Here is a 57671-nt window from a genome sequence, read left to right on the forward strand (position 1 = left end):
GTTAATCTCCGGGAAATAACTGCGGTCGTTGACATTGATGGTCCAGCCGGATCGCTTGAAAAGAGCGAAGGTCGCTTTTTGCAAACTTCCCTTGGGGATGCCCAGCTTCAGTTGCGAGATCATTCTTTATACACCTCCTTGGGATCGAAAATCGGCTCTCCCAAAGTAACCAGACGGCCGTCGTCCACCTTCTGGTAAAAGCAACTGGCATAGCCGGTGTGGCAGGCTGCGCCTCCCACCTGATCCACCTTAAGCAAAACCGTGTCGCTGTCGCAGTCTACACGGATTTCCTTGACATTCTGAATGTGCCCCGAGGTGAGCCCTTTGACCCACAAGGTGTCCCGCGTTCGACTGTAGTAGGTTGCTTTGCCGGTTTTCAGGGTCTCTTCCCAAGCCTCCCGGTTCATAAAGGCCAGCATGAGCACGTCACCGGTCTTATAGTCCTGGGCGATGGCCGGTATCAGCCCCCCCATTTTTTCGAAATTCAGTTCGATCATATCCACTCCTTCGAAAAAAAAACAATTCTTTCGCTGTTCATCATGATTTCCCTGCTCCGCCGTCGGGTTTCGCGGCCAATAAATAAAACGATTAATTTAATCTCATCGTTTTTACGAGTCAATCTCTTTTTTATGTTAGCGTTTAGATAATCTTGCGAAAAAAAAAGAACTTTGTTAATGTATCACGTTTATTCACCAATGGATGGTCGATTTTGCCATGCCCAAAGAAAAAAGTGCTTCCGAGATTTTAAAAAAAAGAGCCCGCCGCCGCCCCAGGGCTCTTTTCGGGCGGCTGGTCAAATGGTCGCTGATCCTGACTGCCGTCATGATGCTGATGGGTGCCACCGCCATGGTGGGCGTCTATTTTTACCTGGTTGACGATCTGCCGAAAATCACTTCGCTGAAAGATTATCACCCCTCGATCATCACCACTGTTTATTCGGACGACAATCGCAAGATTGCTGAATTTTATAAAGAACGGCGCATCGTCGTGCCCTTGTCGAAAATCCCGATCCAGCTTCAACAGGCCTTCATCGCGGCGGAAGATGCGCGCTTCTACAAACACCAGGGCATCGATTTTTTCAGCATTGTGCGGGCCTTTATAAAAAATCTCGAGGCGGGAACCATCGTCCAGGGGGGCAGCACCATCACCCAGCAGGTGACCAAGTCGTTTCTGCTTACCCCTGAACGCAGCTATAAACGCAAAATTAAAGAGGCCATCTTGGCCTACCGCATCGATAAAACCTTTTCCAAGGAAGAGATTTTATACCTGTATCTCAACCAGATCTACCTGGGACACGGGGCCTACGGCGTCGAGGCCGCCGCGGAAAATTACTTTGGAAAATCGGTCAGCGAGCTGAACCTGGCCGAGTGTGCCATACTGGCCGGTCTTCCCCAGGCGCCCAGCCGGTACTCCCCGTTTCGCTTTCCGGAACGGGCCAAGCAGAGACAGATTTATGTGCTCAACCGCATGCTTGCCGAGGGCTTTATCGACAATACCGAGGTGTCCGAGGCCATCGACGTCGAAATGGATATCAAACCGCGTCGCAACTGGTATATCGAAGAAGTGCCTATCTACACCGAACATATCCGTCGATATGTCGAAAAAAAATACGGGCCGGATGCACTATACACCCAGGGACTGAAGATCTATGCGGCCGTCAACATCGAGATGCAAAAAGCCGCCAGAAAACAGATGCAGAAAGGATTGCGCGATCTTGACCACCGCTTGGGCTACCGCGGTCCGGAAGACCATCTGGCGCCCGAAGAAATCGAAACTTTCAACGAACGAATCCAAGCGACCTTACAGGAAACCCCTTTGGCCGAAGGCTCTTTGACCAAAGGGGTGGTTATCGATGTGAACGACAAGGCCGGAACGGCTACGGTTCGCATGGGGGAGGTCCGCGGGATGTTGTCCGTCGAGGATATCAGCTGGGCGCGCAAACCCAACCCTAAACTCGCCTATTACCAGGCCAAGGTAAGAAGAGTAAGCCAGGTGCTGAAAACCGGCGATGTCATCCAGGTGAAACTGGGCCGACAGAAAGAAAAATCCGAAGTCTGGCCCCTTACGCTGGAACAGACCCCAGAAGCCCAAAGCGCTCTTTTGTGCATCGAAGCGGAAACCGGCCTGGTGAAAGTGATGGTGGGCGGCCGCGATTTTATGCAAAGTCAGTTCAACCGTGCCATTCAGTCCCGTCGTCAGCCGGGTTCGGCCTTCAAGCCCATCATTTACGCCGCCGCCCTGGACAAAGGCTTCACCCCGGCAACCACGATTATCGACTCTCCCATCGTATTCAAAGACGAGGCCAACGATTTTACCTGGAAACCCAAAAACTACGGTAAGAAGTTTTATGGCCCGACCCTGCTTCGCACAGCGTTAGCCAAATCGCGCAACGTGGTCACCATCAAGATTCTCCAGGAAATCGGCATCGATTATTGTATCGATTACGCCCGAAAGCTGGGCATCCAGTCCGAAATGCCCCGGGATCTTTCCATCGCTCTGGGTTCTTCCGGAATCTCCCTGCTGGAACTGGTCAACGCCTACGCCGTTTTCGCCAACCAGGGATATCTGGTGGAACCGGCTTTTATCACTAAAATCGAAGACCGTGACGGCAACATCCTGGAGGAGATGAATCCTTCCCGGGAGCGGGTTATCGATAAAAGCACCGCCTACATCATGACCAGCCTGCTGGAAAGCGTGGTAAAAGAGGGTACCGGACGCCGGGTGAACGCCTTGAACCGACCGGTAGCCGGGAAAACCGGCACGACCAACGACCTTCAGGATGCCTGGTTCGTCGGTTATACCCCGCGTTTCATATCCGGGGTCTGGGTGGGGTACGACAATGGAAGAACCCTGGGCAAAGGAGAAACCGGTTCGCGTACCGCCAGCCCGATCTGGCTGGGATTCATGGACGCCATCTTAAAGGACAAGCCGGTACAGATGTTCCAGGTACCCGAGGGCGTTGTCTTTGCCAAAATCGACGCGCAGACCGGGCTTCTGCCGATCCCCGAATCCCCGAAAACCCGGTTCGAGTGTTTCAAGGAAGGAACCGTCCCGACCGAATACACAAAAAAACCGGATACCATCGTGGATGCCGAGTCTTTTTTCAAGTCCGACATGTAAACAACCACACACCCGACAGATCGTTATGGGGTCCCGATTCCGCGGGAATGACATGTCCGGTGGCTTTTTGCGAGACGGTCAACGCTTGATTCGATGAAACTACGATCCATACTGCGGGTTCTCTCTCTGCTGGCGTTTCTTTCGGCCAGCATAGCCGGTTATTTTTACTACAGCCATCTTCAGGAGTACGCCTTTCAGCAGGCCGAGCGCACCGCCATCGACAGCCTGCAGACCACCAAGAAAAACCTTTCCTCTTTTTTTTCCGAAAACACCAAACCCATTCGCGTTTTAGCCGGCATGCAGCCTCTGGTTGACGTTCTGGTCCAAAAAACCCCGGAACGGTTAGAGGCCGCCAACGGCCTGCTGGACCTGTTTAAAAAAACCCTCGATGTGGATGTCTGCTATCTCATGGACACCAACGGCGAAACCATCGCTTCGTCCAACCGCCACGCAAAGGACAGTTTCGTGGGTATGAATTTTTCCTTCCGGCCCTATTTTCAGGATGCCATGCAAGGGCTGCCGGGCAGCTATCTAGCCTTGGGCACCACCTCTCTCAAACGGGGTGCGTACTACAGCTATCCCATCTACCATGAAAGCGTCGACACACCCATCGGTATCGCCGTAATCAAAGCTTCCATCTTCTTCGTCGAAAAAGAACTGTCCCACGACGAAGCCAGCATCCAACTGGTGGTGGACCCCCAGGGGGTGATCTTCATCTCCAGCCGCAAGGATTGGCTCTACCAACTTCTGTGGCGCCTGGAACCGGATGCCATCGAACGGTTACGAGACAGCCGACAATTCGGCAAAGGCCCCTGGCAGTGGATCGGGTTTCAAAAAAGAGACGAAAATCATGTGATCAATGCCAACGGGAAAAAGTATCTTTTTCACCAGATTGAAGTGGACGATTACCCCGGTTGGCAAATCGTCCATCTGTATGACGTCCAAGAGGCATCGAAACAGGTTGCCGAACCGCTTTCCAAAATCATCCGTCCGATCATCGTGGTGCTGTGCTCCCTTCTGGGCGCATCGATCTTCTTCCTGTACCGAAAGGCCAGCCTGGAACTCTCCCGGCGGCGCAGCGTGGAAAAGGCCCTGAGAAAAAGCGAAGAGCGATACCGCTCTTTATATCATCACACGCCGGCCATGCTGCACTCCATTGACGAAAACGGCTACCTGCTCAGTGTCAGCAACTACTGGTCCGAAGCCTTGGGCTATACCCGAAAAGAGGTTATCGGAAAAAAATTTACCGACTATCTCACCCCGATGTCCCGCAGATATGCGGAGGAAGAGATCATCCCCGCCTTTTTTAAAAAAGGCTTCATCAAAAACATCCCTTACCAGTTCATCAAGAAAAACGGCGAAACCATCGAGGTGCAGTTATCCGCCATCACCGACCGCGATGAGCAACGCCAAACGGTCCGTTCCCTGGCCGTTTCCATCGATGTCACCGAACGCAACCAGGCTGAACGGGCTTTGAAAGAAGCCAAAGAAGCCCTGAGCAGTTACTCCAGAACGCTGGAAAGTCAGGTTCGCAAGCGCACCCGGGAAATCTCGGGGATTCTCCAATACACGCCGGCGGTAATCTATATCAAGGATGCCGACGGCAGATACACCATGGTCAACTCACGATTCGAAGAGCTTTTCAATGTCCGTTCCGCAGACGTTCGCGGAAAGACTGACCAGGACTTTCTGGCACCGGAAACAGCGGAACTCTTTTTGAAAAACGATCCCCAAGTGCTCCGCCACAAGCGGTCGCTGCAGGTTGAAGAAAACATTTCCGTCAACGGAGCTATCCATACCTATCTGAGCACCAAGTTTCCGCTTTACGATGGCAAAGGCAAGGTTACGGGGATTTGCGGCATTGCCACGGAGATTACCGCTTTGAAAAAGGCCCAGGAGCGGTTGCAGCGGCTTTCGGGCAGCATTATGGCAGCCCAGGAAAAGGAGCGTGCTTACCTGGCCAGCGAACTCCACGACGAACTGGGCCAGGTGCTTACCGCCCTTCGCATGGAAGCCGTATGGATCCGAAATCGGGTCAAAACTTCCGATCCAGCTGCTTCTTCGCGTGCGTTGACAATGTGCGAACTCATCGATACAACCATAGAGGAAGTCCGCGGTCTGGCCATCCGTTTGCGGCCGGGCGTTCTCGATGACCTGGGGCTGGTGGAAGCCATCGAGTGGCACACCGCCGATTTCGAGAAGCGATCCCAAATCGCATGCGTCTTCGAACACGACAAGGGCCCCGAAATTCGCGGCAACATTGCCACGGCCGCCTATCGCATCACCCAGGAAGCCCTTACCAATGTGGCCCGCCATGCGGAAGCGACCCGGGCCAAGGTTTCCCTGGCTATCCGCCGCGGCAGGTTGCGGCTGACCATCAAGGACAATGGCAAAGGGTTCGATCCGGAATCGTTGGGAGAATCGGATGGGTTGGGCCTGGCCAATATGCGCGAACGTGCCAATCTGGTGGGGGGGCTTTTCACCGTTTCCTCCCTGCCCGGGGTCGGAACGACCGTCTATTTCAGGGTTCCCCTGATGGAAGAGACGCAATTATGATCCGGGTACTTCTTGCCGACGATCACAGCATCGTGCGCGCCGGTCTTCGTCGAATCGTCGAAGAGAGCGGGGATATTGAAGTGGTGGCCGAGGCCTCCGACGGACGGGAAGCGGTGCTAGCGGTTCGCAGGGAAAAGCCCGATGTCGCGGTGATCGACATTTCCATGCCGGTGTTGGACGGTCTGGAGGTCATCACCCAACTGAAAAGCGAAATCCCGGAAGTTCCCATTCTGGTTCTAACCATGCACGAAGAACATCAATATGTAGTACGGGCCATCGAGACCGGGGCCATGGGCTATATCACCAAACAAAGCGCTCCGGAACAACTGGTCAAGGCCATTCGAAAAGTCCACTCCGGATCTCTTTTCCTTACGGATGAAGCCGCCGAAGCCCTGGCGCTGCGGGTCGCAAAAGGTAGCCAGCCCCAAAGCCCCCTGGACACCCTGTCCACGCGGGAGTTGCAGGTACTCCGGCGCTTGGCCTTGGGCAACACCAACCGGGAAATTGCCGAGGCATACCATATCAGCATTAAAACCGTGGATACCTACCGCTTCCGCCTGCTGAAAAAACTGAACCTGCGCAACAATGCCGACCTGTCCCGCTTTGCCATCCAAAACAGCCTTATCGAAGCGTAGATTGATTTTCCCGTAAAAGGCGAATGACCGACTGTCGGACCCGTGGGTCGTTATCGTCAAGCAATCCGTGCAGAATCTCTTGCAAGGGTTCATATTCCGTCGGATCCAGGGCTTCCAGATTTTCCAGTACCTGCCGGCGGATAACGGGGTCTTTTTTGGTCAGCATCCGGCGGTAGATGGAAAGCACCGTGGGTGAGTATGGAATCATGGTCAACGCCGAGAGGATATCCGGAACCAATTCCGGAGAAAGATCGTCCAGACAATTCAGATAGATGCTTTCCACCCGGAAAAATTTTTCCCCGAATCGCCAGAGGTTCAATAAAATACTGCGGCGCTCCTCGATACTTCCACTTTTCAGTCGTTTGGTGAAAAAATCAAAGACATGGGGATCGCCGACCGAAGACAATGCCGCAATCACAGCGGCCTGAACGTCAATATCCGGGTCCTGCAAATGGTCCATGAGGGCAGGGACTGCCCGATGATTCCCCTCCCAACCCAGCGCCAGGGCACAAGCACCGCGAACCGTCGTTTCCGGATGGTTTAAATTCTCGATCAAGGCGGTATTCAGTTCCTCCGGGTCCTCGCTGAGAGAAGCGGCCAGACCTAGCTGAACGGCTGCCAAGCGGCAGACGGCTTCATCCCCGGCGGATGTTGTCACCAGATGAAACAAAGGCCATAAGACCCGGTCTTTGCCGGCAGCGCCTAACAGGGGTAGGATTTTCAGCTTCAGGGAAGCGTCTGCGTGGGGCAGCGCATCGATCAGGATCGTAATCGAACCAGGCGTTTCGTCCAAAAACGCCTCCATATCAGATAGATACACCATTGCCTTGTTCAGCAGTCGCCCACTGCGATCCAGAGGAACGAGATTTTTATTTTTCATGGTATGGATGCTGCCGGCTTTTATCCCTGAACGCCTTGAGTATGGTTCGGGCAGCGAAGGTGTCACTGGCACAATAGGTCAGGCCCGTCTGAAGGGCCCGGTTGCAGATATCCTTGACGATCTTATCTTTTGCCTCTTCACTGATAAAATTGCGCTCTTTTTTCTGGCTGAAAATGACTTCTTCTCCCAATGTATCCAGGATCGCTTTAAATTCCCCATCATCGACGGATCCTGTCGCGAACCACTTTTTTTGGACAGGAATGCGGATTTCAACGCGAATGTTAATATACCAGCGATCAGCCGCAATCTTTTTGGAATTGTCCACAAACACCATGGTCAATCCATTTTTCAATTCATGGCTGGCAAGAGGAACCGTTGTCATTTTTTCCTTTCCAATTCAAGAGATGTAATTTTAACGGTTAAAAAAGTGAAAGCTGTTGCTGGGCCGGTGCTTCGGCCTTTTTCCAGGGCTTTTGGCGATAGCGCTTATAGTTGTCTTCGATTTCTTCGACAAACGGCGACCATTGACGCGTTTCGACCCGTCCGTTTATCCGCCTGCGTTTGGCTTTGGTTAGAAAAAGGTGCCGCTTAGCACGTGTCAGGGCCACATAAAAAAGGCGCCGCTCTTCTTGTGGGTCAGCAGGGCGTTTCACAGAAGAATAGGGGAGCCATGTATCCTCGCACCCGGAAATAAAAACAACCGGAAATTCCAAGCCCTTGGCGGCGTGCATAGTCATCAGGCTCACTTTTTCCACGCGGTGGTCGTATGTATCCGTGTTGCTGGAAAGTGCCAGTTTAGACAGAAAATTGGCCGAATCGGACCCACATTCTTCCGCCGTTGCAATGAGTTGTCGGTAACCGGCTTCAAAATAGGAATCCAACTTAAATTTTCGTTCTAATCCGGATTTTTCGTATATCCACTCTATGCGCTGTACAAGGGGCATGGCTTCCATCTGAAGCCGATCTTCAGTCAGTTGATTGGTAAAGGCATACAACCGTTGCTGACGGGGTTTGCCCAATTTCGGGATGGGGAGCCGACGCGCCCGGGTCAGGGCCTCCGTTACAGAAAGATCGTTGCGATAGGCCCATTTTTTCAGGATTTCCAGAGCCTTGGCTGAAGGAGATGAATGTACGATTTTTCCCATGGCGGCAATGTCGTCGAACAATCCCACGCCGTGAAAAACTTTGAAGGCCGCAACAATGGACTGGATACCGGGATGCTCCAAAACCGTTCGACGATCCACCCGCTGGCAGGGAATACCCGCTTTTTCCAGGATGGTTCCGATCACCTCTGCCTGACTGCGGGTACGAAACAAAACGGCAATATCGGCAAAACCGAAATAATCTCCTTCATGGTTGCCGTCCACTGCTCCTGAATCCAGGGAAAAAAAACCGGTTCCCCCCACCATTTTTTCAATGGTTTTGCCAATGGCAACGGCCTCCGATTTTTCCGTTTCCGCCTCTACGACCGCGATGGTGCGGCGGCCTTCGATATCTGAATAAACCCTTTTCCGGCCGCTATCGGAAATCAATTGCGGGTTGTTGCAAATAATCTGGGTGGACACTTCCAGGATGGCTTGCGTAGATCTATAATTTTGGGTCAGAAACAACGTCCTGGTTGTCGGATAATCCTTCTTGAACCAATCAAAACAGCCCATTTCCGATCCTCGGAACCCGTAAATGGACTGATCCGGATCACCGATGATGTTAACCTTGGCCTCAGCGCCGGCGAGCAGCCTCACCAGACGATACTGCCCGGCGTTGATATCCTGGTATTCGTCGATGAAAATATCCGTGTAACGGCCGACATATTGCTCGCCAACGGCAGGATCGTTTTCCAGCAGCTTTGTGGAACGGAAAATCAGGTCTTCGAAATCGGCCAGATGGTTGACCTTCATCAACTGCTCGTAGGTCGTGTAGCACCGACTGAAAAAGGGTAGAAGGTGTAAGGGACAGACATCGTTCAATCGATCCCCATTAAAAATCATTTTCTGTTTGGCTTCCACAATCCACCCGATCAGATCGTCCGACGTAAAACCGTCCTCTTTTGGGTTAACTCCATTGATTGCAAGGGCTTCGCCGGCCAATCCTTTTCTGCTTTTTTCGTCGATTACGGTCAAGAATCCTTTTTTTATGGAATTGGCTATAATTTGATAGCCCAAAGCATGAAAGGTACCCACGAAAGGAAGAGATTGTGCGCTTCCCAACAGCGCACGCAGGCGGTCTTTCATTTCGGTTGCAGCCTTGTTGGTGAACGTTACCGCCAGTATGCGCTGACCATCGCCCCCGTTTTGGATCAGCCGGGCGATTTTTTGGGTCAGGGTGCGGGTTTTTCCAGTTCCCGGTCCCGCAATAATCATCAATGGACCGGATGAATACTCTACCGCGGTCTGTTGTTCCGGGTTTAAGCGGATCTCAGGAACTGACGTTATCTTACTTGAGGCAACATTTGACGAAGGTGTTGCAGCGGGTTTTGATAAACCGTTTGCCAAGACGGATTGGACGGCTGCCGTTGCTTCTATTTTTTTTTCGAACGATGAAAAAAGGGTTCGCTGTCCAAGCAGTCGCTGCCTCTCCTCATCGGAAAATAGTTTGACGGTACCAAACAGACCGTCATAGCCGGGGGAAAAAGTAACCTGGTTGGCGCGCATACGTTCAATGGCTTCACTGAGAAGGGGTATCCCGGCAGTTTCGATCCGCTCCCGACTCATATCATGAAGAATATCGAATTCGCTTCCCAAGCCTTTCAACAAGGCCCGGTAGGTTTGCTGCACTTTCTTGGACCCTGCTCCCACCTGGAGTATTTCCGAAAGCAGATCTTCGAGTGGAATGAGCCGATAAAAGGGAAAGGCGCGCTCTGGACGGATGCCTTCGTCGCGTGTGGCGAGTTCTTCTACCCGGTGTAGAACCCCCAGGGTAAGCGGCTTTCCACAGACGGGGCATTTTCCCGAAAGCCTTTTTGTTTCAGCCGGTGTGAAGTAAACCGCGCACTTGCGATGGCCATCCACATGATACTTGCCCTCTTCAGGGTAAAACTCGAAAGTGCCGGCAAATTGATCCCGATCACCCGATTCCATGGCTAAGCGCATAGAATAGTAGTTTAATTCGGTTGTAAATATATTAGCTTCGCGACCCAGTTTGGCAGGCGAATGGGCGTCCGAATTAGATATCAGTGTAATATGGTCCAATCCGGAAACTCGCCAGTTCATGGCAGGGTCCGATGATAAACCGGTCTCCGCTGCAAAAATGTAAGGGCTTAAATCGCCGAAACATTCTTCGATGGAATTGAATCCGGATTTGGATCCCAGCATCGAAAACCAGGGTGTCCAGATATGGGCCGGGACGAAAAATCCATCTTGTGAAATTTCCAATGCAATTTCAAGAAGATCGTGGGCATCGAGACCGAGGATAGGCCTTCCGTCAGATTTTATATTGCCGATGGCATCCAGCTTAGCGTTGAATCGACGCACATCCTCCATTTTCGGGAAAAAAACAAGATTGTGGTTTTTGCGGGTGCTGTCTTTCTTTTTGTAAATATTACTTATTTCGCTGCTAAGAATAAATCGTACGGGAGCCCGGCACAGTGGTGGAACCTTTTCGTCGCAGCAGCGGGCGATCTCTTTTTTTAACCGATACAGTCCCGGTTCCGCGGACTCCAGTTTTTCCTTGATCAGGGAAAACCATTGCGGATGAGTGAAATCGCCGGTTCCAACGACACGAATCCCTTTGCGCTGAGCCCAAATATAAAGATGTTCGATATCGAGATTGCGGGACGTTGCCCTGGAAAATTTCGAATGAACATGAAGATCGGCGATAAACGGATCGAAAGTCATTTAATTTGTTTAAAATTTTAAAATTATTAAAAATATGAGCGTTTTTGTTTTTTGAACCATTCACGTCGATTTGTCAATAGGACCTCCAGTAGGAAAATATTGTTCTATCCCACTAAAATTATAGTATTATTATTATTAATTGATTATCTCTCGCTATGAATTAAAAAGAGCTTGAAAAAAGAACGAAAAAACGCTATATATATCTGTTTTTAAATAAAATTACACAAGATGCTGTATATAGGACCAAAAAATGGGTATTTTATCGTCCACGGTATCCATCACCCCCTACCGGGTTGAAGGAAAACTGGATCAGCCGATCATGGAAACGGTTGCCCGAGGGCTTAAAAAAAACGCCATCGAAGATATCGACAAAGATTCCGCCGACAGGGCCGTCGGCTGGGCTTGTTTCAATGAGCCTTTCAGCGTCGATTTCGATCAACATCCATTTGTCATCGGTACCCATTTTGTTTTCAGCATGCGAATCGACAAAAAAACCATTCCCGCCAAAGTAGTCGCGAAGTACCATGCCTTGGAAATGAAAAAGCGCCTGAAAAATAGCGGCCGGGAATTTTTAAGCAAAACCGAAAAAAAGGAAATCAAGGATCAGGTTCTTCACATGCTAAGCATGCGAATACCGCCAACTCCCAATATTTATGACCTGGTCTGGAATTACGAATCCAAGGAACTCTGGTTTTTATCCAATCTCAAAACCGCCAACGAAGAGTTGGAAACCCTTTTTACGCGGTCTTTCAAACTTAAATTGATCCGCTTGTTTCCGTATACCATGGCCCTCCTGACATCGCCATTGGATGCGGGGGAAAAAGACGCGGTCAACCAATTCACACCAACCCGATTCACGGAGTAGCGAGCTGCCGATGCTGGACGTTGCCGTTGCATACAACCGGTACAAATTCATTGGTCATGAATTTTTAACATGGCTGTGGTTTATCATCGAATCCGAGCCCGATGTTTTGCGAAAAGCGGATGAAACCCTGACATCCCTGACCATCGGCAATCGAATCGTTCTCGAAAACGCCATCAACGATGCAAGCGAAATCATCACCATCAAAGGAGACGATGCCGGACTGGAGGAAGGTCAGTTGTCCCTTCGCAAAGGGGCGGTGGTCATCGAAATCAACCTTTCCTACAAATCGGAAAATCAGGAATGGGCATTTACCCTGAAAGGAGAGAGTCTCAGTTTTTCGAGTCTCAAAGTTCCCGAAACCGGTCCCGTTGAAACCGGTGATGACATTGAAGGTATGGTTTTGGAAAAAATATATTTATATGAAAAGACAGTTCAGTTGATTCGCCGCCTTTTCCATCTTTTTGTAAAAACAAGATCGAGTGTAAAATGGAAAGATAGCATCCTTCCAAAAATGAAAAAATGGATACAGGCTCCGCCCGATTCGATATTAACAGACGAACATTGAAATCCGGTCTATAATTTTTTAGTTATGAACAATTTTTTTGAATGAGCCAAATTCAACCATTTGCGAACGGGAACTCAATGATTTATTAACATTCTAAACAATAATAATATTAATACATATCAATATTTTAAAATATTATTGACATTTTGTCAGCTCTAACTACAAAAACAATATTTTAAAAAGGAATTCTTTATTATGAAATTTGTAATCAACAAATTCCAAATTGTTAATGTGCTGGCAAAGGTACAGGGATTGACCGGACGACGGAGCAATCTTGCCATTACCGAAAACGTTTTGATTCAATCAGCCTCAGAAGGAATTCGACTGACGGTCACCGATCTGGAAACCGGATTTGAAGGATTTTATCCAGCCGCGGTTGAAAAAGAAGGAGCCATCGCCGTTAGTGCTAAAAAATTATTTGAAATTATTAGAGAATTTCCATCAGAAGATATTCTTATCAATGAAGTCGAAAATCGATGGATCGAGATCGGTAATGACAAAGTACTATACCATATTGTCGGCATGAATCCCGACGACTTTCCGGAAACCCCCGTAATCAGCGAAGTGGATTTTTTTTCCATCGATGCTGCGTGTCTCGAGCGGATGATCGATCAAACAACGATTATTTCGGCAAGCGGAGACGAAAAAAGGGCGCATATCAATGGTGTCTACGTTGAACGCATTCATGGTGAGGAAAATGACAGCCTGCGTTTCGTTTCCACAGATGGCAGCCGTTTGAATTGTGTGAACCATCTTTTTCCGCCGGATACCAAAATTCCAGTTGGCGAAGGCGTTCTCGTTCCCAAAAAAGGTCTGAACGAAATCGCCAAATTTTTGGATATCGAGGGAGATGTCCAGATTGGTATCAAGGAAAGTAATTTTATTCTTAAAAAAGAAAAGGAAACCATTATTATCCGTATGCTGGAAGGAGAATTTCCAAAATACGAAGATATATTGAAAAAGGGAGAAGACCACCTCATCGGAATCGATAAACTTCAATTTTCAAAAATGCTGAAACGCATGTCGATTCTGGCCACGGATAACTATAAGGGCGCCGTTTTCACGTTTAAGGACAATAATCTGTCCGTCACAGCCACCAATCCCGATTATGGCGAATCCAAAGAAGATATGGAAATCGAATTTTCCGGTGAACCTATTGAAGCCGCGTTCAATCCCAAATTCTTTTCGGATGCCTTAAGCGTCATAAACGAGGAAAATGTGATCGTTAACATCGTGGACGGAAGCCGGCCATGTATTGTCGAAGCGGCCGAGGACAAAAATTTCATCAGTGTAATCATGCCAATGAGAATTTAAAATCAATGAACGAGAATTTCGATAATTACGATGCCAGCAGTATCGATGTTTTGGAAGGACTTGAACCGGTAAGGTTAAGACCTTCCATGTATATTGGAAATGTGGACGTCGCCGGTTTTCATCATCTTGTTTACGAGGTGGTGGACAACAGTATCGACGAAGCGATGGCCGGGTATTGCGACCGTATTCAGGTTACCATTCATCCGGACAACAGCATAAGCGTTGAAGACAATGGGCGTGGAATTCCGGTTGACATCCACCGAACGGAAAATGTGCCGGCAGTGGAAGTGGTTCTCACCAAATTGCATGCCGGTGGAAAGTTCGACAACGACAGCTACAAAGTATCCGGAGGTCTTCACGGCGTCGGAGTGAGTGTTGTTAATGCATTATCCAAGTTTCTGGAAGTTGAAATTTACTCCAAAGGGAAAAAATACTACCAGACCTATGAGCGGGGAATAAAAACAAGCGAACTGAAAATGGCGGGCGATACCGACAAAAGGGGAACCTGGATCCATTTTATTCCTGACGATCAGATTTTTACCGTTTCGGAATTTAACTACGACATTCTGTCCCGCCGATTGCGTGAACTGGCTTTTCTCAACAAAGGCGTAACCATCGATATTCGCGACGAGCGCTTCGATAAAGATGACAGTTATTGCTACGAGGGTGGCATCGTTTCCTTCGTGGAATATCTGAACAAACGGCATACGGCTCTTCACGAACCGGTGTTTATCGAGGGATACCGAAACGATGTTAATATCGAAGTAGCTATTCAATATAATGGAACGTACAAGGAAAATATTTTTTCTTTTGCTAATAATATCAATACGGTTGAAGGCGGTTTTCATCTAATCGGATTCAAGGCTGCGCTGACCCGATGCATCAACCAATATGCGGTTAACGGCAATCTTCCCAAGAATCTTTCAGCAAAAATAAGCGGCGACGATGTCAGGGAAGGCCTGACGGCGATCATCTCCGTAAGAATAAAATCACCTCAATTCGAAGGACAGACCAAAACCAAACTGGGCAACAGTGAAGTAAAAGGACTTGTTGAATCGCTCGTAAACGAAAAACTCAGCACCTTCATGGAGGAAAATCCCGCCGTAGCCCGGAAAATTATCGAAAAGGCGGTAGATGCAGCCAGGGCAAGGGATGCGGCCAAGCGGGCGAGGGATCTGGCAAGAAATAAAGGGGCGCTGATCGACTCCACCTTGCCCGGCAAACTGGCCGAGTGCCAGATATCCGATCCGGAAGAAAGGGAACTGTTTCTGGTCGAAGGGGATTCGGCAGGAGGATCGGCCAAGCAGGGAAGGGATAGAAAGTTTCAGGCGATTTTGCCCCTGAGGGGTAAAATTTTAAATGTGGAGAAAGCACGTTTCGATAAAATTCTGCGCAGTGAAGAGATCAAGAATATCATTACTGCCTTGGGAACCGGTGTTGGCAAGGAAGAATACAATATCGATAAAATCCGCTACCACAAAGTGATTATCATGACCGATGCCGATGTGGACGGATCGCACATCAGAACTCTGTTGCTAACTTTTTTCTATCGCCAGATGCCGGAATTGGTCGATAAAGGATATTTGTATATTGCTCAGCCGCCGCTTTTTAAAATAGGCAAGGGAAAAAGCGAATCCTATATGCAGGATGAAAATGAACTTAACGATTATATATTAAAAAAGAGTTGCGAAAAACGGGAAGTGCGCGTCGTTAACGGCAATATCGTTCTAAAAGATCATGAACTCTTTATTTTTCTTTGTAATTTAGCTGAATACGATGCAGCTATCGCCAAACTTGAAAATCGCGGATATCATGCTTCCATTATTGAAATTCTGCTCCAAAGCGATGTTCAGGATAAATATTTTTTCCAGGATCGAACTAATATAGAGGCATTAAAGGAAACATTCGAATCCAAAGGACATACCGTAGAAATGGTTTCCTGGAACGAAGAAGACGAACTTTTCGAACTTTCTGTGCGTTCCGAAAAGCAGAGTAAATTCGATAAAGCGGTAATTATCGGGCGAAGTGTTATCTATTCTTCCGATTTTCAAAAGTGTTTGTTGTTGCATAAAAAACTGATAACCGAAGATCAACCGCCATTTGAAGTTATTATTAAAGAAAGTGATACACCTCCCGTTGTTCTGGAAGACAAGCGGGTTCTTCTGCGTCATCTTCTCGAAGACGGTAAGAAAGGTATTCACATCCAACGATACAAGGGTCTTGGTGAAATGAATCCCGAGCAGTTGTGGCAGACAACCATGCATCCGGACAAGCGTAATCTATTAAAAGTAACAGTAGAAGACGCGGTTGAATCAGACGAAATTTTTACAATCCTCATGGGTGACGAGGTCGAACCGAGACGGGATTTTATTCAAAATAATGCCCTGGAAGTCAGTACACTGGATATTTGATTTTCAGAAAACGAATGACCAGTAAAAAAGAACCCCTGATTTTGTTAAAAATCAGGGGTTCTTAATGGGTGCGCTCTTTAAATAACAATTTTAAGCTTCCGCATCAGCTTCCGCATCAGGTTCGAATTTTAGAGCATCAGGTTTAGTGGCAACTTCAGAGGGAGGTGGGTGTTTTAAAGAGCAGTTATTGACTCGCATAAACAATTATGGTTGTCAATGCCTTTTTACTGAATTAAAAATATTTTTATATGTAACATATTGTAAAAATTGGTATATATTATACGCAAAAATTCATTTTTTATAAATATATTGGGTACTTTTTACTTCTTTTTCCAAATGAATCAGAAATCAATACTTCCGGGAGTCCTGGGAAAAGGAATGACGTCCCGGATATTGGATATACCGGTAACCAGCATTAAAAGGCGTTCAAAGCCCAGACCGAATCCGCTGTGGGGTACTGTGCCGTAGCGCCTCGAGTCCAGATACCACCAATAATTCTCTTTCGAAAGACCAGCTGATTCCATTCGCTTTTCAAGGATATCCAATCTCTCTTCACGTTGGCTTCCGCCGATCAACTCACCAATTCGAGGCACCAGAATATCCATGGCGCCTACAGTTTCGTTGTCATCGTTCAATCTCATGTAAAAAGGTTTAATGGTTTTTGGATAATCGTAAATAATGATCGGCTTTTTGAAATGGTTTTCGGTCAGATAACGTTCATGTTCGGATTGAAGGTCCGACCCGTGGGAAACTGTAAAATCGAAAGAATGTTTGGATGCCAGCAGAATATCCACAGCCTCTTTGTAAGGAATGCGAACGAATTCGGAGGAGACTATATTTTCCAACGTTTTTAGCAGTGTTTTATCCACGAAGCGCGAAAATAGATCCAAGTCTTCCATGCAGTGGTCCATGGTAAAGGATACAAGATCTTTGATCAGGTCCTCGCCAAGGGACATATTGCCGTCCAGATCGCAAAACGCCATTTCCGGCTCAATCATCCAGAATTCGGCGACATGTCGGCTGGTGTTCGAATTTTCCGCACGGAACGTCGGACCGAAGGTATAAACGTCGCCCAGGGAAAGCGCCAGCATTTCTGCCGATAATTGTCCGGAAACGGTAAGGTTGGATTCTTGTCCAAAAAAGTCTTCGGAAAAAAGGCTTTTTACATCCGAGGATAAAGACAGCGATGGTTCCAGGGTGGTTACCCGAAAAAGTTCCCCTGCGCCTTCACAATCGGATCCGGTAATGACAGGCGTGTGGATGTAGCGAAATCCGCGCTTTCTGAAAAACTGGTGTACGGCCCAGGAAATTTCGGATCGAATTCTGAATACGGCGCCGTATTTGTTGGTACGGGGTCTCAGGTGAGCGATAGTGCGGAGATATTCGTCTGTATGGCGTTTTTTTTGGAGCGGATAGGTTTCAGGAGCCAGGCTGATCGTATCGACACGGGTTGCCTGAACCTCCCATTTCTGTCCGCCGCCGCGGGAGGCGACCAGATTTCCCCATACCGCAACGGCCGAGCCGGTTGTCAGTTTCCTTATTTCTGTATAATCCGATAAGTTCGCATCGACGACGACCTGCATGTTTTTAAGGCAGGAACCGTCGTTTATCTCGATAAACGAAAATGTTTTTGAATCCCGCTTGGTTCGAACCCAACCTTTTATTAATATATTTTCTATGGGTTGTTCGGTTTTCAAAAGTAAAGCGATTTTTTGTCTGGCTACCATTGGGATTCCCTCATAATTGCATTGATGGGGTAAAGTTGACCTTCCCGTTGAATCAGCAGCACAATGGAATACTTGCTGCGGTATTTGACAATAGCCGCGTTGAAATCGGAAAGATTGTCCACCGACTCTTCATCGATTCGGCGTATGATGTCACCTGGTTGAACACCGATACGGTCCAAATAGGAGCCGCGTTGCATTTTTACGATCAATACCCCTTTTTTTTCCGCGATATGGTATTTTGAACGAGTCGTTGTATCCAAATCTGCAACGGCGATTCCTAACTGATCCATGGTCAGTTCCGGTGCCAATTTTATAGGAAATGGTCGGGCATTGACCCGGACATTCATTTTTTTACCTTGTCTGGTTAATCCCACGGAAATCGTCTGTTTGGATGAAATACGCTTTAATTTCAATCGATAATCCGAGATGTTTGAAATGGTCGTATCGTCGATGGAGTGGATGACATCGCTTTCTTTCAATCCAGCTTCCTCCGCCGGACTTCCAGGGGTTACCCGGGAGACGATGACAGCCTGATTGTTTTCTAAATTCAGATAGGCGGACAGGCTGGCGTCGATGGGTTGAACCGTCAAGCCAATCCACGCCTGAACAACCGATCCGTAATGGATCAAATCGCTTACGATACGTTTGGCCCGGTTGATTGGAATGGCGAAACCGATTCCCTGGGCTTCGGCATAGATGGCCGTATTGATACCGATCAATTCCCCGTCGATGTTGAGCAACGGGCCGCCGCTGTTTCCGGGATTGATGGAAGCGTCGGTCTGAATAAACTCATGGTAGATGCGATCCGCGCTTTTTAAACTGCGATTGACAGCACTGATCACGCCGGTCGTCACCGTATGGGAAAAACCGAAAGGATTGCCGATGGCGATAACCGATTCGCCGATCATGATGTCGTCGGAATTTCCCATCTGGATGGACGGTAGAGTCCCGTCGGACTTAATTTTAAGGACAGCCAAGTCGGAATCCGGGTCCATGCCCACAATGGCCGCTTCGAATTCACGCTTATCATTGAGTGTTACACTGATGGAGGTGGCTTTTTCGATGACATGATTATTGGTCAAAACAAATCCGAGTTCGCCGTCGATGATTACACCTGAGCCAAGGCTGGTTCGCTTCTCCCGTCGTTCAAACTCGGGCGAAAAAAAATCCCGAAAAAATTTTTCCAGCATCGGATCCATTCTGTATCCCGAAAAAGGATTGGAATTCTTGCGGATTTCATATTCGGAACTTATATTAACCACCGCTGGCTGATTCTGGCGTACGGCTTTGACGACGTTATTTTCCCGGCTCGAAATATCACAGAAACCATTTTGAGCAGTAAGCGTAAAAATAATCGCCAGGGAATAGAAAAATCGTTTCAGCATTGTTTTTATGTTGATTTGATAGTCTATATTTGCCATCTCAACCTGTTTTTAACCCATAAAAATAAACAAAAATTTATAGCATGAGCGAATTAACCATTCAAGATTTCCTTCCCCTGGTTCAAATGCCCAGCCGGTACCTGGGAGGGGAAGTAAACAGTATCCATAAAAAATGGGAGAAAACCCGGCTGCACGTGTCACTGGCATTTCCAGATCTTTATGAAATAGCCACCTCCCATTTCGGTATTCAAATACTATACTCCATCCTCAACAAACAGGAAAGTATTCTGGCAGAGCGGGTGTTTGCACCGGCGGTGGATATGGAGGCGCATCTTCGGAAAAATAAAGAGGCGTTGAGTTCCCTTGAATCGCGGGTTCCCCTGCATCGGTTCGATATCGTAGGTTTCAGCCTGCTTTACGAACTGAATTACACCAATATGGTAAATATGTTGGATCTTGGAGGAATACCGTTTCTGGCAAAAGAAAGAGATGAAAGCCATCCGCTGGTTATCGCCGGAGGCCCCTGTATGTGCAATCCAGAGCCGGTGGCGGATTTTTTCGACGCCATTGTCGTGGGAGACGGGGAGCCCGTAATCCTGCAGATGACCGAAGCCTGGATGGATTGGCGTTCTTCGAACAAGGCTTGCAAAAAAGATCTGCTGATTGCCTGGTCGCAGATCAAAGGCGTTTATATTCCTTCTTTTTTCGAGCCGTCAAAGGAAACGGGATCCAATGGATATCTGATTCCGAAAGTTGAAAATTACCGGAAAATCGAAAGGTCTGTTGTCGCCGAACTTGACGAAGCCGATTTTCCCATCGATCCTATCGTGCCCTTTGGAAAACCGATTCATGATCGGCTGCGCATGGAAATCGCCAGGGGTTGCACCAGGGGCTGCCGTTTTTGTCAGGCCGGAATGATTTATCGGCCCGTACGGGAGAGGCACCCGCAAAAGGTTCTGGATTCCATAAAAAGATCGATGAAAGGTACCGGATACGAAGATCTGTCCCTGCTTTCTTTAAGTACCGGAGATTATTCCTGCGTTGCTCCTTTGATTAAAAAAATTATGGAATTTGGCAACAAGGATCGACTATCGGTATCCTTGCCTTCCCTGCGGGCCGGTTCGCTAACCCCGGAACTGATGGAATTGATTAAAAAAGTCAGGAAAACCGGATTTACCATTGCACCCGAGGCCGGCAGCCAGCGGTTGCGGGATGTTATCAATAAAAACATTACCGAAGCGGATATATTCGAAACAGTCCAAAATGCCTTTTCCCTGGGCTGGAAAATCATCAAACTTTATTTCATGGTCGGCCTGCCCACGGAAACCAGCGACGACGTTGCAGCCATTGCGGATCTGGTAAAAAGGCTCAGAAATACAATCCAGCAATCCGGAAAAAGACCCAGGATCAATGTCAGTGTCGCGACCTTTGTACCTAAACCGCACACACCGTTTCAATGGGAACCCCAGATCTCGCTTAAAGATGCGGTGGAAAAAATCAACTGGCTGAAAGACAAATTGAAACTTTCTGGAATTCATGTCAAATGGCAGGATCCGAGAGTCAGTATGATCGAAGGGGTATGGGCCCGCGGGGATCGTAAACTTGGCAACGTGCTGATCGATGCCTGGAAAAGCGGCTGCCGGTTCGATGGCTGGAGCGATTTTTTTGATTTTGATCGCTGGCAGGCGGTTTTTAAAAAAAACGAGATCCGGACAGCCGAATTCACCCTGGGTCCCTTTGCGACCCGGCAGCCTTTGGCCTGGGAGCATATCGATATGGGGGTTAAACGCTCTTTTCTGTTGCAGGAAAAAAAGCGTGCCTTTGAAGGTGTACTCACCGGCGACTGTCGCACCGGCGACTGCCGCTCTTGCGGCGTTTGCGATTTCGATCGCATCAAACCGGTTACGTTTCCCGAATGTTCTATTACCAGCGATGAAGAAAGCACACAGCGATTGGCTGGACAAAACGAAATGACAGCCAAATACCTGATGACTTTTAAAAAAATGGGACCGGCGAGATTTTTGGGACATCTGGAAATGGTTAAAATTTTTATTCGAAGTTTAAGGCGTGCCAGAATTCCCTTGAAATATTCAAAGGGGTTTCATCCCATGCCCAAGATATCGTTCAGGGATACCCTTCCCATGGGAATGCAAAGTGAAGAGGAACAGATGGTGTTGGTGCTGAACGAAGCCATGGCGCCGGAAAAACTTATGCTTCGTGTGGCAGGGCATCTTCCCGATGGTTTTGAAATCGTGGGATGCACAAGCTTCGAAAAGAAGTCAAGGGATTACGAAGTGTCGCACCAGCGCTATCATGTGGAATTAAGAGATGGATTTTTCAACCAAAAGGATTTAGACTCCTTTTTTGAAAACAAGGAACTCAAAATCGAAAAAAAGAATAAAAAAAGCAAACTGGTTGTCGTCGATTTAAAAAAGGCGGTTACCGAAATTGAACTGCTGGACCAGCGCCAGGCGCGGATGTCGCTTGGAAAGGATAATCAGCAGACGGTCAGGCCGGCCCAGGTGTTGAAAACGGTCTTTCATTTATCTGAATCGCAGATCCTTACCGCAGTGATTACAAAACAAAAAGGATGCCATGTATAAAAAAATAATCATTAACGTGGCTGACCATGAAACGCGTGTCGCTCTCGTGGAAGACGAAACCATTGCAGAATTGTTTATCGAACGGAAGGGAAGTCGAGACAATACCGGCAACATTTACAAAGGGCGGGTTCAGCGGGTATTGCCTGGAATGCAGGCGGCTTTCGTGGATATCGGGCTGAACCAGGCAGCTTTCATTTACGTCGACGATGTTATCAGAGAAAATTATAAAGAAATCGAAGAGCATTTCGCTTGCGATGAAGACGAAGAGAATAAAGCGCTTCAAGAGGAAACGCAGACGGCTTACCAACCCCGAACAGAAAATGAAAATATAGAGGATCTGATTACCGAAGGACAGGAAGTCCTTGTTCAGATATCCAAATCTCCCATCGGTACCAAGGGTGCAAGAATAACCTCCAACATTTCGCTGCCGGGACGATTTCTGGTCCTGATGCCCACATCCTCCCATATCGGCATATCACGGAGAATTGAGGATGAGACCGAACGGCAGCGGTTAAAGGATATTGTGGCCGAATTATCCAGTAACTCCGAAATGGGGTATATCGTCCGTACAGCGGCCGAAGGCGTCCAGAGTGAAAAAATTGCCTATGAAATGGGTTTTTTAAAAAACCTCTGGTGTAATATACAAAAAAAATACCAGACTGCTGCAACGCCGACGCTGCTCCACCAGGAATTGAATCTCAGCCTCAGAGCAGTCAGAGACCTGTTGATTCAGGAAGCCGAAAAGCTCGTTATCGATTCGAACAAGGATTACGAATCCGTATTGGCCTTCCTGGACACTTTCAATCCCTCTTTAAAGGACTCGGTGGACTTGTATGAGGGTAAAGAGCCCATTTTTGACGCCTACAATCTGGAGGGTGACATATCCAGGGCCTTGAAGCGGAAAGTATGGCTCAAATCCGGCGGATATGTCGTCATTGAACACACCGAAGCGCTGGTTGCGATTGATGTAAACACGGGGCGTTATGTAGGCAAACACAACTTGGAAGAGACCATTTTGAAAACCAATCTCGAAGCCGTTAAGGAGATTGCTTATCAAATCCGGTTGAGGGATATTGGAGGAATTATCATTATTGATTTTATCGATATGGAAAAAAAATCGAACCAGGAGAAGGTCTTTTCTGCACTGAACGAAGCATTCACCAAAGATAGAAGCAAAACCCATATTCTTCCCATTTCAGAAATGGGATTGATTCAAATGACCCGCAAAAGAACCCGTAAACCGCTGACGCGCCTGCTGTGCGATCCCTGCCCTTATTGTGAAGGAGAAGGGTATATAATATCTACAAAAACAATATGTTATTCAATCTATCGAGAGGTTTTGCGGTATGCTGCAGATATGACCGGTAGTCGGCTTACATTGCGGGTAAACCCGGAGGTCGCAGAGTTTCTGCATGGCGAAGAAAACCGGCTGGTGCCCAACCTGGAAAGGAAGATCGGAAAACAGATCGTGATCTATCCAGACAGTCGTTATCACATGGAAGCATTTGATATTATCGAATCTTTGGGCAAATAATGTCGTATGGGGCCATTAAGAAAAGGTAAAAGCGATTGAAAAGTATAGCGATGAAAAATGAAGATCCTTTAACTTGACATGATCTTTTTCCTATGGTTAAAATACCCGATTCAACTGAATAAACATGGCATGAAATAGCAATACATCATCGCAAAGAAGGAAACTAACAATGAAACGTACGTATCAACCCAGTAAAATCAAACGCGCAAGAACGCATGGATTCAGAAAAAGAATGTCCACCAAAGCAGGGCGTCGCGTCATCAACCGCCGGCGTGCCAGAGGAAGAAAACGGCTGTCTGCTTAACGGGATCGTTCATGAAGACCCTTTTCGTGGTATTTGATGGTTCACACCTTTCAAATCGAAAGAAAAAGGGTCTTTCTCGTTGAAACGACACACTTTTACCAAGGCTGATCGAATACGAAGACCATCGGAATACCGAACGTTGTCGAAAAATGGGAAGCGTCACTACAGTGACCATTTTATTATCATATCCCGAAAAAATCAGATTTTCAGATCTCGCCTTGGCGTAACAGTATCCAAAAAGGTCGGAAAGGCCGTAATAAGAAACAAAATCAAGCGACTTGTCCGCGAAACTTTTCGATTGAACAGAAACCGATTGCCGGAACAGGTAGATCTGAACGTTATCGCCAAAGCCTCGGCAGGTAAAACTGAGGTTGAGGAATTACAAAAAAACCTAATGCGGTGTTTTGAACATTTCGACACGAAAACCTCAAAATGATGCGATGAAAAAACTGGCGCAAATATTAATAAAATTGTACCAGATTTTGCTATCACCCGTTTTAGGACCGGCTTGCCGATTCGAACCGACCTGTTCAGAATATGCTTATCAGGCCATTTCCGCCCATGGTGTGATCAAGGGTGGTTGGCTTTCGATCAAACGCATACTGAGATGCCACCCGTTTCATCCGGGAGGATACGATCCGGTCCCGTAATCGCCTACTTCCAATCGAAAAAATGCGTTTCTAATCGCCCGCCCCGACGCTTGCTGTGATTCGGATTTGCCCTGACAGACATCACCTGTATGTTTTTTGCGACCATTGATACGATAAGGTATCAAGGAGAAAAAAATGGAACAAGCTCGATTGCTTCTGGCCATAGGTCTATCATTTCTGGTGCTTTTTGTGTGGAGCATGTTTTTTACGGAAAAACCACCGGTTAATCAAAACAAGGTACCAGAAGTTGCGGAAAAAGCGAAGCCGGAAGAGCGTGCTGAACTGGAAAAACCAAACGTGCGGGAATCGAGTCAACCTGCCGAGAGACCTAAAGAGGTTCCACCGGCAACAGAGATTCAAGCGAGCCGTGAACTTGGCGTAGAAACACCTTTTTACAATGTTCGGATTTCGACTCGGGGCGCCACATTAACCAGTTATATTCTAAACGAGTATCGGGAATCCGTTGAAGCGGATGCGCCCAAAAAACAGTTGATTCCCAAAGAGTTTAAAGGCGGCGTCATTCATACATCATTATCCCATCGATCCATCAGTGGGCTTGAGGATGCAATTTTCATGGTCGACGGGGAAGAAAGCAATCTTCTTGTCAATGAAGAAAAAAGATCCCTGGTTTTACATTGGACATCCAAGCAAGGGGTTACCGTCAGCAAGATTTTTACTTTCGATCCTCATTCTTACATGATCGGCCTGAAGGTTGTTTTGTCTAACAAGGGAGCAGAAAAAATTGATGACAGTCTTGTTCTTTCACTTAGAAGCCCCGTCTTAAAAGAAAAAGGATACGGCTTTGTGGGGCCAAGCGCGTTGATTGACGATAAATTAGAACAGGTAAAAATTAAGAAGATAGAAGATAAAAGTGAATATAGCGGCAAGATAAAGTGGATTGGCGTAGAAGACCGTTACTTCCTATCCAGCATCATACCCGGAGATGAAACCGATGGGAGTATGAAATTGTCGCTGATCGATGAAACGGTTACCAACCGTTTGGTGAATCCAACGTTTGAACTGGATCGTGGGGCATCGAAGGAATTTCAGTTTTACATCTTCATGGGCCCAAAAAGTATGGAGTTGCTCAAAAGCTTGGGTTACGGTTTAGACAAGGCGCTGAATTTTGGATTTTTCGATATTCTTGCAAAGCCCTGTCTTTGGTTCATGAATAAGATCCACAGCGTAATTCCAAACTATGGTGTCGCGATTATTTTATTGACCATATTCACCAAGGTTCTTCTTTGGCCGTTGGGTAACAAGAGCTACAAATCTATGAGCGAGATGAAAAAGCTCCAGCCATTGATGACTGAAATACGGGAAAAATATAAAGACGACAAACAGAAGATGAACCAGGAATTGATGGGGTTATACCGAACGTACAAGGTCAATCCAATGGGTGGGTGTCTCCCTATGGTTCTTCAGATTCCCGTATTTTTCGCATTGTACCGAATGCTTTATCAGGCCATTGAGCTGAGGCATGCACCATTTTTTCTTTGGATAAACGATTTATCCGCACCGGACAGACTTTTCCATTTCGGCTTCTCTATCCCGTTTATGGAGCCGCCTTACGGGATTCCCGTTCTGACTATCGTTATGGGTGCAACCATGCTGCTTCAGCAAAAAATGTCACCCCCGCCCGGCGATCCCACCCAGGCGAAAATGATGATGCTCATGCCGCTGGTTTTTACTTTTATCTTCATCAATTTTTCCTCTGGACTGGTTCTTTACTGGCTCGTCAACAATGTACTTTCCATCAGCCAACAGTACTATGTCCAAAAAAAGAATCAATAATTTTCGGAGGCTACCATGCCCGAGGTTTTAGAGTTTCAAGGAAAAAATGTAGAACAGGCGCTTGAGAACGCAAGCGATAAATTAAACCTCCCAAAATCTAAAATTAAGCACGAAGTTGTAGCCTATGGCTCAACCGGAATTTTCGGTCTTGTCGGTGTAAAAAAAGCCAAAATTAAGGTGTTTGTCCCGAACAAAAAGGTTGAGGCAAAACCTCGAAAAGCTTCGGAGACCAAGATCGCAGAAGAAAACCAAAAAGAGCCCAAAGAAATTCGAAAACCAGCGGTTTCCGAACAGCCAGAGGAGAATGCTCCATGCGATGAAGAATTGATTGGATATGGTCAGCAAGCGCTAGGTAAAATCGTAAAAAGTATATCTGAAGAGGCCGACATATCCAGCGAACAGGAAAAAGGAAAACTGATCTATAAAATATCCGGCGGGCAAAGCGGCGTTTTGATCGGAAAACGAGGACAGACACTCGAGGCCATTCAGTATCTGCTCGAAAAGATGATTAACAAAAATAGCGGCAATCGAGTTCGGGTGCTTGTGGACGTTGAGGGCTATTTAGCCAAGCGAAAAAGTAACCTTCAACAAATGGCAATGCGGATGGCTGATAAGGCTAAAAGAACAAAAAAACCGGTTACAATTGGACAGATGAACTCCCATGACCGTAGAATCATCCATATCCAGCTAAAAGACGAAAGAGGCGTCCGAACGCAAAGTTTGGGAGATGGGTATTACCGAAAATTGATGATTTTTCCAAAAAAACAGGGTGTTAGAAAAAAGAAGAGTTGATAATATCCAAAACGACCCGAAGCTGTCACTCGTATGAAACATTCCACGATAGCCGCTATTTCAACCCCGTTGGGACCCGGCGGAATTGGCATTATTCGAATTTCAGGTCCCGAAGCCAAGGATATTTTGAAACGTGTTTTTATCCGGGCGGAAAAAGGTTCTTCTTTTCATAGAGGAGAATCGAACCCTTTTCGTTCCCATCGGGTTTATTATGGAAAAATTATCGATCCACATAAAGGAAGACTGATTGACGAAGCTTTGGCGATTTATATGAAAGCGCCAAAAAGCTTTACTCGAGAAGATGTTGTGGAGCTGCAATCGCATTCCGGTTTTGTGGTTCTGGATCGAATTTTAAACGCGGTTATCGACTCCGGAGCTTTAATAGCAGAGCCGGGAGAGTTCACCAAGCGGGCTTTCATGAACGGAAGAATTGACCTGAGTCAGGCAGAGGCGGTTATCGACATGATCAATGCCCCCTGTGAGGCCGCCGTTTATATGGCTAGCCAACAAATGATGGGGATTCTTAAAGAGAGTGTCGATGAAATAAGGTCAAAAATGATTTCATTGCGTGCTCAGTTGGAAGTCGAGCTCGAATTTTCCGACCAAAATGAAACCCAAATGGGTAAGGACGCATTGCTTGAAAGTATTCAGCACGAAATTCTGCAAAAAATCGCAAGACTTGTTCAGAATCAGAAGGAGGCCGCTATTTACAGAGACGGGGTGTTGTTGTCGATTGCCGGCCTTCCAAATGTTGGAAAATCGAGCTTGTTGAACCAACTGGTTCAAAAAGAAACGGCAATTGTTTCTGAGGTTCCCGGAACGACAAGAGACATTGTACGAGAATACTTGACCATTCGAGGTGTACCCATCGTGCTTTGTGACACGGCCGGACTTCACGATAGTCTTGACCCAATCGAATGTCTGGGGGTTCAGAAAGCAAGGAAACAGATCCAAGAGTCGGATAATATTTTATTCGTCATAGATGCCTCTCGCGATTTACTGGAAGAAGAAAAGGTGTTGATCGAGTCGCTGAAAACGAAGAGAACCCTTTTTTTGATTAACAAGATCGACATTGCTGATAAAAACAGGGTGAAAAAGCTAGAGGGCATGATCCAACAAAAATGGGTTTTGCCGATATCTGCAAAAACCGGAAAAGGAATAGACCAACTAAAAGAGTTGTTGTTAAAGGGTATCGTCGAAAGCGATGCTATCAAACAAATGGATGCAGGTATCCCTAATCTCAGACAACGACAATTGCTGGACAAAGCGTACAAACAAATTAGCCAGTGTGTTCAGGATGTGTCCAAAGAATATACATTGGACAGGGCATCAGAGAAACTGAATGACGCGATAGATACACTGGGTTCTGTTTGCGGAACGCGCGAGAGAGAAGATCTTTACGATACTATTTTCAGCCAATTCTGCATCGGAAAATAGTGTTTCACGTGAAACAATTTTTGGGAGAAAAAGAATGATCGCTGAATTGGAACCTATTTTTAAAAAATATGAAGCTTTTGTCAAACAGATCGATGAGGTCTTTGAAAAAGTCCGATCCGACCATCCGGAATGTGTGAAGTGTGAGTTAGAATGCGCGGATTGCTGTCATGCCATCTTCGACCTGACCCTAGTGGAAGCACTTTATATCAACCAAAAATTTATAGATACGCTTGAAGATAAAAAAACAAATCTCCTCGAAAAGGCCAACCGGGTTGACAGAAAACTTCACCAGCTCAAACGAAAGGCGTTCAAAGCGGTAGAAAATGGGGAAAAATCTGAAGAACAGGTTCTTTTAGAAATGGCGGCGGAACGCTCGCGGTGCCCTTTGCTGAATAAAGAAAATTGTTGTGATTTGTATGCATTCCGACCGGTGACCTGCCGCCTCTACGGAATTCCAACCGCCATTGGCGGCCACGGGCATACTTGCGGTTTGTCGGGCTTTAAGGAGGGAACGTCTTACCCTACGGTTAACTTGGATGCCGTAAACGCCAAGCTGAGCGCTCTGTCGCAGGAAATCGTTACGGCGTTAAACTCAACCCATGTGAAAATGGGGGACATTCTTATGCCTGTTTCCATGGCAATTTTGACAATTTTTGATGAAAAATATTTGGGGGTTCCTTCGGCACAAAAGGAGCCGAAAGAGGAACAGAAATAGGGTGCTACAATGAGCGGTGAATTCTCCGATGACGAAAAGAAAAAAGCGGTATTTAATTCAATGTCGCCCCGGCGGCAAAAACATATTCTAAATAAGGTCGGTTACGATAAATGGGACCCTTTTGAAAAACCCAAGGATCCCATCGATATCCGGACAGACAAGACCAAGCGTACTTCTCAAATGTTGGTGCGTGAGTTCCTACAAGCCTGTCCCATGGAGCGGTATTCAAATAATTACGGTCGCGGCGCTCTGGAAATGGCGATGGGTATTGTTAACAACGAGGACCGCTTTATTGCTATGTATGAATTTGCTCTCTGGTACCGCGATTTGTTGGAAAAAGAGGCGCAAGTGGAGTCACCATGACCTTCAACTTGATATACGAGCGTCTGATCACGGCAAGCGTGGTTCTGGATTAAATGAACTTTCTGGAAAACCAAATTCTTCATTATATCTCCGAATCTCACGCCAGCGTCAATTTTCGCCGACTGCATAAACATTTCAAACAAACCCACCAATTGGAGCAAGAACCGCTGAAAGAGGCCGTCAGGAGCCTGGTCCAAGCAGGCAGGCTTTGTTATCGTACCGATTTTGGCACCAGCTACCTTGACATTTCTTTAAACGGTCCTGTGAAAGTGTCCGAACATGTTTTCCTAAAACCACCTATGAGCGCAGCGGTTGCCCATCCGGGACAATGGGAAATTCTCCTTGAAGAAGGCGCAGCATTCGGAAGGGGAGATCACCCGACAACGCGCCTAGCCGTCCAATTGATGGATGGTCTTATGCACGATGCCATCTGGTTGAAGAAAAAAAGTTCGACAGTAACCCTCGACATCGGAACCGGTTCGGGGGTGTTGGCTATCGTTGCCGCAAAAATGGGAACGGGTCGGGTACAGGCTGTGGATATTGATCCGTGCGCTGTTTTTGAAGCCCGGTCCAACATCCGATTGAACAATGTGGAAAAACAGGTTGTATTGCTAAACGATCTAAAAGAAGTAGACAAAGGGTGTTGCGATCTGATTTTGGCTAATGTGCGAACGCCAACTTTGATCAAACTTCTTCCTCGAATCTTACAGATGTCCGCAACTGATAGTGCACTCATATTTTCAGGAATTCGAACCGATGAAATGGAAAATTTGTGCGATTGCTACCGTCAGGCGGGTTTTTTCCGGATGAAAATGTGTTCGGAAAAGAAGTGGGTCGCTTTAATCCTCGCCAGAGGCGAATTTCAGGGAGACAGTGGGAAACGGATATCTATATATTGACAAGCGGCAGATCGTCCAATAGCGGCGCGCTCGCGGCCCAGCGCTTAACCCGTTGTTATTGCATAATATTTCTTTCGCATCGCAGCAAGTCTACCCAATTTAATACGTAAAACCACATAACGCGTCTATTGCTTAAGCGGATATCTATTTTTCTGCTGTAAACGAGGTACCCAGGTGATATTCCTCGTACTGGGTAGGCCGCGTTTGATAAATCTCCAGCATGGCCTCATATTTTTTGCGCTCCTCGCTGTTTTTCCAGGCCAACCAGGATTCCATGTTTTGCCATGTTGCGATGACGGCCATGTTTTCGGGAAAGTCCTTTTGCATGAGCGTTTCACCGGAAATATAACCTGGTTGATCCATAGCGATGGTGCGAATTTTATTGAGCAGGGATAGAATTTGGGGTCGGTTCTCATCGACAAAACGGCGTTTGATAATAATTTTAGCGATCATGGCTCCCTCCACAGATATAGATAAGCGGGAAATGAAATCGGCAGATGGTGAGCGGATCGGTATGGCCGGCGGGTGAGGTTGGCGTGGTGGTATGCTAAAGCCGACTCATTTCTATTTATGCTATAAGGATGGCACAGGCCGCTTCAGGGGGTCAAGAAAAAAACAAAGCCGGAGAGAATGATCTCCTCTCCGGCTTTAACGGTTTTTAAATTCGAATGGATTATCTTATACCATAAAACTCCACAAAATACCGGCACAGATGGCGGAACCGATGACGCCGGAGGAGTTGCAGGCCATCGCGTGCATCAGCAGGAAATTAGAAGGGTCCTCTTTTTGCCCCATCAGATGAACTTCGCGGGCGGAACCTGGGACAGCGGAAACACCGGAGGCGCCCAACAAAGGATTGATTTTTTCCTTTAAAAAAAGGTTCATGATTTTGGCGAAAATCAGGCCGGACGCCGTGGCAATGCTGAAAGCGACGGCGCCAAGGAAAAAGATGCCTATGGATTTCGTGGTGAGAAAAACGTCAGCCTGAGTACTTGCTCCTACTGTGAACCCGAGGAAGATCGTGGCGGTATCGATGATGGCGTTGCTGGCGGTTTTCGCTAGGCGGTCCACCACGCAACTTACTTTCAGAAGGTTCCCGAAAAAGAAGGTTCCCAGTAAAGGAATCGACGCCGGGGCCAGAAAGCAGCACAAAAAGAGACCGATGACAGGGAACATCAACAGTTCCTTGCGGGATACCGGACGTGGGTCGGGCATGTGGATGCGACGTTCGGCTTTTGTGGTCAGCAGTTTCATGATCGGCGGTTGAATGATTGGAATCAAGGCCATGTAGGAGTATGCTGCAATCGCGATGGGGCCGATCAGATGGGGAGCGAGTTTGGCCGTGAGAAAGATGGAGGTGGGTCCATCGGCGCCTCCGATAATAGCGATGGAGGCAGCTTCTTTGGGAAGAAATCCCAAAGCAAGGGCGCTCAATAAGGTGAAGAAAATTCCCATCTGGGCGGCAGCACCCAACAGCATCAGCTTCGGCCGCGCCAGCAGGGAGGAGAAGTCGGTCATCGCTCCCAGTCCCAAAAAGACGATGGAAGGATAGACGCCTGTGGTTACGCCGAAATAAAGATAGTGCAAAACACTGTTAGGTTCGTAGATACCCAGGCCAAAGCCTTTGAAAAAGGGTACGTTTCCAACAAGGACCCCGAAACCGATGGGCAGGAGCAGTAACGGTTCGTATTCTTTGGCAATGGCAAGATAAACGAAAAGAATACCAACGCCCCACATCAAAAAATGCCGGTAGTCGGCAAGATAATATCCGGTATTCGTGAGAAATTGAACCAATAGATCCATTTGTTAATCCTTGCTTATTCGGAGGAGGGTTGCCATGAGAATTTGCCGTCTCCTTTGGGAACCAGTATTCCCGCCTCTCTGAATCGATTGATGCTTAGATGAGGGTGCGGCAATTTCATCTCTTTGGTTTTGCGATGCAGGTCAACCAGCGAGAACACGTCCCCCATCTCCTCGGTCAGCGATTGATAAATCCCGGCTACGGCATCCAGATCCTCCGGCAGGGTTTCCGGCGTCTGTTTCGTTGCCTGGGGCTTTGCCACAGGCAGCGGTTTTTCAGGTTTTGGGTCTTTTTCGATCAGCGAGGTAACTCGCGGGAGCATGGAAATTAAAAATGAAAGCACGGCTAGACCGGAGAGCACAATGCAGGCTCCTGCGGCGGCCATTGCCCATCCATTAGCTTGCTGGATGGCTGCTAACCCGTACATGGCTTCCTCCTGTTTGTTAAAACGTTGAACGGCCTTCAAGTGAAAACATAAAAAACTCTGGTTATCGAGCGGATCGTCTGACCAATCCGTTTTTTTTGCCAAACTGCTTAAGAATCATAACAGAAAAAGAAAGTCAATGCTAAAGCAAAACCCTTTGGAAAATCAAAAATTTTCTTATATGCGATTATTCGCTTGGATTTTTAATGATCATGCAAGTCAAAAAGACAAAACAAACGACAAACCGGTTGTTGACTTCAGGAATCGGATCATCGTAGTAAAAAGGCCTCGTTACGCTTGATAAGGATTGTATGAATGGTTCTATAAATAAAGGAGGAGCTGATGAAGTCTTGGAAAAAAGGGAAGGTACGGTTTGCATGGATCTTGTTTTTTTCGCTTTTGTTGTTCATGACGGTTTCGTGCGGTGATCAAGGAGCCAACAAAGATCTGGCAGAAAAGGTAAACCAGTTATCCGACAAGGTTGATCAACTGTCCAAGCAGGTTGAAGTGCTGACCGAACAGATGAACGCAGTGTCCGAAAAGGCGCCAGCGCCGGTTGCAGAGAAGGAACTTAAAGCCGGTTTTGTTTATGTCGGACCGGTCGGCGACTATGGATGGTCCCATGCCCACGATATCGGCAGGAAATACGCAGAAAAGCAGCTTCCCTGGTTGAGCAGCGTGTACATCGAATCGGTCGCCGAGGCCGATTCCGCCCGGATCATCGATCGTTTTGTCCAGGAGGAAAAGTGTGATGTGGTTTTCACCACCAGTTTCGGTTATATGGACGACACCATCAAGGCCGGCCAGAAGTATCCGGATACGACCTTCATGCACTGTTCCGGATTCAAGCAGGCCAAAAACGTGGGGACCTATTTTGCCGATCTCTACCAGATGTATTATCTCAACGGCCTGATGGCCGGCGCGTTGACCAAGAGCAACAAAATCGGCTATGTGGGGGCGTTTCCGATCCCTGAGGTGGTTCGCCACATTGATGCCCTCGCCCTGGGAATCAAGGCGATCAACCCCAAAGCCGAGGTGCATGTCCGTTGGATTTACGCCTGGTATGGCCCGGACAAGGCCAGAGAGGCCGCCGAATCGCTGATTGCCGAAGGCTGCGATGCTCTGGCGTTTACCGAGGATACACCGGCGGTCATCGAGGTTGGCCAGGAACATTCGGAAAAAGGAAAGCAGATATACACCTTCAGCCATTATAGCCCCATGCAGCCCTATGGCAAAGACTCCGTGGTTTCCGGCCAGTTGGTGGACTGGGGTGTGATGTATGAGCAGATTCTCAAGGACATCCATGACGGCACCTGGACAAACAAAGATTACTGGTGGCTGGCTGCCGAAAATGCGGTGGTCCTTGGCGGTTCCTTCGAAGATCCCATCAATCCCAAGTTCGTAGACACGTTGAAAGCCGTTTCCACGGAAACAAAGGATCTTGGAACGGTTTCCGTTTACGACCTGGTTTTCAAGCGCTATGACCAGATGAAACAGGGCACCGATGTCTTCGACCCGTTCATGGGTCCCATTTCCGACAACACCGGCAAACTCCAGATCGAGGCCGGCCAGCAGGCCTCCAAGGCCGATTTGTTGAGCATCATGTACTATGTGGACAATGTTGTGGGGACCATTCCCAAATAAGTAACTTTTTCCTGTATAGGGGAGTCGTTGGTTAACCACCGACTCCCCATTTGTTTGGTAAGGCGGCCATTATCATGAAATCATTGGAAACGCTGGAAATGATGGACATTTCAAAGTCATTTCACGGCGTTCGGGCGAACGATGCCATCAATCTGAAAATATCTTCGGGTGAGATTCTGGGCCTTTTGGGAGAAAACGGGGCCGGCAAAACCACGTTGATGAACATTCTGTACGGTCTTTATCAGCCCGATTCCGGAGAAATCCGGATCAACGGCCGCCGCGTCACCATCGATTCTCCCAGGGCTTCCCTCGAACATGGCATCGGCATGGTACACCAGCATTTCATGCTGGTTCAAAATCATACGGTGATCGAAAACATCGCCCTGGGCTATACCCGGGCTCCGGGCCTGTTTCCACAGAAAAAAATTCGCGGTCATATTCTATCTTTTTCCAGAAAATTCAATTTCGATATCGATCCGGATAAAAAGATCTGGCAGTTGTCTGCCGGAGAACAGCAGCGGGTGGAGATCGTCAAAGCCTTGGTTAACGGAGCCCGCCTGCTGATTCTGGACGAACCCACCTCCGTGCTTACGCCCCAGGAAACCCGAGATTTTTTCGAAATACTAGAGCGAATGCGGGCGGAAGGCCAATTGATAATCCTCATCAGCCACAAGCTGGACGAGATTAAAAATCTGTGTGACCGGGTGACCGTTTTGCGCAAGGGCCAAGTTGTGGGCCATGCCGATACTAGCGGGCTGGACAAACGCGAGCTGGCACGCATGATGATTGGAAGGGATGTGGTGTTTTCTTTTTCAAGAGAGAAAATGCCCCGCGAAGAGAAGGTGCTGGAAGTCAGTGATGTAACGGTTGACGGCGACAAAGGGTATCCGGTCGTCAAGGGGGTTTCTTTCGATGTATACAGAAACGAAATCCTGGGCATTGCCGGTGTTTCCGGCAACGGTCAGCGCGAACTGGTGGAAGCCATCACCGGGCTGCGCCTTGCAACTTCCGGCAACATTGTCGTCAACGGCGTCGATATCACCAATCAGTCTCCAAGAAAGATCCATAACAGCGGCGTTTCCCATGTTCCCGAAGAGCGCATCCGGTTCGGCATCGCACCCAATCTCTTTTTATACGAAAATGCCATCCTCAAACAGCACCACCAGAAGAAGTTTTCTCGGCGGGCGTTTCTGGCCTACGGTCGGATCAAGGCCCACACCAAACAGTTGATCAAGGATTTTCAGGTAGCCACGCCCTCCATCAACGTACAGACCAAAAACCTCTCCGGCGGTAATATTCAGAAGCTGATTTTGGGCCGCGAAATTGCCGACCGGCCGGACCTTTTGGTGGCTTCCCATCCCACCTATGGGCTTGATGTGGGAGCAACGGAATACCTGCGCAACCAATTGCTCAAGCGCAGGGAGGAAGGCGGCGCGGTACTGCTGGTGTCCGAAGACTTGGACGAAATTTTCGAACTTTGCGACCGTATTGCCGTGATTTTCCAGGGACGCTTCATGGGGATTCTCGAGTCGGACGACCCCCGGCGTACTGACATTGGATTGATGATGGCCGGAACCAAGGAACTCGAACCGAAAGACGAGGCTCATGTTGCGCGTCACTGTCACTGATCGGGAACAGATTTCCGCTCTGGGCACGTTCGGCACCCTGGTGCTGGCCCTGGCCGCCGGCCTCCTGGTGATCGGGGGCATCTTCCTGTTATGCGGCGTGAATCCGCTGTTTGCATTCAAAAAGATCGCCAGCGGCTCTTTCGGCAGCCTCTATGGTTTTAAGGAGACCATTACAAAAGCCATCCCTCTAATTCTCATCGGCGGCGGACTGGCCGTGGCGTTCAAAGCCAAATTCTGGAATATCGGCGCCGAAAGCCAACTGCTCATGGGGGCCATTTTCGGCACCTGGGTCGGGCTCAATTGGGGTCCCGCGCTTCCCGGACCGGTCATTGTGCCCCTGATGTTCGCGGCCGGATTTATTGGCGGCGCCTTTTGGGGCCTGATTCCGGCCGTCCTAAAACTACGCTTTGCCATCAATGAAGTCATTTCCACCTTGATGCTCAACTACATCTGTGCGGAATTTCTCACCCTACTGATTGTCGGCCCCTGGAAAAGCCCCAAAAAATTCGGCTTTCCCTACACCGACGACCTGCCGGAGTCGGCAATGCTGTCTCTGCTTCCCGGATCGCGGATTCACACAATTACGTTGATTCTGGCACTTGTCGCCATGGTCGTGTTGACCGTCATGCTTTTCAAAACGCGATTCGGCTACGAGGTGCGGGTGATCGGTGAAAATCCGGATGCAGCCAAGTACGCGGGAATCGACTTTACCCGAACCACGCTGCTGATCATGATTATCAGCGGAGGCATGGCCGGCATGGCCGGCGTGGGGGAGGTGGCCGGCCTTCACCATTATTTGAGCTATCCGGATACGATTTCCTCGGGCTATGGCTTCACCGCCATCATCGTGGCCTGGCTGGCCAAACTCAACCCCTGCTATGTGGTTTTTTCGGCGATTTTTTTCGCCGGCATTCTGGTTGGCGGAGATGCGATTCAGATCTCCCTGGGGCTGCCAGCGGCTACCGTGGACATCTTTAATGGAACCCTGCTGATTTTCCTGATCATGGGCGATTTTTTTACCAAGAACAGGGTTCGTCTATTATCAAAGGAAAAGGTCTGATCCATGGAAGAGGTGATCATTTCTGTGGCACAGCGGACCCTGGTTGCCGGCACGCCCCTGCTTATCGGAACCGTCGGCGAGATCATCTGCGAACGCTCCGGTATTCTCAACCTTGGCGTGGAAGGCGTCATGGCCGTCGGCGCGGTAACGGCGTTCATCGTCACCCATCATACGGGCAATCCCTGGCTGGGCCTATGCGTGGCGATCCTGGCCGGCATGCTGATCTCCATCGTACACGCCTTCGCTTCCGTGAGCCTCCAGTCCAACCAGGTGGTTTCGGGACTTGCCTTGACCATGCTTGGTTTAGGCTTGTCCGGCCTTTTGGGCAAACCCTATGTGGGCAAACCGCTGGAAGTGAAGATCAACGCCCTGGCCATCCCGTTTCTTGCGGATATCCCCTTCGTCGGTCCGATCTTTTTCAACCAAAGCCCCTTTTTTTATATGGCGGTAATTCTGGCCATCGGGGCCTGGTTCGTGCTCGAACATACCCTGCTGGGCATTCGCATCCGTTCCGCCGGTGAGAACCCCAAAGCCACGGAGACACAGGGGGTCAATGTTTCTCTGGTGCGCTATCTGTCGGTGATTGTCGGCGGAGGATTCTCGGCCATGGCCGGCGCCCACCTGTCCACCTCCTACAGCAAATCGTGGATCGAAGGCATGACCGCCGGCCGCGGGTGGATCGTTATCGCCCTGACCATCTTCGCCTTGTGGAATCCCACAAGGGCCATATTGGGCGCCTTTCTCTTCGGCGGGATTTTTGTCCTGCAATACTTGCTACAACCTTTGGGCATATCGCCCAATTTTCTCGCCATGCTGCCCTACATCACCACGCTGGTGGTGTTGCTGGTGGGTGGACTCAGGGACAGCCGCCGCCTCAACGCCCCGGCCATGCTGGGCGAACCGTATCGGCGTGGAGAACGATAGAGAGACGCGGTCTGGCTCGATTATGCGGATTATCTCACGGAAGCCGCTTCTTTGCGAGGATTACTGCACCCCGTAGCCGGCCAGCTTGCGTCTCAGGGTGTTGAGCCCGATGCCTAACAGCCGCGCCGTTCTGGACTTGTTTTCACCGGTTTGTTTATAGATCTTCAAAATGTGTTTTTTTTCCACTTCGGCCAAGGGCAGCACCGACGAGTCGACGGCTTGAATTTGCTCTTCGATGCAATCCTTTATTGCGGTCCGGAGATGCAAAGGCAGGTGGGATTCCCGGATGGCAGCGCCCCGGGCCAAATTGACCGCTGACTGCAAAATGGATTTAAGCTCCCGGATGTTTCCGGGATAGGAATAGCGCATCAAAAGATCCAGGGCCTCTTTTTCAATAAACCCATCCGTGTTCACATCGTAGTACTTTTCCAGAAACTTGCGGCACAGCAAAAAGATATCTTCACTTCGCTCCCGCAGCGGGGGCAGGTGCAGCCAACCGCCGCGAATACGGTAGTAAAGATCCTTGCGGAAACGCTTCTGGGCCATCATCTGTTCGAGGTTTTCATTGGTGGCGGCAATGAAACGCAAGTCCACCTTCTGCCTGGAGCTGGAACCGAGTTTAGAAAATTCGCCGTCCTGAAGCACCCGCAGCAGCTTGCCCTGCAGCTCCATGGGCAGATCGCCGATTTCGTCCAGAAACAGGGAGCCTTTGTTGGTATATTCCAGATAGCCGACCCTTCCGCTTTCGGCACCGGTGAAGGCTCCTTTGGTGTGGCCGAAAAACTCGGCTTCGAACAAAGAGCCGGTCAGCGATGACATGTTGATGGGGGTAAAGGGGTGCTGGGCCCGGGGGCTGGCCGCGTGAATGGCACGGGCCAAAAGCTCCTTGCCGGTGCCGCTTTCACCGGTAATCAATACAGGCACAAGGCTGCCGGCATGCAGCTCAGCTTCCTTGAGGATGCGCAGCATTTTTTTGGATTGGGTGACGATGGGCTGAAAAGGCGCTTCGTTGTCCAGCTTAGGCAAATCGTCCCGCTTGTCCAGATCCAACAGATCCAGCAGCCGTTTGCGCTCCAGAGTGCGTTTGATGGCCAGGGCCAGATCTTCGGTGGCCACCGGTTTTACCAAATAGTCATAGGCCCCTTTGTTAAGACATTCCACGGCAACGCGTGCCTCGTTGATGGCGGTGACCATGATGCACTCCGTTGATGGCGCGTGGCTTTTGATTCGTTCGAGCAGGGCCATGCCGTCCAGGTCGGGCATAGTCATGTCGATGAGTGCGAGGTCGAACGCGCAGCCGTCTTCCAACTCTTCGGCCAGCTTCACGGAACTCTCCTCCAAGCGAACTTGGCGAAAACCGATTTCGGCCAGTTTGCGACCCAAGACCTCCAGATAGTCGCGATCATCATCAACAACGACAATCGTACTGTTCAACCGTCACCTCCCCGTCGTTTCTGTTCCAAATTGGACTATGCCAAAATGGATATGCGTAAGCAACCCCTTGAAAACAGCTTGTTTTAGAAGAAACTACCCCATTTTGGCATAATTGTCCAGGGATAAGTTCACCTCGCCTCACAGGTCTGTCTCCGTGTTATTTTTCATTAACCATCTGTAATAATAGTCAAATATTTTTGTCCGAAAAGGAGGCCAAGATGTGGCACAGCCATTGCTCTTCCAAAAAGGAAAAGAATCGTCTCGTTTTGGACATGGTTTCCGTTAAGCATCCTCGTTTCACAAAGGCTTCCACCGCCTTTTAAAGCAGAACCAGCGATATTTACCGTTTTCATTAACTGTTACCGCTAGCCTGGGCAGCAACCATAAGGGGATTGGCTTATGCATTTAAAAAACAAATTCGATGTCGGCAAATTCACCATTCTTGCGGAGATGCAGCCGCCAAAAGGGGTGAATGTTTCCGCGATGGTCAACAGCGCAACCCGCGTAAAAAAAGCGGTGGATGCCTTTTTGGTGCCGGAAATGGGCAACGCGGTCATGCGCATGAGCGCGCTGGGCGGGGCCATGATGCTGCAGAGCAAGGGCATGGAAACCATCATACAGGTGAACACGCGGGATCGCAATCGCATCGCCCTGCAGGCAGATCTTTTGGCGGCCTATGCCTGCGGCATCATCAACGTCATGGGTGTATCCGGAGAAGACCCCAGCCTGGGCGACCACCACCAGGCCAAGGCCGTGAACGACATCGACCTGATGACCCTGTTTAATGCCGTGGCCAAACTTCAAGACGGCAAGGATCTGGCCGGCAACGAATTGTCCGGTGCGCCCAGTTTCCTGGTGGGGGCCAATCTAAATGCCCGCGCTACCGGGGAAGAACTGGAAAAAGAGCTGGCCCGGATGGCCGAAAAACAAGCGGCGGGCGTTGAATTCTTCATCGCACCACCGGTGTTCGATGTCGAGGCCATGGCCGCCTTCATGGACAAGGTGGATCTGAAAAAAACAAGGGTGATTCCCACGGTGATGCTGCTCAAATCGGTGGGCATGGCCCGCTACCTGGACCGTCATCTGAATCTCACCATCTCCCATGAATTGATCAAACGAATGATGCGGGCTCCGGACAAGGCTGTGGAAAGCCTGTCCATCGCCGCTGAAATCATATCCGAAGTAAAAGAAGCCGGATTTTCCGGCGTGATGATTTCCGCCATGGGCTGGGAAGACAAGCTTCAGAAACTGATGGACATGATCTGATGGTCTGTCGGAGCGGAGAACGACTCGTCTCTTATCAAATTTTCGCGAGGATTGTGTAATGGCAGATAGAGAAAGCACCCAAGACAAGGATGTCGTCGGCAGCGTGCTGGTGGTGGGCGGCGGCATTGCAGGCATTCAGGCGGCCCTTGATCTGGCCGATTCGGGCTATTTCGTTCATATGACCGAGACCAAGTCGGCCATCGGCGGCGTCATGGCTCAACTGGACAAGACCTTTCCCACCAATGACTGCTCCATGTGTGTCATTTCGCCAAAATTGGTGGAGTGTGGGCGGCACCTGAACATCGACCTGATGACCCTGACCGAAATCGAAGAGGTCACCGGCGAGGTGGGCAATTTTACGGTACGCTTGCGTCAGAACGCCCGCTACATCGAAATGGACAAATGTACGGCCTGCGGGGAGTGCGCCAAGGCCTGTCCCATCGAAACGCCGAACCTGTTCGACGAGGGCCTGAGGGATCGCAAGGCGGCCTTCAAACTCTATCCCCAGGGGATGCCATCCGCCTATGCCATCGAAAAACGGGGGACGGCGCCATGCAAGGCCACCTGTCCGGCCCATGTGAGCATCCAGGGATACATCGCCCTGATCAACGACGGCCGCTACAAAGAGGCGTTGAAGCTGTTCCGGCAGGACCACCCGTTTCCGGCGGTTTGCGGTCGGGTCTGTCACCACCCCTGTGAAAGCGCCTGCACGCGCAACGATGTGGACCAGCCATTGGCCATCCGGGAATTGCATCGTTTTCTGGCCGATTACGAAAAAAAGAGCGGCGAGGTTGCCATACCGGAAATTACCGCCGAAAGGCGCGGCGAGAAGGTGGCCGTGATCGGCTCCGGTCCGGCCGGCATCACCGCAGCCTATTACCTGCTGCAGCAGGGCTACGGGGTAACCGTTTTCGAAAAGCAGCCCGAGCCGGGTGGCATGATGCGCTACGGCATCCCCGAATACCGCCTGCCCCGGGACATCCTGGCCGGCGAAATCGACGTGGTGCGGCAGATGGGCGCCGACATCCAGTGTGGCGTGACCTTCGGAGCCGACATCACCCTGGAAAGCCTCAAGGCCGACGGTTATAGCGCCTGTTTCATGGCTATCGGCCTGCACGGCGGCCGCCGCCTGGGCGTGGAAAACGAGGACGTCGACGGCGTTCTCCAGGGCGTCGATTTTCTGCGAGACGCGGCCATGGGCAAGCAAATCGAGCTGGGTGAGGATGTCATCGTCGTGGGCGGAGGCAACGTGGCCATCGACGTGGCCCTGACCGCCAAGCGCAAGGGGGCCAAAAACGTCACCCTGATCTGTCTGGAAAAACGGGAAGAGATGCCCGCCTGGGAGCATGAGATCGAAGAGGCCCTGGAAAGCGACATCCGGATCGTCAACAGCTTCGGCCCGAAGTCCTTTTACATCGACAAGAACAAGCGCGTTTCGGGTATCGAATTCAAGACCTGTACGGCGGTCTTCGATGAAGACGGTCGCTTCAACCCCGCCTACGACGAAGCCGAGTGCCAGCCCTTTTTCGGCGATACAATCATTATCTCCATCGGCCAGAGCACGGATCTTACGGGCATCAAGGAGCAGGGAGTCGCCATCTCCCGCCCCGGGGGGCTGGAGGCCGATCCGGTCACCCTGCAGACCCCCATAGACTGGGTCTTTGCCGGTGGCGACGCCTTTTACGGACCCAAGTCGGTGGTGGAAGCCGTGGCCTGCGGCAAGGAGGCCGCCGAAAGCATCCACCGCTTCATCAATGGCCTGGACCTGACCGAAGGCCGGGAAAAGGAGTGGGATTTCGTCAAACCCGAGGTGAGCGGCGAGGTCAACAAGCCGCGTACAACGGTTCGCTGCCTGGATCCAGAAGCCCGGGAGTGCAATTTTCTGGAAGTGTCTTTCGGTTTTAACGAAGAAGAGGCCAAAACGGAAGCCCAGCGCTGCCTCAAATGCGGTCTCTGTTCCGAGTGTTATCAGTGCGTGGATGCCTGTCTGGCCAAAGCGGTCAACCACGACATGGTAGCCGAAGAGAAAACCATCAAAGTGGGAGCCATCATCCTGGCACCGGGGTTCACACCCTTCGATCCCACTGCCCACAAGACCTATTCTTATGCCACTCACCCCAACGTGGTCACCAGCCTGGAGATGGAGCGCATCCTGTCCGCATCCGGTCCCTTCGAGGGCCATCTGGTGCGGCCGTCGGACCACAAGGAGCCGGACAAGATCGCTTGGCTGCAGTGCGTGGGTTCCCGGGACATCAACTGCTCGGACCACAGCTACTGCTCGTCGGTGTGCTGCATGTACACAAACAAACAGACCGTCATTGCCAAGGAGCACAGCGAAAAGGAACTGGATACAGCCGTCTTTTTCATGGACATGCGGACCCACGGCAAGGAGTTCGAGAAGTACTATATGCGGACGAAAGAGGAGAAAGGCGTACGCTTCATCCGCTCCAAGGTACATACCATCGATCCGGTGGAGGATGACAACCTGAGGCTGCGCTACATCACCGAAGAAGGCGAATTGGTCGAGGAAACCTTCGACATGGTTGTGCTGGCGGTGGGTCTGGCCCCCAACAAGGAGTCGGTGAGCCTGGCGAAGACGATGGGAATCGATCTCAACAAACACCTGCATGCCGCCACCAAAACGCTTCAACCGGTCAGTTCGTCCCGACCGGGTGTTTTTGTGTGCGGTGCTTTCCAGGAGCCAAAAGACATTCCCCAATCGGTCATGGAAGCCTCGGCCGCAGCCTCCACCGCCACGAGTCCGCTGGCCGAGGCCCGCGGGTCACTCATCCGGACCAAAGAACTGCCCCCGGAAATCGATTTCAGCGGACAGGAACCCAGGATCGGCGTCTTTGTCTGCAACTGCGGCATCAACATCGGCGGCGTTGCAGATGTGCCGGCTGTAAGAGAGTATGCCCGCACGCTTCCGTATGTGGTGCACGTGGAAGACAATCTCTTCACCTGCAGTCAGGATACCCAGGATAAGATGAAAGAGGTGATCAAGGAAAACAACATCAACCGGGTGATCGTGGCCTCCTGCAGCCCGCGAACCCACGAGCCTCTGTTTCAGGAGACGATCCGCGACGCGGGCCTGAACAAGTACCTGTTCGAAATGGCCAATATCCGCGACCAGAATACCTGGGTGCACATGAACAACCCGGACCGGGCCACGGACAAGGCCAAGGACCTGGTGCGTATGGCGGTGGCCAAGGCGGCCTACATCGAGCCCTTGCATCAGGTTAGACTGGATGTGATCCAGAAGGTGCTGGTGGTCGGCGGCGGTGTGGCCGGCATGGAGGCGGCCCTGGGCGTTGCCGAGCAGGGCATCCAGGTCTTTCTGGTGGAACGCGGCAACGGACTTGGGGGCGTAGCGCATAATTTGCGGGCCACCTGGCAGGGCGAACCAGTAAAACCCTATCTTGAGAATTTGATTGAAAAGGTTCGCAACCATGAGAAGGTTCGGGTTTTCATGAAAACGGAGCCCGTAGAGACCACCGGCATCATGGGTAATTTCACCACCACGCTGATGACCTCCGGCGAAACGTTGACCGAGACGGTGGTGGAGCATGGCGCCACCATCATCGCCACCGGCGGCAAGGAATATACGCCCACCGAGTACTTGTATGGGCAGAATCCCAACGTACTCACCCACTTTGAAATCGATGCAGCCCTGGAAAAAGATGACGCCCGGATTGCCGAGGCCGAAACCGTGGCCTTCATTCAATGCGTGGGCTCCCGTACGACGGAGCGGCCCTATTGCAGCCGACTGTGCTGCACACATACCTTAAAGAATGCGCTGGAACTCAAAAAGAGAAAACCGGACATGACCATTTATGTTTTGTACCGGGATATCCGTTCCTACGGGTTCCGCGAGGAACTTTACAAAGAGGCCAGAGCGCAGGGGGTCATCTTCATACGCTACAACTTGGAAGACAACCTGCCCGAGGTCACTGACGTCGATGGCGGTTTACGCGTGAAAGTACGCGATCATGTGCTTCAGTTGCCCATAGAGCTGAACCCGGATCTGCTGGTGCTGGCCACGGCGGTGCTGCCCAACGAAAACAAAGACCTGTTTGAGCTGTTCAAGGTCCCGGTCACCGCGGAAGGTTTCCTGGTGGAGGCCCATGCCAAGCTGCGGCCGGTGGACTTCGGATCGGAAGGCCTTTTCATGGCCGGCCTGGCGCACTACCCCAAACCCCTGGAAGAAACCATTGCCCAGGCGAGGGCGTCGGTATCCCGGGCCATGACGATCCTTTCGAAAGAGGCCATCATGGTGGGCGGTGTGGTGGCCGAAGTGGACCCGGACAAGTGCGCTGTCTGCGTCACCTGCGTGCGCACCTGCCCTTACAATATCCCCTATATCGGCGAAGAGGGTCATGCGGTGATCGAACCGGCCGAATGCCACGGCTGCGGCTGTTGCGTGGCCGAATGCCCAGGCAAGGCGATCCAGCTCAAGCATTTTACCGACGAGCAAATCGTTGCCAAGACAGCGGCTCTGTTTCAGAAGAAAAAAGAGGCGGCCGCCTGACAGGAAAACGATACCGTTGCCATCTGCTATGGAATATGGGCGCCACACAATCGGCAGCCTGAGAACTCCGGGCGCCCAAAAAAATAGAGAGACAGGTTGAAGCGTTGTAGACTGAAGACAAGTGCGAAACAATATGCCAAATCGGGTAACTTTTCTTCAGCGTTCAGCCGAAACAACGAAACATTTAATTCTGGAGAAAGATCATGAACGAAAGCTTTGAACCTCAGATCCTGGCCTACTGCTGTAAGTACTGTGCATACGCCGCCGCCGACCTGGCCGGATCCATGCGTTTGAATTATCCAAGCAACGTTAAGGTAATTCAGGTGCCGTGCAGCGGTCGGGTAGATATTCTCCACCTGTTGACTGCCTTTGAAAAAGGCGCCGACGGCGTATACGTGGCCGGCTGACTGGAGGGTGAATGCCATTTCCTGGAAGGAAATCTGAAAACCCGAAGAAAAGTCGAATACGTTCAGCGAACCCTTGAAGAGCTGGGCATAGAGCCGGAACGGGCACAGATGTATAATCTCTCTTCAGCGCAAGGCCCGCGTTTTGCCGAGATTGCAACCGAAATGACAGAGAAGATCAAAGCATTGGGACCTACCCCGGTGAATTCTTAACCACGGTCGGGCGGCAGGTGCCGCGAAGACTCGTAAGAGGTGAAGCTATGATAGTTGCGGATCGAAAATCTCTTGAAGAGATACAGGACATGATCAAGGCGTACAATAAAATCCTTCTTGTGGGCTGTAAAGGCTGCGTCACGGTTTGCAACGTGGGCGGAGCCAAGGAGGTGGGCGTGCTGGCTGCAACCCTGAAAATTGCCCGCAAAAAGGAGGGCAACCCCATCGAAATCGATGAGAAGACCCTGGAGCGCCAGTGCGATCCCGAATATGTGGAGCAGATTCGAGATGTTTACGACCAGTACGATGCCGTGCTTTCAATGGCATGCGGCGTGGGACCCCAGTTCCTTTCCGAAGCATACCCCGGCCAGACATTCTTACCAGCGGTCAACACCAAGTTCTTCGGCGGTGCGGTGACCCACGGCATCTGGGAAGAGCGGTGCGCTGGTTGCGGCACCTGCATCATCCATTACTTCGATGGGCTCTGCCCCATCGCACGCTGCTCAAAGAGCCTCCAGCACGGTCCCTGCGGTGGCAGTGCGGACGGCAAGTGCGAAATTTCCAAAGATGTGGAGTGCATCTGGGACACCATTGTCAAAAAGAAGATGGAACAGGGACGCCTTGAGGATTTGCGCAATATCCGGGCAGCCAAGGACTGGCAGTCGGCAAGGGACGGCGGTCCCCGGAAAAGCATAAGGGAGGAGTTGGTGCAATGAGCAATAATGGATATAAATCGGGAAGTAATCTGGAAAAAGTGCTCAAGGCCGGCCACTTCGCCTTTACCGGTGAGTGCGGGCCGCCCAAGGGCGCCAATGTAGAGCATCTTAAAGAGAAATTCGAACACCTGCGGGGCAAGGTGGACGCGGTCAATGTGACCGACAACCAGACCGCCGTGGTGCGCATGTCCAGTGCGGCTGCTTCGGCCATTATGGTGGCCAACGATATCGAGCCCAACTTTCAGATGGTTTGCCGGGACAGAAACCGCCTGGCCATGATGGCGGATGTTCTGGGAGTGTATTCTCTGGGGGTGAGAAATATGCTCTGCCTTTCCGGCGACCACCAGAAGTTCGGCAACCACCCGCAATCCAAAAACGTTTACGACATCGACTCCATGCAGCTCATCGCCATGGTCAAGAAGATGCGGGACGAAGGGAAATTTCTCAACGAAGAAGAGATCGACGTTCCCCCCAAAATGTTTATCGGGGCGGCGGCCAACCCCTTTGCGGACCCTTATGAGTTTAGGATTTACCGGTTGGCGAACAAAATCGATGCGGGTGCCGATTTTATCCAGACCCAATGTATCTACAACATGCCGCGGTTCCGCGATTTCATGAAAAAGGCCGTGGACATGGGCCTGACGGAAAAGGCCTACATCCTCGCCGGCGTCACCCCCATGAAAAGCGCCCGAATGGCGCAGTATATGGCCAAAATGGTTCCCGGCATGGATGTTCCCGAGGAGTTGATCGAGCGATTGAAGGGCGCCGGAAAAGGCAAGCAGGCCGAAGAAGGCATCAAATTCGCCATTGAGCAGATCGAGGAGTTCAAGGAGATGGAGGGCGTGGCCGGCGTCCACCTCATGGCCATCGAGTGGGAGCATAAAGTGCCGGAGATTGCTGAGCGGGCCAACGTGCTGCCCAGGCCTCAGGTGGATTGATCCGGTTTCGCGAAACCGGCCATATCAGAGATCGCACCATAAGCCAAAACGGTTGCCTATGGCGACCCAACCAAGCTCAGGCTGCTGATTTTAACCAATCAGCTACGGATAAAGGAGAGATGTTATGAACGACAAAAAAAGAATCCTGGTGGTAGACGACGAGCCCGATTTCTGTTCCATCGTTCAAGGGAACCTGGAAAAGGAAGGCTTTTTGGTGGAGGTCGCCTATGACGGCGCTCAAGGGCTGGAGAAGGTCAAAGCCAATCCGCCCGATGCCATCGTGCTGGATGTTATGATGCCGGAAATGGATGGCTATGCGGTGTGCAAAGAGCTCAAAAGCGATGAGAAGCTGGCCGACATTCCGGTTTTGATGTTAACCGCCGTGGCGTCCCACGTTTCATCCACACGCTATTCTCACTATGACGGTATGAGCATGGAAGCCGACGACTATCTTCCCAAGCCGGCTTCGGCGGAAGAGATCACGGAAAGTCTGAAGGGTCTGTTGAACCTCTAGCGGTTGCAATTGTACAGGATTGATGGTGCGCTGCGGCCGCCACGGCTGCGCCGCAGTCGCCGGAACATCCTTTAGGTCGTGATCCGGCCATGGCGCCTTCAAGGGGAAGAAAGCGCGGCCGGTCATCGATTGCTTCCGGATCCAGGCACCCGAGATGATGCCTCCAACCCGGCTGTGTTTTCCGCAACAAGCACGCCGGCAAAAAGTCCTAAAACGGGTGTTCTGGATTCGGAAGCAACGGTTTCATTGTCGCAGCCGCGTTTCAGTTAATCTTTCGTCCAGAAAAGAACCTGCTCGTGAATGCGGAGCAGGTTTTTTATCCGCAACAACCGTGATTCGCGTCTGCCAGGGCGTCGACCACCGAGACCCGGTCCCATGAAGCGTTTTTTAGAAAACCCGGATGCCACCTACGAGTACAAGACCAAGGTCTTCTGTATCATCAGTGACCAGCGGGTGTTTCGATCCAAATCGCCGCAAATTTTTACTCGCGTGATTGGCAGAGCCGGGCTCAAAGGGGCGTACGTCCCCTTTATGGTGGAACCCGACAACCTCGGCAAAGCCCTGGAGTGCCTGCGGGTCCTTAATATTGCGGGGGCCAACATTACCGCACCGTTCAAAGAAGCGGTCCTGCCTTATCTGGACATTCTCTCCGAAGGGGCCAACATTATCGGTGCCGTCAACACCATTGTCTGCAAGGGTGACCAGCTCAAAGGATACAACACCAATGCCATCGGCATCATGGATGCGCTCAACGAGGTCGCGTTCGATGTGGCTGGAAAACGGGCGCTGGTCATCGGTACGGGCGGTGCCGCCCGGGCCGTGATATTCATTCTCAACTGGCTGCGGGCCGAATCGGTGACCGTGGCCGGGCGGAATGAGAAAAAGACCGGCTGTCTGGCCGAACATTTCGGTTGTCGGCCGATGTCGCTGCAGGCTTTAGTCGACGCTCCCCTCGACCAGGAGATCGTCGTCAACGCAACATCCGTTTCGGGCAGCGACGAATGCGGCGAATTGAGCGATATTGCCGCGTGCATACATGGCGATGAATGCCGCCTGGTGTTTGACCTCAACTATGGCCGCCGGAACAATATCTGGCTGACCCTGGCGGACCGATGGGGAGTGCGGTTCATGGACGGCCTCTCCACCCTGGCCTATCAGGCCCGCCGAACCTTTCTGCTGTGGACCGGCCAGGAGCTGCCCCAGGAGGAGTTTCTAAAAGCCCTGGAAGAGTAGCCGTTTCATTTCTCTATTTGGAAGAGCGGATCTCCCGTTTCAGGTCGATTCCGTATTTTCGCATTCGGTTCCACACGGTCACCCGGTTGACGCCCAGCAGGCGCGCCGCCTGACTCTGGTTGCCGCCCGTCGCCTGAAGGGCGTTGATTAGCTCTTGCCGCTGGCTGTTTCCGGTGTCGGCAAGCCTGGGAGTGGCTACCGCAGCGACAGGCGACGGTTGGGCCAGCATTTGGGGCGGCAGGTGATCGATGTCGATGGCTTCCCGGTCAACAACGGTGAATGCATACTCAAGGGCGCTTTTCATTTCCCGGACGTTTCCCGGCCACGGGTAATTCATGAAGCAGTTCAGGGCTTCACGGGTCAACCCCCGAATGTTCTTGCCCGTGCGCAAAGCCAGCCGGCTGATGAACGTATTGACCAGAAGAGGGATGTCGTCTTTGCGCTGTCGTACCGGCGGCAGGTGAATGGGAATGACATTGATTCTGAAGTACAGGTCTTCCCGAAAGCGTTTCTGGTCGATGAGTTCCAACAGGTTGCGGTTGGTAGCCGTGATGATGCGGACATCGGTCTCGATGGGTCGGTTTTCGCCGACCCGTTCGAACTGGCGGGTTTCCAGCACCCGCAGCAGCTTGATCTGGATGGAGAGCGGGATGTCTCCGATTTCGTCCAGAAAAAGGTCGCCCCCGTCGGCCGCTTCGAAACGACCGGCCCGGTCCCGGAACGCCCCGGTAAACGATCCTTTGACGTGGCCGAAAAGTTCGCTTTCCAGCAGGGCTTCGTTCAGGGCGGCACAATTGAGCTGCATATAAGGTCCGTCTTTGCGCTTTCCATGTTCGTGGATGGCCTTGGCCACCAGCTCCTTGCCGGTACCGCTTTCCCCGAAAATGATGATGGGCGCGTCGCTCAAAGCGGCTTTTTCGATGATGGCAAAGACGGCTTTCATCGGGTCGCTGCCGCCGACAATGCCGCCGAAACCGCTGTTTTCGTCCAGTTGGCGGGAAAGGACCTCCACCTTGCGGTCCAGGCGGTCGATTTCGCTCAAATCCGTAAGCGTCTCCACAGCCCCCATCACCGTTCCTTCCTCGTCTCGCAGCACCGAAGCATTTTTCAAGGCCGGAAAGAATGTGCCGTCTTTTTTCTTGATGGTGCATCGGCAGCGGCGCATCTCTGGCTGGCCGGGTTCGAACAGCTTGCACCAGCCATCGCCCAGGTTGTTGATTGCCATTTCGCAGGCTTCGCACGCCAGCAGGGTGCACGGCCGGCCGGCCACTTCTTTGGCCGCATAGCCGGTCATTTCTTCGAAAGAGCGGTTTACGGAGAGAATGCGGCCCTGTTGGCTGATGATGAGCATTCCCTCGCTCATGGTGTTGATCACCCGCTCCCAGTGTCGATTGATTGCCGCGAAGGGCATCAGAACCTCCTTTAACAGTGTTTAAACATGTGTTTATTTATACAGCATGTGTTTAAACAAAACAACCGGTTCTTTTCTTCTACACAATCCAGCGTTTATATAAAACGAATAATTTAAATGACTTAATAACTGTCCGCGTCATGGGGTACACTGGCATGGTTTTTGTTAAATGCTGAACAGGGCAAAAAGCGAATCGCTTTTTACGGATAAACCAAATGGGGAAAGCGGGCACCATGGGCGGTCATCACCAACTTCACCTTGAGGATCTTCCCTGGCCCCTGAGCGTGCTCAATTTCAACCGGGCCCTGGACGCCCTGAAGCCCGGAGACGACATGCATGTAACCGTTATAGACCCGGATGTTGTCGGCAATTTGCGTCAACTGCTGGGCAGCCTGCCGGGGCTGAGCTACGACATAAAGCGGATCGGCGAAAAATTCCGTATCCTGGTGGCCAAAAAAGCCATCGATGACAACGATGCCCGTTCATAAACGCACGTCACGGTCGTGTGCGTTTGCCATATTCAACCCGCGCAAGGAGGGCCTATGGGGCTGAACAGACGTGATTTTTTCAAATATGTGACCGTTGCCGGTGCGGCGGTGGCCGGGGCCGAAGGCTCGGCCCATGCATGGCAATCCAGGGCTCCGTCCGATTCCGTCGGCTGTCTGGTGGACCTGACCCGCTGCATCGGCTGCCGCAAATGCGAACAGGCCTGCAACCGGGTTAACGGTCTACCCGAGCCGGACCGTTCTTTCGAGGATTACACGGTTCTCGATAGAGAGCGGCGGCCCGACGAAAAGGCCTACACGGTGGTCAACCGCCACACCACAGGGCAGATCGACGAGCGTGACCAGCTCATTCCGACTTTCGTGAAGCTGCAATGCATGCACTGCCAGGACCCGGCCTGTGCCTCGGCCTGCATCGTGGGCGCCCTGTCCAAAAAGGAAAACGGAACGGTCCACTACGACGTCAGCAAATGCATCGGCTGCCGCTACTGCATGGTGGCCTGCCCCTTCGAGATCCCGGCCTATGAGTACCACGATCCCATCACGCCGCGGGTGATGAAATGCACTTTCTGCTACGAACGGGTACAAAACGAGAACAAGCTGCCCGGATGCGCGGAGATCTGTCCGGTGGAGGCCATCACCTTCGGCCGGCGCAGCGATCTTTTAAAGGTGGCCCATGATCGCATCAAGAGAAATCCGGGCCGCTATATTGACCACGTCTACGGTGAAAAAGAGGTTGGCGGCACCAGTTGGATGTATCTGTCCGCCGTGCCCTTCGAGAAGCTTGGTTTCGTCACCCTGCCGGAAGAACCCATGCCCCGGCTGGCGGAAACCATCCAGCACAGCCTTTTCGCCTACATGTGGTCGCCCATCGTGCTTTTCGGCATGCTCGGCGGGGTCATGTGGGCCTCCAAGGACAAGAGCGACCGGGCTGGAAACGGCAAGGAAGGAGGTTCTTCATGACGCATCAGGCAGCACCGGTAAATGCGAAATTCTGGACGCCCGGGGTCGTCGTGCTGGCGGTGCTCATGGCCGCCGGCGCGGCAGCGATCCTGGCCCGCTTCATCGGGGGCATCGGCTATGTCTCCAACCTTACCACCGCGCGCCCATGGGGGCTGTGGATCGGTGTGGATGTGGCCTCGGGCGTGGCCCTGGCCGCCGGCGGATTCACCACCGCTTTCCTGGCCCATATCATCGGCCGTCATTATTACGAACCCGTTGTCCGTCCGGCCCTGCTGACGGCCATGCTAGGGTATACGTTTGTCGTTTTGGGCCTGTTGGTGGACATCGGCCGATCCTGGGCGATCTGGAAGCCCATGATTCACTGGAATCCAACCTCCGTTCTGTTCGAAGTGGCCATGTGCGTCATGTTCTACCTCAACGTGCTTTATCTTGAATTTTTGCCCATTGTGGTGGAACGCTTCAAGGGCCGGGTGAAGCTGCCCGGACCGCTGGCCGGCCTTAACACCCCGGTCGAAGCGATCCTTCGCCTCCTGGACGCCGTTTTGCCCAAGATCATGTGGATCTTTATCATTGCCGGAGTGGTGCTCTCTTGCATGCACCAGTCCAGCCTGGGCTCCTTGATGCTCATCGCCCCCACCAAGCTGCATCCCCTTTGGTACACGCCCATTTTGCCGCTGCTTTTTCTTACATCGGCCATCGCGGTGGGCTATCCCATGGTGGTGTTCGAGGCTACCCTGGCCACGACATCGCTGAAACTCGATTCCGAGATGAAGGTGCTCGGACCGCTGACCCGCATCACCATTTTCCTTTTGGGGCTCTACCTGGCGCTGAAAGTGGGCGACATGGTGGTTCGCGGCACCTATATTTACCTGTTTGACTTCACGGCCCAGACCAACGCGTTTCTCGTCGAAATGAGCTTTGGAGTGATCGTACCCTGGCTGATGTTGCTTTCCCCGGCGGTGCGCCGTTCGCGTCGCTGGCTTTTCACCGCCTGCACCATGATTGTTGGCGGCGTGCTGGTCAATCGCCTGAATGTGTTCGTGGTCGGCTATCGCCCGCCCATCAGCGAAGCCAACTATTCCCCGGCCATCGGCGAAATCCTGGTTACCGTGGGGCTCATCGCAGCCCTGATGTTTCTTTATCGATTCCTTGTGACCTATCTTCCCGTGCTCAACAAACCGGAACAGGAGGTGTCTGCATGACCAGAACAGGACCGGTGATTTTTAGCTTCATTATCGTTGCCCTGGCTGGCCTCTGCTGGTGCGGTCCGGCCCTGGCGGCTGCGGATACGGCAGCCGCGCCGCCACCGGCGGAGACGGTGGTCTGGACCGCTCCGGATCAGGAAGCGGCCAAAAAGCGGGCGGCCGAGGTGGTTCCCTTCGTGGAGGCGGTCATGGACGAGTGTCGCCTGTGCCGCCAGCAGCGGCTGCGCGACATGGGGCTGAGCGTCAAGGATCAGACGGAAAGCTATTATCTGCTGGACAGCCCCATCATCCGCAGGACCGAAGACCATTACGGGCCGGTGCGCTTCATGCATGCCAAGCACGCCACGGTCACCAAGGACTGCGCCCTGTGCCATCATTATCGTCCCGTGGACGAGAGCGCATCGGAAACCACACGGTGTTCGGCCTGTCACCAGGAGCCGTTTCAAAAAGATCATCCCGAGCGGTTGGGGCTCAAGGCCGCTTATCATCAACAGTGCATGGGCTGTCATCGGGAGATGGACAAGGGCCCCATCGACTGTGCCGGCTGCCACCGCAAGAACATCCCCGACCATAAGGACAAGATCCAACTGGCCGCTAATCCGGAACCCTCCCAGGTGACCAGCGAGTGTCTGCGCTGCCATCAGCAGGCCGGCGAGGACATGCTCAAATCGGCCCACTGGTTGTGGAAGGGACCGTCCCCCTATACCCTCAACCATCGAAAGTCGGTCGAACTCGGTAAAGCCACGGTGGCCACCAACAACTTCTGAGTGAGCATCATCAGCAACGAGGCTCGTTGCACAAGTTGTCACGCTGGATACGGTTGGAAAGACGATAGTTTCGATTTTACCGATATGACCAAGATCGACTGCCTGGTGTGTCACGACACCACCGGGACCTACAAAAAAACCCCCACGGCGGCCGGTATGCCCGATCCCAAGGTGGATCTGGTGGCCGTTGCCAAAAGCGTCGGCGCCACCTCGCGCAAGACCTGCGGGGACTGTCATTTCAACGGCGGCGGCGGTGAGGCTGTGAAGCACGCGGACCTGTCCCGTCAGCTCCTGCACCCAGAACGCAACTGCGATGTCCACATGGGCGGCTACGATTTTCAATGCTCCGAATGCCACCGTACCCGCAACCACAAGATTGCCGGGCGCAGTTCGTCGGTGCCCGTGGCCGAAGGCGATATTTCCTGCCAGAACTGCCATTCGGCGACCCCGCACTATGGCGACCACCTGTTGGATCACCATCTTAACAAGCACAGCAGCAACATCGCCTGTACCACCTGCCATGCGCCGGTTTACGCAAAATGCAAACCCACCAAGACGTTCTGGGACTGGTCCAAGGCCGGCGATAAAAAGCGCAAGCCGGAAAAAGACAAATACGGCATGGACGATTATTTCTGGAAGAAGGGCGAATTCATCTGGAAGGAATCGGCCAAACCGGTGTACCGTTGGTATGGCGGTTTTACCAAGCGACTGCTGCTGGGCGACCAGTTGGACCTGACCCGGTCTGAATTCAATATCACCGAACCGGTGGGTTCCATCAACGACCCCAATTCCAAGATCGCGCCGTTTAAAATCATGGCAGGGGTTCAGGCCGTGGATGCCGAGTACAAGCATTTTCTGGTGCCTCACCTGTACCCACGCGACAAGGAAGACAAAACCGCCTACTGGAAGCACCGCGACTGGCAAATGGCCTTTACCGACGGTATGAAAGCCGCGGGTATGAAATACAGCGGCAAGTACGAGTGGGTCCGCACCAACATGTACTGGGGCGTCGAACATGAAGTCATGCCGGCCGACATGGCCCTTTCCTGCGTCCAGTGCCACGAAAGCCTTAAAGGCGAGCGAACCTGCAACCGCTGCCATCAGGACAGCCGCGATGTGGATTTCAAGAAGGTTGCCCACAAGGGTACGGACTTCTCCTATATGGCGTCCAAGGGCCGCGATGTGAGCCATCTGGTGGGTACTACGGATTACATCGACTTCAAGGCCCTGGGGTACAAGGGAGATCCCATCATCTACGGCGGTCGCTTTAAAAAGCTGCCCATGGGATATAAAGCCGAAAAGTAATTCGACCCAGCGATTCACAAGGTTACATATGCAGCTTCCATGGGATACCGCTCCATATCCGGGATATGGGGCGGTATTTTCCTTGGCGTCACCCGATAGCGGGTGTGCATTGTAAGGTTTGACATTGGAAGGCCATTCAACCTAAAATTTAAACCAGATTCCTGACCGACATTTTTTTGCAGAGGCTTGGTGCGGACGAATACCGAGGCTTGTTTTTACCGATTTTTTGGGAAAATGATTCTCCCCAAAGAATGTATCTTTAACGCCAACCCATATACAACGAAAGGAGAGATGCATGGCAGAAGAAGCCGAAGTCGGGTGTGCCCGACCAACTGGAGGGCCGGTGGGAGAGCCGGTCGAAGAAAAGGCGGAGGAAAAAAGCAAACCTGTTGTAAAGGAGGAGTCAATGATTCACGTCGGAGAAAAAGTGCCGGATTTCGTGGCCCCGGGATATCAGCAAGGCAAGTTCATCAACGTCAAACTGTCCGACTATCTTGGAAAGTGGGTGCTGCTCTGTTTTTATCCGGGTGATTTCACCTTTGTATGAGCTACCGAAATTTCTGCGGTCGCAGAAAAATATCAGGAGTTCAAGAAACTGGGCGTCGAACTGCTTTCTATGAGCATCGACAGCATGTTTGTCCACAAAATGTGGGATGATCACGAGTTGTCCAAAATGGTTGACGGTGGGGTGCCGTTTCCCATGCTCTCCGATGCCGGCGGAAAAATCGGGCGTCTGTACGGTATTTTCAACGAAGGTGCCGGCGTGGAAAACCGCGGCCGGTTCATTATCGATCCGGATGGCGTGTGCCAGGGCTACGAGGTGCTGACGCCACCGGTAGGCCGTAATGTCATGGAGTCCCTGCGGCAGGTGCAGGCGTTCCAGCTGGTTCGCGAAACCATGGGTGGAGAGGCCACGCCTTCCGGATGGCGTCCGGGCAAAAAGACGCTGAAACCCGGACCGGACCTGGTGGGAAATGTCTGGAAGGAATGGAAAACGGAGATGGCGTTCGACTGATGGCCGTATCCACTATATTGGGGCCAGGCCGCTTGCCGGCTTGGCCCCGCAACATTAATGATTGCGCAAAAAGTAGAGCTTGGCACATTGGTGTTATCCCACGCAAGGCGAGGTAAGGGCGAAACATTTTTCGCCCTTACGGAATCCCATGGAGTACCGCCGCGGGAAGAACATGTCCAGCGGCTTTTTGCGAGTTTTTCAACTATGGATTGTCTATAAAAAGGAAACCGTTATGTATTTCAATCAAATTTCCGTGCCTGGTATGGGTTGCCTCTCCTATGCCATCGGCTGTCCGGCAGCCAGGGCCATGGCCGTAATCGATCCCAAACGCGACATTCAGGACTATCTGGATATCGCACGGGAGGAGGGCATGCAGATCACCCATGTGTTCAACACCCATGTGCATGCCGACCATGTATCCGGCGACCAGGAGCTTCGCTTGGCCACGGGCGCGGACATTTACGTCCACGAGAGCGCGCCTGTTGAATACAAGCACAAAACCCTGAAGGAAGGCGATGTCTTCGAACTGGGTGCGGCCAAGCTCGAGGTTCTGCATACGCCCGGCCACACACCCAACTCTGTCTCCCTTCTCGTGACGGATAAAATTCGCTCGGAAGAGCCGGAAATGCTGCTCACCGGCGATCTGCTTTTTGTCGGAGACATCGGCCGGCCGGATTTACCCGGGGCCGAGATCCTGGATGAGCAGGTAGAAAACCTGTATAAAAGCCTTTACGTCAAGCTGGCCGGCTATCCGGATCACCTGGAGGTTTTCCCGGCCCATGGCCAGGGGTCGCTTTGCGGGCGGGGCATGAGTGCCAAGAAAAGCTCCACGTTGGGCTATGAGCGGCGGGCCAACCCCATGTTGCGGTTCGAGTCCTTCGACGCTTTCAAAAAAGATGTGATGTCGGCTTTTCCCGTAAGGCCCAAAAGCTTTTCCCACATCATCCAGACCAACCTCAAAGGCGCGGCGACTTTAGACGCCTGCCCCATGGACAAAAGTCTCACCCCCAAACAGTTCCAGGAAATGATGGGCGACGGCGCCGTCATCATCGATGCTCGCGATTCGGCGGCCTTTGGAGGCTTCCACATTCCGGGCAGCATCAATATCGGATTCGAGAAGCAGCTGGCCAACTGGGTCGGCATGGTGGTTGATCCCGATTCGGAAATCATTCTAGTGGTGGACGACCGCGAGGACTACGATCGCATGGTTACCGAATTGCACCGCATCGGCTACGATCTGATCTTCGGTTACCTTTCCGGGGGCGTCATGGCCTGGCTGATGAGCGGCAGACCCGTGGAGCAGCTGGAACAGATCTCCCCCCAGCAGCTTGCAAGGCGTCTGGAAAAGAGCGGCCTGCGCGTCATTGATGTGCGTACTCCGGCCGAATGGGACGGA

At 51.1% G+C, this 57671-nt stretch carries 49 protein-coding genes (2 of these 49 cut by a window edge); 36 read left to right on the top strand and 13 right to left on the bottom strand.

Annotated elements, in window-relative coordinates:
- Positions 1–123, bottom strand: the 5' portion of a protein-coding gene (gene hisG / locus GN111_RS20620; protein WP_155305559.1) for an ATP phosphoribosyltransferase. 753 nt of this gene lie to the left of the window's left edge; 123 of the gene's 876 nt are visible here — the first part of the coding sequence; the start codon lies at positions 121–123; its stop codon lies beyond the left edge, outside the window.
- Positions 120–497: a phosphoribosyl-AMP cyclohydrolase gene (hisI, locus tag GN111_RS20625; protein WP_155305560.1), complete on the bottom strand. Its 378-nt coding sequence runs from the start codon at positions 495–497 to the stop codon at positions 120–122. The genes hisG and hisI overlap by 4 nt, the downstream gene beginning before the upstream one ends.
- Before the next feature lie 217 nt (positions 498–714).
- Here hisI and GN111_RS20630 point away from each other — a divergent pair, with 217 nt between their 5' ends.
- The 3 genes from GN111_RS20630 to GN111_RS20640 all read left to right on the top strand — a co-directional run bounded on the left by GN111_RS20630 (position 715) and on the right by GN111_RS20640 (position 6311).
- Positions 715–3120, top strand: a complete 2406-nt coding sequence (locus tag GN111_RS20630; RefSeq protein ID WP_155305561.1) for a penicillin-binding protein 1A — start codon at positions 715–717, stop codon at positions 3118–3120.
- A 93-nt stretch (positions 3121–3213) separates the two neighbouring features.
- Positions 3214–5676, top strand: a complete 2463-nt coding sequence (locus tag GN111_RS20635) for a sensor histidine kinase (protein ID WP_155305562.1) — start codon at positions 3214–3216, stop codon at positions 5674–5676.
- Positions 5673–6311: a response regulator gene (locus tag GN111_RS20640; protein ID WP_155305563.1), complete on the top strand. Its 639-nt coding sequence runs from the start codon at positions 5673–5675 to the stop codon at positions 6309–6311. Before GN111_RS20635 ends, GN111_RS20640 begins: the two co-directional genes overlap by 4 nt.
- On the opposite strand, the gene GN111_RS20645 is transcribed toward GN111_RS20640, so the two are convergent.
- From GN111_RS20645 to GN111_RS20655, 3 genes are read right to left on the bottom strand one after another with little or no spacing between them, the layout of a single operon-like run.
- Positions 6298–7191 (bottom strand): HEAT repeat domain-containing protein, encoded by an 894-nt coding sequence (locus GN111_RS20645; RefSeq protein WP_155305564.1) that lies wholly within the window; start codon positions 7189–7191, stop codon positions 6298–6300. The two genes, GN111_RS20640 and GN111_RS20645, sit on opposite strands and share 14 nt — an antisense overlap.
- Positions 7181–7573: a hypothetical protein gene (locus GN111_RS20650; RefSeq protein WP_155305565.1), complete on the bottom strand. Its 393-nt coding sequence runs from the start codon at positions 7571–7573 to the stop codon at positions 7181–7183. Before GN111_RS20650 ends, GN111_RS20645 begins: the two co-directional genes overlap by 11 nt.
- Before the next feature lie 37 nt (positions 7574–7610).
- Positions 7611–11024 carry a UvrD-helicase domain-containing protein gene (locus GN111_RS20655; protein WP_155305566.1) on the bottom strand — a complete coding sequence of 1138 codons (3414 nt, stop codon included), beginning with the start codon at positions 11022–11024 and terminating at the stop codon, positions 7611–7613.
- 250 nt (positions 11025–11274) lie between these two features.
- Here GN111_RS20655 and rdgC point away from each other — a divergent pair, with 250 nt between their 5' ends.
- The 4 genes from rdgC (at position 11275) to gyrB (ending at position 16179) form a co-directional block, all read left to right on the top strand.
- Positions 11275–11889 (top strand): recombination-associated protein RdgC, encoded by a 615-nt coding sequence (gene rdgC / locus GN111_RS20660; protein ID WP_155305567.1) that lies wholly within the window; start codon positions 11275–11277, stop codon positions 11887–11889.
- Positions 11890–11899: 10 nt separating this feature from the next.
- Positions 11900–12454 (top strand): hypothetical protein, encoded by a 555-nt coding sequence (locus GN111_RS20665; RefSeq protein ID WP_155305568.1) that lies wholly within the window; start codon positions 11900–11902, stop codon positions 12452–12454.
- Between the two features lie 195 nt (positions 12455–12649).
- Positions 12650–13768 carry a DNA polymerase III subunit beta gene (dnaN, locus tag GN111_RS20670; protein ID WP_155305569.1) on the top strand — a complete coding sequence of 373 codons (1119 nt, stop codon included), beginning with the start codon at positions 12650–12652 and terminating at the stop codon, positions 13766–13768.
- Between the two features lie 5 nt (positions 13769–13773).
- Positions 13774–16179 carry a DNA topoisomerase (ATP-hydrolyzing) subunit B gene (gene gyrB / locus GN111_RS20675; RefSeq protein ID WP_155305570.1) on the top strand — a complete coding sequence of 802 codons (2406 nt, stop codon included), beginning with the start codon at positions 13774–13776 and terminating at the stop codon, positions 16177–16179.
- A gap of 341 nt (positions 16180–16520) precedes the next feature.
- Here gyrB and asnS read toward each other — a convergent pair whose 3' ends face one another.
- Entirely contained in the window at positions 16521–17906 is a 1386-nt protein-coding gene (asnS, locus tag GN111_RS20680; RefSeq protein WP_155305571.1) for an asparagine--tRNA ligase, read from the bottom strand.
- Positions 17900–19327, bottom strand: a complete 1428-nt coding sequence (locus tag GN111_RS20685; protein WP_155305572.1) for a Do family serine endopeptidase — start codon at positions 19325–19327, stop codon at positions 17900–17902. The genes asnS and GN111_RS20685 overlap by 7 nt, the downstream gene beginning before the upstream one ends.
- Positions 19328–19371: 44 nt before the next feature.
- Here GN111_RS20685 and GN111_RS20690 point away from each other — a divergent pair, with 44 nt between their 5' ends.
- The 11 genes from GN111_RS20690 to GN111_RS20740 all read left to right on the top strand — a co-directional run bounded on the left by GN111_RS20690 (position 19372) and on the right by GN111_RS20740 (position 30379).
- Positions 19372–21891: a TIGR03960 family B12-binding radical SAM protein gene (locus tag GN111_RS20690; RefSeq protein WP_155305573.1), complete on the top strand. Its 2520-nt coding sequence runs from the start codon at positions 19372–19374 to the stop codon at positions 21889–21891.
- A complete protein-coding gene (locus tag GN111_RS20695) occupies positions 21884–23425 on the top strand; it encodes an Rne/Rng family ribonuclease (protein ID WP_155305574.1) in 1542 nt (513 codons plus the stop codon). Before GN111_RS20690 ends, GN111_RS20695 begins: the two co-directional genes overlap by 8 nt.
- A gap of 169 nt (positions 23426–23594) precedes the next feature.
- Positions 23595–23729: a 50S ribosomal protein L34 gene (gene rpmH / locus GN111_RS20700; protein WP_155305575.1), complete on the top strand. Its 135-nt coding sequence runs from the start codon at positions 23595–23597 to the stop codon at positions 23727–23729.
- A 139-nt stretch (positions 23730–23868) separates the two neighbouring features.
- Positions 23869–24165 (top strand): ribonuclease P protein component, encoded by a 297-nt coding sequence (gene rnpA, locus GN111_RS34470; RefSeq protein ID WP_435050919.1) that lies wholly within the window; start codon positions 23869–23871, stop codon positions 24163–24165.
- A 4-nt stretch (positions 24166–24169) separates the two neighbouring features.
- Entirely contained in the window at positions 24170–24379 is a 210-nt protein-coding gene (gene yidD, locus GN111_RS20710) for a membrane protein insertion efficiency factor YidD (protein ID WP_155305577.1), read from the top strand.
- A gap of 135 nt (positions 24380–24514) precedes the next feature.
- Positions 24515–26173: a membrane protein insertase YidC gene (gene yidC / locus GN111_RS20715; RefSeq protein WP_155305578.1), complete on the top strand. Its 1659-nt coding sequence runs from the start codon at positions 24515–24517 to the stop codon at positions 26171–26173.
- Positions 26174–26188: 15 nt separating this feature from the next.
- Positions 26189–26965, top strand: a complete 777-nt coding sequence (jag, locus tag GN111_RS20720) for an RNA-binding cell elongation regulator Jag/EloR (RefSeq protein WP_155305579.1) — start codon at positions 26189–26191, stop codon at positions 26963–26965.
- A gap of 33 nt (positions 26966–26998) precedes the next feature.
- The gene (gene mnmE / locus GN111_RS20725; RefSeq protein WP_155305580.1) at positions 26999–28402 is read left to right on the top strand and encodes a tRNA uridine-5-carboxymethylaminomethyl(34) synthesis GTPase MnmE; all 1404 of its coding nucleotides are present in this window, start codon (positions 26999–27001) and stop codon (positions 28400–28402) included.
- 34 nt (positions 28403–28436) lie between these two features.
- Entirely contained in the window at positions 28437–29117 is a 681-nt protein-coding gene (locus tag GN111_RS20730) for a YkgJ family cysteine cluster protein (RefSeq protein ID WP_155305581.1), read from the top strand.
- Between the two features lie 9 nt (positions 29118–29126).
- Complete coding sequence (locus GN111_RS20735; protein ID WP_155305582.1) at positions 29127–29480, top strand: hypothetical protein; 354 nt, start codon at positions 29127–29129, stop codon at positions 29478–29480.
- 53 nt (positions 29481–29533) lie between these two features.
- Positions 29534–30379, top strand: a complete 846-nt coding sequence (locus tag GN111_RS20740) for a 50S ribosomal protein L11 methyltransferase (RefSeq protein WP_155305583.1) — start codon at positions 29534–29536, stop codon at positions 30377–30379.
- Between the two features lie 144 nt (positions 30380–30523).
- Here GN111_RS20740 and GN111_RS20745 read toward each other — a convergent pair whose 3' ends face one another.
- From GN111_RS20745 to GN111_RS20755, 3 genes are all read right to left on the bottom strand, one after another.
- The gene (locus GN111_RS20745) at positions 30524–30832 is read right to left on the bottom strand and encodes an antibiotic biosynthesis monooxygenase family protein (RefSeq protein WP_155305584.1); all 309 of its coding nucleotides are present in this window, start codon (positions 30830–30832) and stop codon (positions 30524–30526) included.
- A 225-nt stretch (positions 30833–31057) separates the two neighbouring features.
- Entirely contained in the window at positions 31058–32182 is a 1125-nt protein-coding gene (locus GN111_RS20750) for a sodium ion-translocating decarboxylase subunit beta (RefSeq protein WP_155305585.1), read from the bottom strand.
- Between the two features lie 14 nt (positions 32183–32196).
- Entirely contained in the window at positions 32197–32709 is a 513-nt protein-coding gene (locus GN111_RS20755) for an OadG family protein (RefSeq protein WP_155305586.1), read from the bottom strand.
- Between the two features lie 237 nt (positions 32710–32946).
- Here GN111_RS20755 and GN111_RS20760 point away from each other — a divergent pair, with 237 nt between their 5' ends.
- The 4 genes from GN111_RS20760 to GN111_RS20775 all read left to right on the top strand — a co-directional run bounded on the left by GN111_RS20760 (position 32947) and on the right by GN111_RS20775 (position 37860).
- Positions 32947–34248 carry a BMP family ABC transporter substrate-binding protein gene (locus GN111_RS20760; protein ID WP_231715511.1) on the top strand — a complete coding sequence of 434 codons (1302 nt, stop codon included), beginning with the start codon at positions 32947–32949 and terminating at the stop codon, positions 34246–34248.
- A gap of 74 nt (positions 34249–34322) precedes the next feature.
- Entirely contained in the window at positions 34323–35876 is a 1554-nt protein-coding gene (locus GN111_RS20765; protein WP_155305587.1) for an ABC transporter ATP-binding protein, read from the top strand.
- Positions 35854–36936, top strand: coding sequence for an ABC transporter permease (locus tag GN111_RS20770; protein ID WP_155305588.1), 1083 nt, complete (start codon positions 35854–35856; stop codon positions 36934–36936). The genes GN111_RS20765 and GN111_RS20770 overlap by 23 nt, the downstream gene beginning before the upstream one ends.
- Before the next feature lie 3 nt (positions 36937–36939).
- A complete protein-coding gene (locus GN111_RS20775; protein WP_155305589.1) occupies positions 36940–37860 on the top strand; it encodes an ABC transporter permease in 921 nt (306 codons plus the stop codon).
- 60 nt (positions 37861–37920) lie between these two features.
- Here GN111_RS20775 and GN111_RS20780 read toward each other — a convergent pair whose 3' ends face one another.
- Together GN111_RS20780 and GN111_RS20785 are read right to left on the bottom strand one after the other, a co-directional pair.
- Positions 37921–39294 (bottom strand): sigma-54-dependent transcriptional regulator, encoded by a 1374-nt coding sequence (locus tag GN111_RS20780; RefSeq protein WP_155305590.1) that lies wholly within the window; start codon positions 39292–39294, stop codon positions 37921–37923.
- Positions 39295–39461: 167 nt separating this feature from the next.
- On the bottom strand, positions 39462–39647 hold the full coding sequence (locus GN111_RS20785; RefSeq protein WP_155305591.1) for a hypothetical protein: 186 nt from the start codon (positions 39645–39647) through the stop codon (positions 39462–39464).
- 46 nt (positions 39648–39693) lie between these two features.
- Here GN111_RS20785 and GN111_RS20790 point away from each other — a divergent pair, with 46 nt between their 5' ends.
- From GN111_RS20790 to GN111_RS20820, 7 genes are all read left to right on the top strand, one after another.
- Complete coding sequence (locus tag GN111_RS20790) at positions 39694–40560, top strand: methylenetetrahydrofolate reductase (RefSeq protein ID WP_155305592.1); 867 nt, start codon at positions 39694–39696, stop codon at positions 40558–40560.
- A 58-nt stretch (positions 40561–40618) separates the two neighbouring features.
- Entirely contained in the window at positions 40619–45088 is a 4470-nt protein-coding gene (locus tag GN111_RS20795) for an FAD-dependent oxidoreductase (RefSeq protein ID WP_155305593.1), read from the top strand.
- Positions 45089–45291: 203 nt separating this feature from the next.
- Entirely contained in the window at positions 45292–45705 is a 414-nt protein-coding gene (locus tag GN111_RS20800) for a hydrogenase iron-sulfur subunit (protein ID WP_231715512.1), read from the top strand.
- Between the two features lie 47 nt (positions 45706–45752).
- Positions 45753–46421 carry a methylenetetrahydrofolate reductase C-terminal domain-containing protein gene (locus GN111_RS20805; protein ID WP_155305594.1) on the top strand — a complete coding sequence of 223 codons (669 nt, stop codon included), beginning with the start codon at positions 45753–45755 and terminating at the stop codon, positions 46419–46421.
- Positions 46418–47359 carry a methylenetetrahydrofolate reductase gene (locus GN111_RS20810; protein ID WP_155305595.1) on the top strand — a complete coding sequence of 314 codons (942 nt, stop codon included), beginning with the start codon at positions 46418–46420 and terminating at the stop codon, positions 47357–47359. The genes GN111_RS20805 and GN111_RS20810 overlap by 4 nt, the downstream gene beginning before the upstream one ends.
- A gap of 124 nt (positions 47360–47483) precedes the next feature.
- Positions 47484–47873, top strand: a complete 390-nt coding sequence (locus GN111_RS20815) for a response regulator transcription factor (RefSeq protein ID WP_155305596.1) — start codon at positions 47484–47486, stop codon at positions 47871–47873.
- A gap of 375 nt (positions 47874–48248) precedes the next feature.
- Positions 48249–49106 (top strand): shikimate dehydrogenase family protein, encoded by an 858-nt coding sequence (locus tag GN111_RS20820; protein ID WP_170302388.1) that lies wholly within the window; start codon positions 48249–48251, stop codon positions 49104–49106.
- A 13-nt stretch (positions 49107–49119) separates the two neighbouring features.
- Here GN111_RS20820 and GN111_RS20825 read toward each other — a convergent pair whose 3' ends face one another.
- Entirely contained in the window at positions 49120–50517 is a 1398-nt protein-coding gene (locus tag GN111_RS20825; RefSeq protein ID WP_155305598.1) for a sigma-54 interaction domain-containing protein, read from the bottom strand.
- Positions 50518–50732: 215 nt separating this feature from the next.
- Here GN111_RS20825 and GN111_RS20830 point away from each other — a divergent pair, with 215 nt between their 5' ends.
- The 7 genes from GN111_RS20830 to GN111_RS20860 form a co-directional block, all read left to right on the top strand.
- Positions 50733–51005 (top strand): hypothetical protein, encoded by a 273-nt coding sequence (locus GN111_RS20830; RefSeq protein WP_155305599.1) that lies wholly within the window; start codon positions 50733–50735, stop codon positions 51003–51005.
- A gap of 54 nt (positions 51006–51059) precedes the next feature.
- A complete protein-coding gene (hybA, locus tag GN111_RS20835; RefSeq protein ID WP_155305600.1) occupies positions 51060–51983 on the top strand; it encodes a hydrogenase 2 operon protein HybA in 924 nt (307 codons plus the stop codon).
- Positions 51980–53185, top strand: a complete 1206-nt coding sequence (gene nrfD, locus GN111_RS20840; RefSeq protein WP_155305601.1) for an NrfD/PsrC family molybdoenzyme membrane anchor subunit — start codon at positions 51980–51982, stop codon at positions 53183–53185. The genes hybA and nrfD overlap by 4 nt, the downstream gene beginning before the upstream one ends.
- Positions 53182–53955 (top strand): cytochrome c3 family protein, encoded by a 774-nt coding sequence (locus tag GN111_RS34670; RefSeq protein WP_231715513.1) that lies wholly within the window; start codon positions 53182–53184, stop codon positions 53953–53955. Before nrfD ends, GN111_RS34670 begins: the two co-directional genes overlap by 4 nt.
- A complete protein-coding gene (locus tag GN111_RS34675; protein ID WP_231715514.1) occupies positions 53956–55260 on the top strand; it encodes a tetrathionate reductase family octaheme c-type cytochrome in 1305 nt (434 codons plus the stop codon).
- 295 nt (positions 55261–55555) lie between these two features.
- Complete coding sequence (gene prxU, locus GN111_RS33970) at positions 55556–56275, top strand: thioredoxin-dependent peroxiredoxin (RefSeq protein WP_231715515.1); 720 nt, start codon at positions 55556–55558, stop codon at positions 56273–56275.
- Between the two features lie 232 nt (positions 56276–56507).
- Positions 56508–57671, top strand: the 5' portion of a protein-coding gene (locus GN111_RS20860; protein ID WP_155305605.1) for an MBL fold metallo-hydrolase. It continues 222 nt past the right edge of the window; the window shows 1164 of its 1386 coding nt (coding positions 1–1164); its start codon is at positions 56508–56510; its stop codon lies beyond the right edge, outside the window.

The organism is Desulfosarcina widdelii, from assembly GCF_009688965.1.
GTDB classification, from domain to species: domain Bacteria; phylum Desulfobacterota; class Desulfobacteria; order Desulfobacterales; family Desulfosarcinaceae; genus Desulfosarcina; species Desulfosarcina widdelii.

Coding starts and splice junctions, on each gene's coding strand:
- GN111_RS20765 (WP_155305587.1), top strand. CDS start 34,323: ATGAAATCATTGGAAACGCTGGAAATGATGGACATTTCAAAGTCATTT.
- GN111_RS20815 (WP_155305596.1), top strand. CDS start 47,484: ATGAACGACAAAAAAAGAATCCTGGTGGTAGACGACGAGCCCGATTTC.
- asnS (WP_155305571.1), bottom strand. CDS start 17,906: ATGGTAGCCAGACAAAAAATCGCTTTACTTTTGAAAACCGAACAACCC.
- GN111_RS20735 (WP_155305582.1), top strand. CDS start 29,127: ATGAGCGGTGAATTCTCCGATGACGAAAAGAAAAAAGCGGTATTTAAT.
- GN111_RS20655 (WP_155305566.1), bottom strand. CDS start 11,024: ATGACTTTCGATCCGTTTATCGCCGATCTTCATGTTCATTCGAAATTT.
- yidD (WP_155305577.1), top strand. CDS start 24,170: ATGAAAAAACTGGCGCAAATATTAATAAAATTGTACCAGATTTTGCTA.
- GN111_RS20820 (WP_170302388.1), top strand. CDS start 48,249: ATGAAGCGTTTTTTAGAAAACCCGGATGCCACCTACGAGTACAAGACC.
- GN111_RS20645 (WP_155305564.1), bottom strand. CDS start 7,191: ATGAAAAATAAAAATCTCGTTCCTCTGGATCGCAGTGGGCGACTGCTG.
- GN111_RS20760 (WP_231715511.1), top strand. CDS start 32,947: ATGAAGTCTTGGAAAAAAGGGAAGGTACGGTTTGCATGGATCTTGTTT.
- GN111_RS20790 (WP_155305592.1), top strand. CDS start 39,694: ATGCATTTAAAAAACAAATTCGATGTCGGCAAATTCACCATTCTTGCG.
- GN111_RS20745 (WP_155305584.1), bottom strand. CDS start 30,832: ATGATCGCTAAAATTATTATCAAACGCCGTTTTGTCGATGAGAACCGA.
- GN111_RS20630 (WP_155305561.1), top strand. CDS start 715: ATGCCCAAAGAAAAAAGTGCTTCCGAGATTTTAAAAAAAAGAGCCCGC.
- rdgC (WP_155305567.1), top strand. CDS start 11,275: ATGGGTATTTTATCGTCCACGGTATCCATCACCCCCTACCGGGTTGAA.
- dnaN (WP_155305569.1), top strand. CDS start 12,650: ATGAAATTTGTAATCAACAAATTCCAAATTGTTAATGTGCTGGCAAAG.
- GN111_RS20665 (WP_155305568.1), top strand. CDS start 11,900: ATGCTGGACGTTGCCGTTGCATACAACCGGTACAAATTCATTGGTCAT.
- GN111_RS20690 (WP_155305573.1), top strand. CDS start 19,372: ATGAGCGAATTAACCATTCAAGATTTCCTTCCCCTGGTTCAAATGCCC.
- GN111_RS20695 (WP_155305574.1), top strand. CDS start 21,884: ATGTATAAAAAAATAATCATTAACGTGGCTGACCATGAAACGCGTGTC.
- hybA (WP_155305600.1), top strand. CDS start 51,060: ATGGGGCTGAACAGACGTGATTTTTTCAAATATGTGACCGTTGCCGGT.
- GN111_RS34670 (WP_231715513.1), top strand. CDS start 53,182: ATGACCAGAACAGGACCGGTGATTTTTAGCTTCATTATCGTTGCCCTG.
- rpmH (WP_155305575.1), top strand. CDS start 23,595: ATGAAACGTACGTATCAACCCAGTAAAATCAAACGCGCAAGAACGCAT.
- GN111_RS20810 (WP_155305595.1), top strand. CDS start 46,418: ATGAGCAATAATGGATATAAATCGGGAAGTAATCTGGAAAAAGTGCTC.
- GN111_RS20640 (WP_155305563.1), top strand. CDS start 5,673: ATGATCCGGGTACTTCTTGCCGACGATCACAGCATCGTGCGCGCCGGT.
- GN111_RS20730 (WP_155305581.1), top strand. CDS start 28,437: ATGATCGCTGAATTGGAACCTATTTTTAAAAAATATGAAGCTTTTGTC.
- GN111_RS20635 (WP_155305562.1), top strand. CDS start 3,214: ATGAAACTACGATCCATACTGCGGGTTCTCTCTCTGCTGGCGTTTCTT.
- GN111_RS20740 (WP_155305583.1), top strand. CDS start 29,534: ATGAACTTTCTGGAAAACCAAATTCTTCATTATATCTCCGAATCTCAC.
- GN111_RS20650 (WP_155305565.1), bottom strand. CDS start 7,573: ATGACAACGGTTCCTCTTGCCAGCCATGAATTGAAAAATGGATTGACC.
- GN111_RS20775 (WP_155305589.1), top strand. CDS start 36,940: ATGGAAGAGGTGATCATTTCTGTGGCACAGCGGACCCTGGTTGCCGGC.
- GN111_RS20785 (WP_155305591.1), bottom strand. CDS start 39,647: ATGAAAACGGTAAATATCGCTGGTTCTGCTTTAAAAGGCGGTGGAAGC.
- GN111_RS20685 (WP_155305572.1), bottom strand. CDS start 19,327: ATGGCAAATATAGACTATCAAATCAACATAAAAACAATGCTGAAACGA.
- mnmE (WP_155305580.1), top strand. CDS start 26,999: ATGAAACATTCCACGATAGCCGCTATTTCAACCCCGTTGGGACCCGGC.
- GN111_RS20825 (WP_155305598.1), bottom strand. CDS start 50,517: ATGCCCTTCGCGGCAATCAATCGACACTGGGAGCGGGTGATCAACACC.
- GN111_RS20830 (WP_155305599.1), top strand. CDS start 50,733: ATGGGGAAAGCGGGCACCATGGGCGGTCATCACCAACTTCACCTTGAG.
- nrfD (WP_155305601.1), top strand. CDS start 51,980: ATGACGCATCAGGCAGCACCGGTAAATGCGAAATTCTGGACGCCCGGG.
- hisI (WP_155305560.1), bottom strand. CDS start 497: ATGATCGAACTGAATTTCGAAAAAATGGGGGGGCTGATACCGGCCATC.
- GN111_RS20750 (WP_155305585.1), bottom strand. CDS start 32,182: ATGGATCTATTGGTTCAATTTCTCACGAATACCGGATATTATCTTGCC.
- jag (WP_155305579.1), top strand. CDS start 26,189: ATGCCCGAGGTTTTAGAGTTTCAAGGAAAAAATGTAGAACAGGCGCTT.
- GN111_RS20795 (WP_155305593.1), top strand. CDS start 40,619: ATGGCAGATAGAGAAAGCACCCAAGACAAGGATGTCGTCGGCAGCGTG.
- gyrB (WP_155305570.1), top strand. CDS start 13,774: ATGAACGAGAATTTCGATAATTACGATGCCAGCAGTATCGATGTTTTG.
- yidC (WP_155305578.1), top strand. CDS start 24,515: ATGGAACAAGCTCGATTGCTTCTGGCCATAGGTCTATCATTTCTGGTG.
- GN111_RS20770 (WP_155305588.1), top strand. CDS start 35,854: ATGTTGCGCGTCACTGTCACTGATCGGGAACAGATTTCCGCTCTGGGC.
- GN111_RS20805 (WP_155305594.1), top strand. CDS start 45,753: ATGATAGTTGCGGATCGAAAATCTCTTGAAGAGATACAGGACATGATC.